Origin of the sequence: Acinetobacter sp. AR2-3 (genome assembly GCF_001878775.1) — a bacterium.
Classification (GTDB): domain Bacteria; phylum Pseudomonadota; class Gammaproteobacteria; order Pseudomonadales; family Moraxellaceae; genus Acinetobacter; species Acinetobacter lwoffii_D.
In genome coordinates this window covers 1-57,671 of record NZ_MJIQ01000048.1, presented here as the reverse complement: position 1 = coordinate 57,671, position 57,671 = coordinate 1, and the positions used below count along the sequence as shown (strand labels likewise).

The window sequence follows — 57,671 nt, the reverse complement described above, 5'->3', positions numbered from 1 at the left end:
GAAGATTATGAAGCGCATGAAGCACGGGTATGTATTGCAGATGGTTATGTGCTTGGTGACAACCGCCGTCCTAAAACCTATTCACCTGAACAATATTTCAAATCTGCTGAAGAAATGACGGCGCTGTTCTCGGATATTCCATCTGCGATTGAGAACACCTATCACATTGCCAAACGCTGTAATGTGACGCTGCAACTGGGCAAATACTTCCTGCCTGATTATCCGATTCCTGAAGGTCATACCATTGATACCTTCTTTGCACACTTGTCCAAAGAAGGTCTGGAAGAACGCCTGAATTTCCTGTATCCGCCTGAACAACGTGATGAAGACTGGCCAGAAATCCGCAAGCCTTATGATGAGCGTATCGAATACGAGATTAACATCATTAACTCGATGGGATTCCCGGGCTACTTCCTGATCGTTATGGACTTCATTCAGTGGTCGAAAAGTAACGGCGTTCCGGTCGGTCCGGGCCGTGGTTCAGGTGCGGGCTCATTGGTGGCCTATAGCTTAAAAATTACCGATCTTGATCCGCTGCGTTATGAACTGCTGTTCGAACGTTTCCTGAACCCGGAACGTGTTTCGATGCCCGACTTCGACGTCGATTTCTGTATCGCAGGCCGTGACCGCGTAATTGACTACGTGGCACGTACCTATGGCCGTGATGCGGTCTCCCAGATTGCAACATTCGGCACCATGGCTGCCAAAGGTGCGATTCGTGATGTTGCACGCGTTTTGGGTAAATCTTATGGTCTGGCGGATCGTATTTCGAAAATGATCCCAACCAAGCCTTTAGGTCTAAGCCTGCTTGAGTCACTAGAAGCTGAACCTCAGCTTAAAGATATCGTCACCAATCCATCCAATCCAGATCATGACGATGCAGCCGAAATCTGGGAAATGGCACTTAAACTGGAAGGTATTACCCGAAACACTGGTAAACACGCCGGTGGTGTGGTCATCTCGCCAACCAAAATTACCGATTTCTCTGCGGTCATGTGTGATGCCGATGGTACCGGACGCGTGGCACAGTTCGATAAAGACGATGTCGAATCTGCAGGTCTGGTGAAATTCGACTTCTTGGGTCTGCGTAACCTGACCGTGATTGAAGATGCGGTTAAAAATATTAATAAACGCATCAAAGCGGATAAACCTTTAGATATTGCCTATATCCCGCTTGAGGATAAAGACGCATATCTGGTCTTTGCCAATGCTAACACCACCGCGGTATTCCAGTTTGAATCCGTGGGCATGAAAAAGATGCTGAAAGAGGCACGCCCGAGCAAGTTTGAAGAAATTATTGCTTTCGTGTCGCTGTACCGTCCAGGCCCGATGGATCTGATTCCTGACTTTATTCACCGGATGCATGGTGGTGATTTTGAATATTTGCATCCATTACTTGAAGGCGTACTAGAACCCACCTACGGGATTATGGTGTATCAGGAACAGGTCATGCAGGCTGCACAATACTGTGCTGGCTATACCCTCGGTGGCGCGGACTTGTTACGTCGGGCCATGGGTAAGAAAAAACCGGAAGAGATGGTCAAACAGCGCCAGATCTTTATTGAAGGTGCATCGAAAAAAGACATTGATGAAGCTACCGCCAACCATATCTTCGACTATATGGAAAAGTTCGCCGGCTATGGTTTTAACAAATCGCATGCGGCTGCCTATGCTTTGGTTGCTTACCAAACTGCATGGCTAAAAGCGCATTATCCGGCGGAATTCCTGTCTGCGGTATTGACCTCGGAGATGCAGAACACCGACAACGTGGTATTTCTGATTGATGACTGTCGCAAGAATAATCTGGAAGTTTTGCCGCCGTCAGTGAATATGTCGCTGTATCAATTCCATGCCACTGATGAGCAAACTATTGTCTATGGTCTGGGGGCAATCAAAGGCGTCGGTGAAGCGGCGATGCAATCGGTGATTGACTCACGTGCGCAAGAAGGTCCATTCCGTGACTTATTTGATTTCTGTCATCGTATTGACCTGAAAAAAATCAATAAGCGCACCCTGGAAGCACTGATTCGCTCAGGTGCACTGGATTGCTTAGGCATTGATCGTGCCGACCTGATGGCGCAACTGCCTGAAGCGGTTCAAGCTGCGGAACAGGCACGTTCCAACCGTGAAACCGGCATCATGGACTTGTTTGGCGAAGTGGAAGAAGTTCAGCGCAAGCCATCTAAACCCGTCAAACCTTGGGCGGATGAAGTTCGCCTGAAAGGTGAGAAAGACACACTTGGTCTGTATCTGACCGGCCACCCGATTGATGTGTATCGCAATGAGCTGAAAGCCTTTGTGCCTAGTCAGATCAATGAGCTAACGCCGACCCGCCGTGGTGTAACCACCGTGTTTGCAGGACTGGTGGTAGATATTGCCAACTTCCCGAACCGGATGATGATGACCCTAGATGATGGTACGGCACGGATTGAGATTTCAGCCAATCACGAACGCTTCAACCGCTTTAAAGAGATTATCCAGCTCGATAAAGTGGTGGTGATTGAAGGCGAAATCTATGAGCGTGAAGGCTTTGACCGTCCGATGGGACGCCTCACCAAGGCATTTAGCCTGAATGAAATTCGCCAGAAACGTGCCAATAGCATCAAGATCACTCTCACAGCCGAGCATTTCAGCAAGAGCTTGAGCCGGGACTTGCAGCAGATTCTGACTCCTTATTGCAATGTTGATATGTCCGCACATATTCCGGTGATTCTGTATCTGGACTATCCGTATGCCACGACTGAACTGCATCTGGGTCTCAACTGGAAAGTCGCCCCACTGGATGAGCTCTTAGCCAAATTGCGTGACTATTTTGGTAAAGAAGCCTTGCATATTGAGTATCAGGTCAAGTCCAAAGCTGCCAAAGCCGTGTCCTATGAACAGGCCAAGCCGGTGGATATTCCTCCGCCGCCTGCGGGCATGAGCATGGATGATGCACTGGAGCTGTATCAGGCTGAATCCCAGCCGCAATATTCATAAATCCTGATCTTTAAAACACCTTAAAATTGGAATCCTCATGAGTCAAATTGACAATGCTGCTGTTTCAGCACATCTCTCCCATGTGCGTATTGTCATGGTCAATACCACTTTACCTGCCAATATCGGCAGTGCCTTACGTGCCATGAAAACCATGGGCTTGTCCAAGCTGGTTCTGGTGGCACCGAAAACCTATCCGCATCCGGATATTGACGCGCTGGCCGCGGGTGCAACTGACCTGATCGAGCAGATCGAGATTGTAGAAACCCTTGAAGATGCCATTAAAGACTGTCAGATTGTATTCGGTACCAGCGCACGTAGCCGTACCATTCCCTGGCCGCTGTTAGATGTGCGCCCTGCCGCTGAAAAAGCCATGTCCGCCGTGGTACAAAATCAGCAGGAAGTCGCGATTCTATTTGGCCGTGAAGACCGTGGTCTGACCAATGAAGAACTGGCGATGGCCAATTATCATCTGACTATTCCTGTGAATACTGATTATGGCGTACTGAATGTAGCTCAGGCGATTCAGGTGATCTGCTATGAGATGCGCATGGCAACGATGAGTCAAATTGAACAGCCACGTGATGCTAAAGCGACCATGCAAGTCATTGATGGCATTGAAATGGAATGGGATGAACCTTTGGTCAACCATGCCCAGATGGAACAGTTCTACCCGCACTTGGAAAAAATGCTGGCAGAAATTGAATTTATGGATCCAAAAAATCCAAGATTATTGCCTTTACGCTTGCGTCGTCTCTTCGGACGTATACAATTAGATCGTATGGAATATCACTTACTTCGTGGTATTTTCAGCCGTGTTCAGGCATTGAATAACGGTACCTGGAAAAAATCTTCACACACATCATCACAGGACGAGGATCAAATCTAATGCTAAAACAGCTCAAAGAAGATATACAAGCTGTCTTTGCGCGCGATCCTGCAGCACGCAATACCTTAGAAGTCTTAACCACTTACCCTGGCATTCATGCGCTGATCATGCATCGCATGGCACATGAGCTATGGAACAAAGACTGTAAAGGAACTGCGCGTGCGTTGTCTTCGTTTAGCCGCTTTGCCACAGGCATTGAAATCCATCCGGGTGCAAAAATTGGCCGCCGTTTCTTTATCGATCACGGTATGGGTGTCGTAATTGGCGAAACTGCTGAAATTGGCGATGACGTGACGCTTTATCACGGCGTGACTTTGGGTGGAACGACCTGGAATAAAGGTAAACGTCATCCAACGCTAGAAGATGGCGTAGTAGTCGGTGCTGGTGCCAAGATTCTAGGGCCATTTACCGTGGGTAAAAATGCCAAAGTCGGTTCTAATGCGGTCGTCACCAAAGCGGTTCCTGAGAACGCCACAGCTGTGGGCAACCCGGCACGTTTTATCACCAAAGACAAACCCAAAGATGATGCTGAAGCGCGTCGTCGTGACTATGCAGAAAGTATCGGTTTCCAGCCCTATGCCGCAACTGAAGACCAGTCCGATCCGATTTTGGAAGGCATGCGGATTCTGCTGGATCGCATTCAGCAAAATGAAAAACGCATGAACAACTTGTGCAATCGTCTTTCTTTGTTAGATCCGACCTTTAACAAGCAGCAACAGGATGGCCAGCCTTTGAGTAAAAAAGAGTTGGAGATTCTGGAAGAAGCGCGCCGTGAATGTGAAGCGCAAACCAGCCAATCCAAAGCCTGAATATCACACTTCACTCTGTAACACGTGTTTACTTGCATGATCGTTATACTTTTCATAGACTGACGATCATGCAATTTTTGAATAGATGTTTTAAAAATAACAGAATGGATGACTATTATGACCTTTAAGCCCTTGGCACTTGCTTGCTTAGCATTCACAATTACTGCGTGTTCAACCACTCCTCAGAAATCTGCTGAGAAACCTGTAGATCAAGTGGTTTTTGTAGAGCCTGAACTGAGCCCACCATTTTATGCTTTAAATCCATTCAATTATAATGAACCACCTGAATTTGAAGTGCATTTGAAAAAAGCTGCAGCGCAGCCTGTAACTAAGATGGTGGTGACGGATCCTAATGATCCATCCAAGCAACTGACCCTGGATGTGAATAAACTGATTATTCCAGTGGTAGATAGCAATACACGTGCAATGCGTTATGCAGCACTTGCCAATTCAAATGAAATCGATATCACCGAAATTGACGATTTCCTGCAAATGGTCGAAGGTAAGGCACGTCATTATCCACCACGTTTCAGCGATCGTCAGGAACGCCGTGGTTTTGAAGCCAAATTGCGTGAAGTCACCCGACAACTGGATACTTTAGCGGCCCGTCCAAATGCCTCTTTTGATGTGTTGATGCGTGCTTTTAAAGCCAGCGTGATGGCACGTAACCTGGATCTGGGTTCAGTTTATACCACCAATTCCCTGACCTATGCCCAGCGTATTCTCAAAATTAACCCGGATGATCCTGAAGTCAACTTCTGGTTTGGTTTTGGTCTGTCTGAAGGCGGTGGTCAACGTGAAGCCATCGCTTATCTGGACAAAGCCATGAAAGCTGGCGTTCAGGAGGCTTATCTTTCTGCAGCCAATAACTATATTGCATTGGAACAGAAAAAAAATGCCACTCAAACCTTGGCGAACTATAAAGTGAAATATCCGCAAGAAGCTGAAGTAGCAGACCGTCTGATTCAGGAAATTGAGAAAAATGGTCGCTGGAATGTTTGGCAAATTTTGCAAACATCAACACCCGCTCCGGCTACAGACCCAGCAACAGCACCGGTGACCCCATAATCAAGATTCGCTTCAATTTGATTACAAATAGACTGCTACGGCGGTCTATTTTTATGGGAAAAAATTAGTAAAATACAAAACATTATCCCGCTTTATAACTTGAATTCAGTGAAAAGTTTTATGCACGAAAAAATAAATAAAAGATTAATGCTGTGCACTTTACTCATCACCAGCGTACTCAGCGGCTGTCAGGTGGTCAGTGTTAAGGAACAGGCGATTAATGTCACGCTGAACAATGAGCGTGACAGCATCTTGACCCGCGACAAGCTTAGCGAAGCCAGTCTGAATGTGTTGTCCATGACAGGTCGTGAAGCTCAGATCTGTATTGATCAGCCCGAAGAATGTGTGGAAGATCTGAAAAGTATTCCCCAGATTTTAGATGAACAATTGCTTTCTACAGCAAGTGAATTATATCTAGCCAACTCCTTACAAAATGCCAAGTCTGCCGAATGCAACACCGGTGTTTTAAACAAAACCCGATCACCGGAAAAACAGCAACAACACAAGCAGAATATCCAGAAATGTCTGGATCAGCAGCTCACTATGCTGGATAAAAGCATTCGTTATAGCTATGCCTATCTATTTAAAACCGAGCGTGCGCCGCAAGAGCGTATTTTTGATAACCGCCAGGTTCAGATTCGTGACTTTTATAACCTGGCGATTGCCCATCTGATTCAACGCTATGCTGAACGTTATAAAACCAAACAGTCCGGCCAGCGCATTCAGGTCGGTGATAGTGTATATACCATTGATCTGGAAAATTTTCCGCAGCTGAAAAACCAGACCATTGAACAGCTGATGTCCACCTATAACATGAACTTTTCCGGCCTGCGTTCTATCACCCGCCGTGATGGTTTTGGTTCAGAATTTTTAGTGGTCTTACCTGAAGCACAGCAAACCGAGCAAGATAAAAAATATATTGTCGATCCGCTCAAGCACAATTATCCAAATGGTATCAATCCAAATATTCATTCAGCCCGCTATCTGGCGACCACCATTACCGCTGTACCCAAATCCGCGAATTCGACCGAACAGATTCTCTCTAGCTCTGAGTTTCACCTGAAACTCTATGATCCTTATAAACATGAAAAGATCAAAGTGGCTTCGAAAGAATATGCGCTGGCCGCCAACTTTTCCGCACCTTACGGCTTATGGCTGGCCGAGAACAATCTGGGGCGTTTAGCCTATCTAACCCTGATTAATCGCGAAGACAGTCTGAGCATGCCGCATCTGTACATGCTGGAACCTTATAATCCGGACAAGAAAGTGCTGGTATTGATTCATGGCTTGGCCAGTAGTCCTGAAGCCTGGATTCGTCTGACCAACGACATTATGGGTGATCCGGTATTAAGAAAAAATTTCCAGGTCTGGCAGGTATTTTATTCTACTAATATGCCGATTCTGGAAAGCCGTTTTCAAATTAATGCAGTGGTTCAGCAAGGCTTTGCCCAGGTCGCGAACAATGCGCCAGCCAAAAAAGATGCGGTACTGGTCGGACACAGTATGGGAGGAGTGATTGCCCGTTTAATGGTCAGTCAGGCCGATATTACCCAAGATGCATTTAAGCTGGTACAAAATACCCGCATTGCCCAGTTTAAAGATAATCCGTTATTTAAAGCACGCCTGCAAATGCAGCCTATTCCGAACTTTAGCCGAGCCATTTTCTTAGCGACACCGCATCGTGGAACGGAATATGCCGACCGCTGGCACACCAAACTGGCCCGTAAAATTATCCGTATACCGGGCGCATTTTTGGGTGCCTTTGCCGATACCCTGCAAGGTGAGATCGGGTTAAAGGAGTTTGTTAAAGAACTGGGGCATGACCTGATTCAGAATGGTCCGAGTGATCTCAGTGAAAATTCGAAATTTACTGCATTAACTGAGGATATTCAGCCTTCTAAAAATATCAAATTTCACTCGATTATCGGCAATACCGTAGATACGCAAGATACCAAGCTCATGAGCGATGATATCGTTTCATATGAGAGTGCTTACCTAAATGGTGCTGTATCTAGCAAAGTCATTAAGGGTGGTCACTCGATTCAGGAAACGCCTGAAGCCGTACTGGAATTACGCCGGATTCTCAGATTACATCTGACCGACCTTGGTCTTTATGATCCGGAATAAACTATCGTCTTGATTGAGACTTGCCACCGCATGTTCGCATCCGGTGGTTTATTTTTTAAAATTGCAAATAATGCTGAATAAGAAGCCATAGCGACAGATCTGAGCGCTGACTTAAAGATTCATCTGGAATTTCATTTCTTTCTAAAAATTAAATTTGATAGACTTGCTGCAATACAGCTTTAAAGCTGAATTGAATCAGCAGATTCATTTCACATTTTCGATCTCCTGTGCTCAACCATGTTGGATTGGCCTGATTGAAAATGTGCTTTAAATTTTCCTGCATAGCCTATTGAGCAGTATTTGCATTTATCTCTTGTTGAAAGGATTTATTTTTAATGACCAGTTCAGAAATTATGGCTGATCTTTCTACCTTAACGCCCATGATGCAGCAATACATGTCGGTGAAAATGCAGCATCCGCATTCTTTGATGTTTTATCGTATGGGTGATTTTTATGAACTGTTCTTTGAAGATGCACACAAGGCAGCCAAGATTTTAGGCATTACCCTGACCCATCGCGGTAAAGCCAATGGTCAGCCGATTCCTATGGCGGGCGTGCCTTATCATGCAGCCGAAGGTTATCTGGCACGTCTGGTCAAAAAAGGCGAAACCGTGGTGATCTGCGAGCAGATCGGTGAAGTCACTGGCAAAGGACCGGTTGAGCGTGGTGTGGTTCGAATTATTACGCCAGGTACCCTGACCGATGATGCCATGCTCGGTGCACATCAAAGCTCGAATCTGGTGGCTTTGTGTATTCAACAGAATCAGATTGGCATTGCACTTCTCGATCTCAGCGCCGGCCTATTTAAAGTCCAGCAGCAGGATTATGATCTTAACCAGCTCATGATTGAACTGGCGCGTTTGATGCCAAGCGAAATTCTGCTGGATGAAAATATCGCTGATCCGACATTGACCGAACAACTCAAACAGCAACTGGATATCTCGGTCACCAAACGTCCCGATGTCGACTTCAACCTGAACAATGCGCAAAAAACCTTATGCGACCAGTTTGCTGTCAGCACGCTTTCAGGTTTCGGCATTGATCATTTACCTTTGGCTAAAGCAGCGGCTGCGGCACTGATTCACTATGCAAAAGAAACCCAGAAAACTGCGTTACCGCATATCCGCACGATTCAGCTAGAACAAAGTTCAGATTTTATTGCTTTGGATCCGGTGACACGCCGCAATCTGGAGCTGATTGAGCCTTTATTTGAACATGGGACATCTTTATTTCAGCTCATCAATGATTGCCAGACTGCTATGGGTGGACGCTTGCTCAGTCGCACCCTGATGCAACCTTTACGCGATACCGCGCTGCTGGATGAGCGCCTGGATGCCATTCAAGCCCTGCTGCAAGGTTTCCACGAAGTGCCTGTACGTCTGGTCCTTAAAGAGATTAGCGATATTGAACGTGTGCTGAGCCGTATTGCGCTTGGCAGTGCCCGTCCACGTGATCTGGTACAATTGCGTCAGGCCTGTGCGCAAATTCCATTTTTACGTCATGCCCTGCAACCGATTGTGAGTCAGCAACAGTCCAAGCTTTTAGTACAACTCAATGAAGAGCTAGGCGACTTCCATGGTCTACATCAACGCCTGATGTCAGCCATTGTTGAAAATCCGCCAGTCCTGCTTCGTGATGGTAATGTCATTGCAGAAGGTTTTGACAGTGAACTCGATGAACTGCGTCAGATTCGTGATCATGCCAGCCAGTTCCTGATTGATCTGGAAATCAAAGAGCGTGAAGCTAGTGGTATTCCGGGACTGAAAATTGGCTACAATCGTGTCAGTGGCTATTATATTGAGCTGACTCGCGCACAGGCCGAACAGGCACCTGAGCACTATATTCGTAGGCAAACCCTGAAAAATGCCGAACGCTACATCACACCTGAACTGAAAGCATTTGAAGACAAAGTCTTATCCAGCGAATCACGTGCCTTGGCCCGTGAAAAAATGCTGTTTGAAATGCTACTGGATGAACTCCGTCAGGATATCGGCAATTTACAGATGATGAGCAGCGCCATAGCCCAGATTGATCTGATTGCGAATTTTGCCCATCAGGCGCGTTTACGCAACTGGTCGCGTCCAAAATTCAGCCCTGAGGTCGGCGTAAGTATCACTGCCGGACGACATCCGGTGGTAGAGGCCCTGAGTAAAACCGCCTTTACCCCGAACGATACGCAACTGGATTTTTCTCATCGGATGGCCATCATTACCGGCCCCAACATGGGCGGTAAATCCACATTTATGCGCCAGACTGCATTGATCGTGTTGCTGGCTTATTGTGGTGCCTATGTTCCAGCGCAAGCTGCAACCTTAGGTCCGGTTGACCGTGTTTTCACCCGTATTGGTTCGGCCGATGATTTATCGACCGGCAAATCGACCTTTATGGTGGAAATGACCGAAACCTCGCAAATCCTGCATCATGCCACCAGCCAGTCTTTGGTACTGATGGATGAAGTTGGCCGTGGAACCAGTACCTATGATGGCTTGTCTTTGGCTTGGGCCTGTGTGCTAGATCTGACGAAACGCATTCAATGTTTGTGTTTATTCGCCACGCATTATTTCGAACTGACTGAACTGGATAAGGAAAGTGGCATTAACAACTACCATGTCACGGCCAAAGAGCTGAATGGCAATCTGATTTTATTGCATAAGGTGCAACATGGCCCGGCCAGTCAAAGTCATGGCTTGCAAGTCGCGAAATTGGCAGGCATTCCGGCTGCGGTGATTAAAGAAGCGCAAAACCGCTTAAAGATTCTGGAAAAACAGCATCAGGCCAAGCCACTGAGCCCGCAGCATGATCTGTTTGCAATGCCTGAAGTTATGGAGCCTATAGAACGTATCATCGAAATTGAAAAAGAATCGCCTGCACTGGACTTACTCGAAGATATTGATGTAGATAGTTTAACTCCGCGTGAAGCCTTGCAGCAGTTATATGCGCTCAAAGACCTGATCAAACAGCCAAGTTAATTCTCGGTCCTAGACCTCATCTGGCATAGGGTCGATGTCCTGAACATAGCGATGAATGCTGTAATTCATCGGTATGCGACCTTTTTTCAAATTTAACAGCCCTATATATAACAAATATCAATAAAAGGAATTGTTAGTTCCCCCTGTTTTTGCCTAAAATACAGCATTCGTAATTAGAACCATATTTTTTAGGTAGCTGTCGCCATGACCTTCGTTGTCACTGAAAATTGTATTAAATGTAAATATCAAGACTGTGTTGAAGTTTGCCCTGTAGACTGTTTCTATGAAGGTCCTAACTTCCTTGTGATTAACCCGGACGAATGTATCGACTGTGCGTTATGCGAACCTGAATGTCCGGCAAATGCAATTTTCTCTGAAGATGAATTACCAGAAGGTCAGGAAGTCTTTATTGAACTGAATGCTGACCTGTCACAAAAATGGCCAAATATCACACAAATTGGTGACCAGCCAGCAGACCGTGAAGAATGGAATGGCAAAGCAGACAAATTACAATACCTTGAAAAGTAATTAGTTTAAACTTTAAAAGATCAGCATTTGCTGATCTTTTTTATACTCAACGCACACATTTCATTGCAATATTCTCCAAATTTCTCCCTATATTTAGTCTAAAATAGCGCTATTTTGTAAATATCTGATTTCTATAAATGAAGAACTTGTTAAAGGGATTATTGAGTCTTTGTATAATTCCTCTTGTTTTTGTGGGCTGTACTACGACTACAAAACAACCTGGACAGGCCACCACACCTGCTGGAAAACGGATTTACATTCCACAAGAACGTGTTCAATACGATCGTAAAGCCCACCCGAAAACTGTGCCTTATGTGTATACCCACTGGGTATCGGCACTGGATAATTTGTCACGCGTGCGTGAATATGAGGTTTTTCTGGAACGTCATGGGGTTGGCAATATCATTCCGAGTTTCGAGTTAATGCGTACTGCACGTGATTGGGCCAAGTGTGGTCGTTCCCAATACATGATTCCAAGCCGTGAATTATGGGCCAATCAGATCCCAACTTTAAAAGTCTTTAAATATCTGGTTGCAGCCAATGTACTGACTGATTTTGAAGTCACATCAGTCTATCGTGACCTGCCTTTGAACCAGTGTGCCGGTGGTGCCAATTCTTCACGCCATCTTTACAACTCTGCGATCGATTTCCGGATTGGGCCTGAATATCCTCAGGCACAAGATTATAGCTATATTGAAAATACCAAGTTCAAATTGTGTCAGTTCTGGGTCCAGCATGGTCAAAGCCTAAATATGGGACTCGGCATGTATGCTTCTGGCCAAATCCACATCGATACCCAAGGTTATCGTACCTGGGGACCGAGTTTAGGCCGTAATTCCTCGATGTGTAATTACTAAGTCATGACAACCACTCTACAAAGTTCATTCAGGACATTGTAGAGCCTAAAAAATCATCACCTATAGAACAATAAATTGCGCTCTGCCGCGAAAAGTTTAAAATGCACGTATCGCAATCGAGGTGCTAAGACTATGCAACAAATGTGGACAGACATTGATCACTACATTGATTCACATTTAATTCCTGAAGACCCTATTCTGAATCAAACTCTTGAGAATACCGCAGCGCACGGTTTTCCTGATCATCTGGCTGTAGCACCGAACCAAGGCATGTTGTTGCAGATGCTAATCCAGATGAACCAATGTAAACGTATACTGGAACTCGGCACATTTGCAGCATATAGCACCATGTGGCTGGCACGTGCCTTGCCGGATGATGGCTATATCCTGACGATTGAAGGACGTGATACCCATGCGGCAATGGGTCAGGAAAATATTGATCGCGCGCAGCTTAAACAGACCGTTGAACTGAAATGCAGCCGTGCAGCAGATGTGCTTAAAGCCCTGCCTGAAGATACGGAAGCTTTCGATTTCATCTTTATTGATGCAGACAAACAGAGTTATCCAGAATATCTGGAACTCAGTTTAAACTTGTCGCACTCAGGTACACTTATTTTTCTGGACAATGTGATTCGTGCGGGTGAAATCATTAATCCGGACAATAGTAAACCAAGTATTGAAGGCATTCGTGACATGTTTAAAGCGCTTCAAAATCATCCACGTATCTTGTCATGCACTGCTTTACAAACGGTTGGCAGCAAAGGACATGATGGTTTTGCACTCGCGATTGTGAAATAAAACAATAAGAACAAAAATCACCCAATTACATATTTATTATAAATAACATTAACTTATAAATATTAACCACAGAGTTATCCACAATATATGAGGATAACTCTGGTTATTTTTAAATCAAGCTGTAACAATTTACGATTAGACTTCGCGCTTAGTTATTTTATGTAATCCTCACTTCGCAACCAGTAAAGGCACTTTAGAATTACGGAAAATAGTGGTGGCAATACTACCAAGGAAAAATTGGTGAATTTTACTGTGACTAAATGCACCCAACACGATCAGCTGAATTCCCAGTTCCTGCTGATAGGTCAAAATATTTTCTGCGACATCGCCATAGCGGTATTGTGGCACCACATCTAAACCGGCCTGATTTAAATATTGCAAAGGCTCATTTAGAATTTCAGCATGATCACCGATATATAACAGATGGCATTGCAATAAGCGCAGCAAATCACTTTCCGCAATCCGTTTCATCATCTTGATACAGGTCGGTGAATATTCATAAGCGAAAATAAATCGTGTCGGTGGCTTAAACTGTTCTCCGACCGTCATCACGGTACAATTGGCACCACGAATAAAATTTTCCACATTGGTGCCAATTGGTTTATTTTTTTCAGCCGAGCGTTCACCGAGCAATCCAATCACCGCAATATCATCAGGCTGCAGGATCTGAAAGCTTTGTTCCAGAAAATCACCTTTTTCCTGAATATGTGTGGTTTGAATGCCATGTTCTGCCAGAATCCGCTCGGAAATGTGTTGCAGCAGGTTATTGCTATAATCCAGCGCGATTTCACTTTGTTTTTGTTCAAGCTCAGCCAGTTCTTTGAGTAACATGGCATTGCTTTCAAAGCCGATCACTCCGCTGATTTCCCCCAGATGATAACTGGCCGGGTAATAATCCAAAACCTGTAACAGGACCAGTTCACGGCCAGTCTGTTTGGCAATCCATGCCGCCGCGTCAGCCAGCGCGTTTATACATGGTGATGAGTCGATGCAGGCGATGACACGTTTCATGTTTAGCCTCTCTTCTATTTATGATAAAAATTTCTTAGTTATTTTTAACTTAGCATAAGCATTCAAAAATGTGCAGCAAAATCTGTAAGGCTTGAATTGAAATATGTTAACTTTTATGTGAACAAATATAGATCAACATATCGATCTATTTGCTGAGTCAGGCTGTTGTATCAAGCAATTGACTTCCAAAAGCTTATTCACGATAGCGAATGAATTGAGCCGGATTACCAGCGACAATCGTGCGTTCCTCAACATTCTTGGTCACCATACTGTTCATTCCCACCACGGCCTGATCTGCGATTTTAATTCCGTCCTTGATACCGACGTGCGCACCCAGCCACACATCCCGCCCGATCTCAATGCCTTGTGAACGTACCGGCTGCTGATAAATCGGCTGCTCCAGATCCATGCCGTGATCAAAGGCATAAAGATGACAATAAGCGGCGATACGTACCTGATCATGCAGTTTAATCCCCACCCGACCACCGTCCAGAATGCAGTGATGATTGATCGCCACTTCATTGCCGATCTCTAGTGGGCCATGTAAGGTGCAATCTGCAGCGATAAAGGTATTATCACCAATAATGATTTTACGTCCCGGCTCCGCAAAAATATGTGCCAGTGGTGAAATAAAACAGTTTTCACCAATCTCAATGGTTTCCATTTCCATCAAGTAAGCCTGATAGTCCTTTTGCCACGCTTCTGCCCAGCTACGATTTTTAGGCTTTAAAGACCAGTACAGCCAAGGCATATAATTCAGGCGATGTTTGTGCTGCTCACGATATTTCAGTAATGGATCTACGTCAGTCATCTGTCGCTTCTTCTATGATTTTGAGCTGTTCGCGGCCACGGGTCACATCTTGAATTTTCAGGGCAAAGGGTTGAATTTGATGTAACTGAAATAAGGCGCTGACCTGCACCCCTTCGGCTGTATATTCTTCCTGATAATCGATTTGCTGCTGATTCAATTCATATTGAAAGATGGCCCACTCATTGAATTGACAGGAAAATTGCACCTTCTTCTTTTCAATCAGTTCAATTTTTTCTGCCAACAACAAACATTGTCCAGCACAACCGCCATAGGCACGTACCAAGCCACCTGTTCCCAGCTTGATCCCGCCATACCAGCGATTGACCAGTACCAGCACATTGGTCAGCTCATTGCCTTCAATGGTCGCCAGTATCGGACGTCCTGCAGTACCTGATGGTTCACCATCATCATTAAAGCGTACCTGATGGCCAATTTTCCAGGCCCAGCATTGATGCGTGGTGCTTGGATCGCGATAGGCCTCCAGAAAATCTTTCACGTCCTGCTCATTTTCAACAGGGGTGGCAAAGGCCTGAAAGCGACTTTTTTTGATGTCTTCCTCGAAACTGACCAGGCTGGCAATGGTAAATGGCATAACTTCAGGCTTTAAACTCTCACTGCTGCAGTATACCTGCTTTGCACAGACAAATAAAAAGCCTCTCCACGGAGAGGCCTGATTTTGATCGATTGTTTTACTCAATTGCTTGGCAAATATTACCGTTCACGCAAGGCTTCTTTGGCTTTATTAAATGGCTTGATCAGATAATCCATCACGGTTTTTGAACCAGTACGAATATCCACGGTGGCCACCATCCCTGGAGTAATATTGAACTCCTGCCCGGCATTATTGCTGAGCTTGTCGCTATCGGTACGGATATACACCCGATAATAAAATTGATCCTGCTTGACTTCATCACGCAAGGTATCCGGTGAAATCATCGCAACTTTACCATTCAACCCACCATAGATCGAATAATCATAAGCTGTAATTTTAACCAATGCTTCCTGATCAGGGCGAATAAAGGCAATATCACGCGGCGAGATTCGTGCTTCAACCAGTAATTTTTCATCCAGTGGCACGATGGTCATCAACTTGCCATTTTGTGGAATCACGCCGCCCAGCGTCATCACATCAATCTCTTTGACGACACCGCGAACCGGTGATTTAAAAACAGTTCGGCTCAAAGTATCCGACTTGCCACGTACCACCTGTTGCTGGGTTTCTACATCAGTATTGGCTTTGGACAATTCTTCCCGCGCATTCACATAATATTGATTACGGATATCATTCATCTGATTACGCAGGTCATTGGCTTCACGTTTTAGACGCAACACTTCAACCTCACTGGCTGCCCCTTTGGCGACCAAGGGAGCGGTCATTTCCAGTTCTTGCTGCACCAGTAACAAAGCCTGTTCCAGGCCTGCAACAGATTCTTGCAAATTGGCTCGACGCGACTGATACAGGGCCGTTTCTTCTTTAACCAATTTGGGGTATTTCAACACTTCTTCAGGAAAGACCAACGGTGCGCCGGTGACTTCCGCACGTAAACGGGCTGAAGTGGCACGTGATGACACTAGCAAGGATTCTGATTCACCGACGTTGGATTCAAAGCGGGTCGGATCAAGCTGGGCCAATACTTGCCCACGCTCGACAATCTCACCTTCTTTGACATTAAGTTTAGTCAAAATACCGCCATCCAGAGACTGACTCACCTGCTCTTTAGAAGATGGAATCACTTTACCCGTACCGGTAGAGACTTCTTCCAAGCTAAATAACCAGGCCCAGATCAGCAATACCAATAAACCAATGCCGACAATCCAGATAATGACACTCGATTTAGGTAAAGGTGGTTCCTGAAAGCTGACTTTGCTTGAACGTTTTAGTTCTTTGAGTTCACTCATGCACTTGCTCCAACAACCCGCTTATTACCACCTTGCGACTGATTTAGGATCTGATCCCGTGGCCCATCCATGACAATCTTGCCATCATTGACCACCAGAATACGATCCACTAGTTCCAATACCGCACGGCGATGGGTCGCAACTACCATGGTACGATGGGTTAAATACCCTTTAAGATGATCAATCAACTGTTTTTCTGACACATCATCAATGGCGGCAGTCGGTTCATCCAGCAGCAAAATTTTTGGCTGACGGATCAACAGTCGCGCCAATAACAAAGCTTGACGCTGCCCGCCAGAGAAGCCGACACCGCCCTCTAAAATGATATGATCCAGCCCTTCTTTTTTCTCCTGTACAAATCCCAGTGCACCGGTAATTTGTAAGGCTTCCAGAATTTGCTGATCGGTGGCCAAAGGTGCACCCAAAGTCAGGTTTTCACGAATTGAACCATAAGATAACTGCGAGTTCTGATTTAGCAAACTCATATCACGCCGCACATCTGACGGATCAATCAGGGTCAGATCAATCCCATCCAGCTTGACCTTGCCCTGTAACGGTGTCTGCATCCCAGACAAGAGCTGCAACAAGGTCGATTTTCCTGCACCATTACGGCTCAGAATTGCAATTTTCTCCCCGGGCTTGATCTCTAGCTTGGGAATCATCAAACTCGGTTTCGGATCATCATCGCCATATTTGAACACCACACCGTTGAGCTCATAATGCCCATCCAGTGCCGGACGATGAATCAGGTGCGAATAATCCGGCTGGTCCACCGGTTTTTTCATGAGTTCATCCAAACCAGCCTTGGCGACTTTAGCCTGTTGCAAGCGACCCAGTACACCCGTAATTTGTGAAATTGGTGCCAGCATGCGTGAAGATAGAATCGAACAGGCCACCAGTGCACCAGTAGTCATATCACCCTCCATAACGGCAAAAGCTCCGACCAGGACCACAATCGCAAAGGTCAGCCCCTGAATTTTTTGCGTCCAGGCCGTCATCAAGCCGACAATTTTACGTTGCTGCATACTGACATCAGCCGAAACTTCATTCATATGGTTCCACTGATTCTGGAAACGCGTTTCAGCCCTGAGCAGCTTGATATCTTCAATTCCTTGCACAGCTTCTACCAGTAAAGCATTACGGATGGCCGATTCACGCATGCCCAACTGGGCCAGTTCTGCCAGTTTTTTCTGTGCCAGAATTCCCGGCAGAATCATTAAAGGCACAACGAGTAACATGACCCAGAACAAATTGCCACCGATCACCCAGAAGATGCCCAAGAACAGGAAGAAGAATGGCAGATCGGCAATTGCTGTGACTGTGGTTGAAGTCACCAGTTCGCGGACGCCTTCCAGCTCGCGAATTTGTGAAATAAAGGTTCCTGTCGATTTGGAACGTTCACTGTTTTTGATACGTAATGAATGACCAAACACCCGGTCAGAAATTTTTAAATCCGCGCGTTTACCAATAATGTCTGACAGATAGATCCGCGAGACACGTAAAACAAACTCAAAAATCGCGGCGATCAGTACACCACCGGCCAACACCCATAACGTCGGAATAGATTGTGATGGAATGACACGGTCATAGACATTCATCGAGAAGACTATCGTGGCCAGTGCCAGAATATTGGCAATTAAAGATGCAAACATCACATCGATATAACGCTTCCAGTCATTCAGGACAATCGACCAGAACCAGTTTTTTTCAAAAGGTTTGATATATTCATCAACACGTGCATCCGGAACTGAAGATTCAGGACGCAGTACATAAAGATGCTTTACGCCAGTATCTAATTGTTCAACTGTAAAGCTTTGAGATAAACCTTCATCACCACTGAGCTGAATGCTGACATTCCCCTGCGTATCAATGCGTTCGATCACCCCCACATCACCACTATCGAATTCAACCAGCAAAGGTAAACGCCATGGATTCAGCAGGCTGCGCTCAAATTTATTTTTACGGACATTTAAACCCATCTGACGACTGACAATCTTGAGCATGTCATCGATGTCATGATGCTGGTTCCAATCCAGTTGCAGGCGAATTAGCTCCTCAGAAGGCTCAATCCGGTAATGCCGAGCAATATTTAAAACTGCCTGAAGCCAAGGTTGATAATTTATTATTGTAGTACTCATGGCTGAACTTCAAACCCCTGAATAGAAATGCTGTTAAGCGCGTAAATATCCCGTGTACGGCCCGTGACCTGAATGTACTGTACGATCGCCGAATAAATATCATAGCGTGCCGATTCAATTTCCTGTGCGGCACTATGAATGGCTTGCTCTGCATTCAGCAAATCCACCACGGTTCGGGTACCCAATTTATATTGTTCTTGATACAGCTCTTTGGTGCGTACCGTGGTTGCGCGGCGCTGGGATAAAACCGCCATTTGTTTTTTTTATTTTCAATCTGTTCTCGGATCAAGCGCACCTGATCCAGCACATCCAGATAGACCGTATTGACCTGTGCTCGTGCAGCTTCTTCGGCATAGCTTGCGGCACGGGTCTGTGAACGCGTTGCACCACCCTGATACAAATTACTGCTGGCTTCAATCATGACTGAATTATAAAAACCATCATCTTCATTATTATTTGGATTCCGTCCATTCATCGCCTGACTTAGACTGCCTTTAACACTAATAGTCGGATAAGGACTTAATCGCGCCTGATCTTTTTGCAAACGGGCAACATTGACCCCGGCATGGGCCAGAATCATGTTCGGAATCTGGGTAAATTCCGGATCCTGATAAAGATCGGCCTGTGCCACAATACGATCAGGAATATCCCATTCAACAGTGGATACATCAAATCCTAGCAAGGTACGCAAGCGTTGTTGATATTGTCTGAGCTGGGTCTGCTGTACAATCAGATTCGATTGCGCTGCTTCCAGATTGGACTGGGCCTGAATCGGGTCGGCCTGACTGCTGATTCCGGCGCGGGCACGCAAATTGGCAATTTCTGCAATCCGTCCAATGCCCTGAATCTGCTGTTGGGCAATCTGGGTGATTTGCTGATAACGTTTGATATTCACTATTGCATCTGCTACTTCAAATGCAATCTGATCCAAACTAACCAGCGCTCTTGCCTGTTCTTCTGCCAAGCGGGCTTCTTCCACACTGATATTGGTTTTAATTTTGCCAAAGTCATACAGCATCTGGGTGGCATTCAAAGAAACGATTTGTCGTCCACGTTCACCTGAAGTGAGATCCCCTGTCCCGATACCACCGGACACCTGCGGATAATAACCCGCTCTCGCTACATCAATATTGGCTGCCTGCGCAGATAATGTCGAAATACTCTGGGTGATTTCAGGACGTCGTTGCACTGCCCGGTGTACGGCTTCCACCAGATTCATTTTTTGTGGAATGCCACCTGTGATCGTAGGACTTAAAGCTGACTGTCCTGACTGTGGTCGGGTAATTTACGGCAGCTCAGCTACTTTTGATGTATCTAATGAATAATGACCAAGCGACGTGATATCAATGCTATGCGCTGACCGTGTCGGTTTGGGTGCAATCAGCTGGCTCAAGCCATTCTTGAGATTGGAAAAATAATGGGGTGAGTTTTCTGCATGCGCCAAAGACACAGATAAAGGCAAAAGAAGAAGTATCAATCTCTTTCTTTTTTGATCTGTTTTCCCCTGATTTTTTTTAAAGTGTTCTGCCCTAAATCGCATAATTATGTAATGTTTCTTGTTTTAGCCTAACAATATATCAAATCCTTTTAAAAGAAATCTTTTTCACTTTGATTTGAGCAAAAAAAACCCTGCATCCGACAACTTGCGTCTGATGCAGGGTTTTTATATAAAGCAGGATTATTTAAACAGTGAAATCATCACCCAGATAAACTTTTCTCACAGTCTCATTTGCCAGAATTTCTTCTGGTGTGCCTTCAGCAAGCAATGCGCCTTCACTGACAATATAGGCATGCTCACAAATCGCCAGCGTTTCACGCACGTTATGATCGGTAATCAGTACCCCAATTCCGCGATCTTTCAAGGTCGTAATAATATCCTTAATATCTCCGACCGAAATCGGATCGACACCGGCAAAAGGTTCATCGAGTAGCATAAATTTTGGATCAGCCGCGAGTGCACGCGCAATCTCGGCACGACGTCGCTCCCCACCGGATACACTCATACCCAAGGAATCTTTGATATGGGTGATTTTAAAGTCTGCCAGTAGCTCCGCCAGACGTTGCTGACGTTGTGCCTTGGTCATATCTTTACGGGTTTCCAGAATCGCCATAATATTTTCGGAAATTGTCAGTTTTCGGAAAATCGAAGCTTCCTGCGGCAAATAACCAATTCCCTTACGTGCCCGTTCATGCATTGCGAGGTCGGAAAGATCTAGATCATCGAGATAGATTTCCCCCTTATCCATCCGCACCAGACCGACCACCATATAGAAACTGGTGGTTTTACCGGCGCCATTTGGTCCCAGCAACCCAACAATCTGGCCACTTTCCATGCTGAACGACACATCTTTCACTACCCAGCGTTTATTATAGTTTTTCGCCAGATGCTTAATGGTTAAGGTTTGAACCTGCTGCGATTGCTCCATTAATCACGCGCTCCCGGGAAGGATGTTGAACTAGAGGGTGGAATCACGATTTGTACACGGCCAGACGATGAACCGGTTTTGTTTGGTGTTCCGGTAGCTTCGATATCGCCTTTGTTCATGCTGTATTTTAAAGTCGCACCACGAATACTAGCACCGTCCTGTTGCAGGAAGGCATTACCTGACAAGGTAATAATCCCGGTTTCAGCATTGTAGACAATTTTCTGCGCCTGACCTTTGGCAAGACCTTTGGCCGGATCCACTTTTTGCTGGAACTGTGCCGGGCTGCCAGTAGCCGTAATCAGGCTGATCTGGCGCTTATTGTTCAGATTGGCCACAATCGAATTGGCTTGCAGCTTCATGGTGCCCTGTTCAATGATAACGTTGCCCGAATACGTCGTCACACCCGTCCGCTCATTGAAAGTCGCCCGGTCAGCCAGCAAAGTGATTGGCTGGTTACGGTCAGATGGCAGTGCAAAAGCAGCGATTGAACCGAGTCCAACCACAGTCGCCAGCGTCATACGCTTCAGGAAAGTGTGCATCATTTTGGCTTTAGGAGTTTGGTTCATACTTTCCTCGAATATTAAAGAATTCGTATTGACCATCATTAAGATTGGCTTTAAGACCCTGGCTGACGAATTCAGCCTGTGGAGATTCCACAATCACTGTCTTGTCTGTTTCAATTTCACGTGTTTTCGGAAAAGCAGTCAGTTCTTCAGTACGAAACTGCATTTTTCCATTTTGCATGATTTTGGTGGCGAGCACTTCTTGAGAGAGTACAACTTTTGTATTGTCATCATAACCATGCGCCATTTTGGCAAAGAAAGTCGCATCGACTTTACCATTGTCATAGGTCGATGCTCGCAGATTTTCCAGCTTTGAGGTTTCTAGCTGCAGGTTCTGCTCGAGTCGGTCCACTTGGGCACGAACCGACACCTGGCCAGCTTCATCCGTCTGGGTTAAGTTAATATTTTGAGCGGAATAGGTCATGCTGCGCGCAGAATCTGCCTGCAGCTTGTTGCCCTTGCCGCTGTAATAGTAATAACCACCACTTATTGCGGCAATAATCACAGCCGTAATATATAAAACTTTAGTATCCATAAGCGGTGTACTTAATCCAAAAGATATGACTTATTAATAAGGCGCACGAGTATATTTTTCAAGTAACTCTTGGTATACGCCTTTGGACATCAGCAGCATATCGCAGATTTCACGTACTGCACCACGGCCACCCAGCGCCTGAGTCACCAGATCTGCACGGCGACGAACTTCGATATGACCATTCGGCACGGTCACTTTCATGCCAGCAATGGCAAAAGCAGACAGATCAGGCCAGTCATCGCCCATATATAAGCAATCTTCAGGGTCGATATTGAGCTGTGCACATGCTTCACGTAGTGCTGTGCCTTTATCTTCACGGCCCTGATAGACCAGATCCACACCCAGGTCAGACATCCGTTTTTCGACAATATTACTTTTACGGCCAGTGATAATAATCACCTTGATTCCAGCCTGCTGAACCAGTTTCATACCTAGACCATCGCGGATATCGAATGATTTGATTTCATCACCAGTATTGGTCAGCGTTACAAAGCCGTCACTTAAAATACCATCTACATCAAGCACTAATGCTGCAATATGACGTGCCTGCTCTAATAATACATAAGATGCCATTTATTAATTTACCCCAGCCTGAATCAGGTCATGCATACTAATCACACCAATCACTTTATTGGCCTCATCAACCACTACAAACTGGTTGATTTTACGTTCATTCATACGTTCCAGCGCCACGACTGCACGTGCTTCCTGAGAAATCGTAAGCGGATTCTTGGTCATCACGTCCTGAATTGCCAGATTGACATCAAAACCTTGCTGTTTATCAATTAAACGACGCAAGTCACCATCGGTAAAAATTCCCAGCAAGACATCATTTGCATCTACGACCGTGGTCAATCCCAGACGTTTGTTGGAAATTTCATACAATACTTTGTTCATGGCGGTATCTGGTGAAACTTTAGGTAAATCATCACCCGTACGCATCAGATGTTTTACATGTAATAACAGGCGCTTACCCAAAGCTCCGGCGGGATGCGAGCGGGCGAAATCATCTGAAGTAAAACCACGCGCATCCAGTAACGCCACCGCCAAAGCATCGCCTAAGGCCAAGGTGGCAGTCGTTGATGAGGTGGGTGCCAACCCGAGCGGACAGGCTTCCTGAATATTACCCAGGGTCAAAGCCACATCGGCATTTTGTGGCATTGGGCCACGCTCATCGCCGCTAATGGTAATTAAAGGAATTTCAAGATGTTTGATGAGTGGCATCAGCATCATGATCTCATCACTCTTGCCTGAGTTTGAAATCGCAATCAGCACATCACCCGCGACCAGCATGCCCAAGTCACCATGACCGGCTTCACCCGGATGCATAAAGAATGAGGGTGTTCCGGTCGAAGCAAAGGTCGCCGCCATTTTACGGCCAATATGACCTGATTTGCCCATTCCGGTAATCACCAGACGACCAGTACACTGTAGAATAATTTCACAGGCCCGGCTAAAACGGCCATCAATCTGTGTGGCTAAAATCTGTAATGCATTTTCTTCGATGCGCAGTGTTTCAAGTGCGACTTTCTGAAAATCGAGTTGATTCGCTGTTTTTTGTGAATTCAAAGCCTGTTTACCTACGTTAAGGACAGAGAAAAACTCTCATTTGATGGGCAAAATTTTCGCAATTTTAGCATAGCTATGCAATTGCAAGCTTTCTAAATGTAGAAGATTCGACAGATTTTTAATATATCTTGATTGTATGTGACTTACGCAGTCTGGTATCTCCATCTCTACATTCGCTTCATTTTTGACGCTGTAAAAGGCGCTTGTTTTTATTTTTTAGGGGAACGCGCTTACGCTATCCAAAATAGGTTTGGTTCAAATCAGACCAGACTCATTCAAATATAATTTAATCATACTGGCAAACATTACCTCTGAAAATGTAAGCTCAATATCGCTATTTCACTTCCTGAACCTCTTCTTTCTAAATCACTCTCGTTGCCTAACTATCCTAAATAACTGAGGCTTTTTGCGCTTTTATCTTTATGAATAATTATGCTTAGGTTAAGATGATTCATCCTTTTATTTGAAGTCTTTTGAACAGCTATGCAACCATTTGTTCTATATAACTCAGAGCAACGCAAAAAAGTAGAATTCGTACCTCGTGTTGAAGGTCAAATTGATCTGTATGTCTGTGGTATGACGGTTTATGACTACTGTCATATTGGACATGCACGTACAGTGGTTGCATTTGACTATATTATCCGTTTCCTGCGTAGCCAAGGCTGGAAGGTCAAATATGTGCGCAATATTACGGATATTGACGACAAAATTATTAAACGTGCCAATGAAAATGGCGAAAGTATCTCAGAATTAACAGGTCGCTTTATTGATGCGATGAATGAAGACTTTGCCAAACTGGGCTGCCTTGCACCTGATGTAGCACCTAAAGCCACAGATTACATCGATCAGATGCAGGATATGATCAGCAACCTGGTCGACAAAGGTACGGCTTATCCATCCAATAATGGTGATGTCTACTTTGAGGTCGAGAAGTTTGCCAAATATGGTCGTCTTTCTGGCCGTAAACTGGAAGATATGCAAGCGGGTGCGTCTGAACGTGTCGATGTCGAAGTTGAAAAGAAACATCCATTTGACTTTGTACTGTGGAAACATGCCAAGGAAAATGAACCGTCATGGGCTTCCCCTTGGGGTAATGGCCGTCCGGGTTGGCATATTGAATGTTCAGCAATGTCGACCTGCTGCCTAGGCAATCATTTCGATATTCATGGCGGCGGTGCTGATTTGACCTTCCCGCACCATGAAAATGAAATTGCACAATCTGAAGCTTCTACTGGTGAACAGTATGTCAATTACTGGATGCATGCCGGATTTATTAATGTCGATGGCGAGAAAATGTCGAAGTCTTTAGGCAATTTCTTCACTATTCGCGACGTGATTGAAAAATTCCATCCGGAAGTGGTGCGTTATTTCATTGTTTCTTCCCATTATCGTAGCCCGGTGAATTACTCGGATGTTGCTTTAAAAGAAGCAAAAAATACCTTATCTCGTTTCTATCACTCGTTTAAAACCTATCAGGCGGTTTATGGTGATCATCTGATTGAAACTCTGGATGAGGCTTTTGTTGAACGTTTTAATACCGCTATGTGTGATGATTTCAATACGCCTGAAGCGATTGCGGTATTGTTCGAAATCAATAAAGAGCTGAATCGTGCGGTGAAAGAAGAAAATGCGGAACAGGCAGCGATTTATTATGCAACTTTGCGTTACCTGACCAATATTCTCGGTCTGGTACGGCAAGACGTAGAAGAGTTCCTCAAGTCTGACATTGGTCAGGAAGCATTGGGACTATCACCTGAACAAATTGAAGATTTGATTCAACAGCGTCAGGATGCCAAGAAAGCCAAAGAATTCGCACGCGCAGACGAAATCCGTCAATCTTTACTTGATCAAGGTGTTGTTCTTGAGGATACCCGTCAAGGTACAGTTTGGCGCCGTGCTGATTAATTAATCAAACAGATTTATAGAGAGTTGACACTGCTGTGGAATTCTCTATAATTCACCTCATTGCGGGAATAGCTCAGTTGGTAGAGCATAACCTTGCCAAGGTTGGGGTCGGGAGTTCGAGTCTCCTTTCCCGCTCCAGAATACGAAAAACCCTTATCGAAAGATAAGGGTTTTTTTATTGTGTTTGAAAAAAATTTATTAATAAAATGTATATCTCAAATCACTTATTCATCCTCTTTTACCCTGACAATTTTTTTGGGTTATTCATGACAAAGTGCTATTGTGGATAAACTTTAAAACTTTCAATCCCTTTCATAACGATATCGTTTCATGACTTATAAATTAAATGCTCGTCATCTAATTCTAGATCTTTTATATGCCTCTAAAAACTCCACCCTGTCTATTAAGCGGATATTAACTGCTGCTGAATTATTGGGTATATCTGACAATGGTATCCGTGTCGCTGTGGCCCGATTAAATCAGGAAAATGTGATTCAAGCTGTAGAGCGCGGCGTATATCAATTGCTAGAGAAAAAATTCGATACTTCTTTTATCAGCTTAAACAAACACCCTGATATGCAAACGGCGACCACATGGAACGGAAAATATGTATTGGTCTATACCGGCACTTTGGGACGTGTAGACCGTACTGCCTTATCTAAAAGAGAAAAAGCGCTGCGTTATTATGGTTTTCAGGAACTAGAGCAAAATGTTTTTATTCGTCCCGATAATTTAACGCTAAACCTAAGTCCATTAAAAACAGCTGTAATCCAGTTTGGATTAGATCCTGACGCACGTTTTTTCCAAGTCAGTCAACTGGAAAGTGAAACCGAAGTTCGTGATTTATGGGATATCGAAGAGCTACATCAGACCTATCATGCAGTACAGCATGCTATCAACGACTGGTTTGAGAATTACCAGAATCTGACTTTAGCAGAGGCTGCAAAAAGTGCCTTTTATCTAGGTAAATCTGCCCTATTTAGTTTGCGTGCTGACCCCTTACTTCCTGCAGAATGGATAGACACAGATGCTCGACAACAATTTGAGCTCGCAGTCCGCAAAATAGAAAAACAGGGTCAACTTTTATGGCAACACTATTTTAAAGACCAAGGGGTCTAATTTATTTCTTTTTTATACACAAAAATGAATTGACTGTAATATTTCATCCAAATATATTGAATAAAGCAATAAGAACTAAATATAGGCAGAAGAATGAACAGAAAGGTCAGTGTCACAGAACTTTTTAGTCGTGACGAAATTAAAGAACTCACCACGACCTCAGACTTACACGGTGCCTGGGCAGTAGGTTCAACCTGGACCGTAATTGTCATGACCTTTGGTACGGTTGCCTATAGCTGGGAATATTTACCTACATGGGGAAAAATCCTGATATGTGCATTGGCATTGGCTATTCTTGCTGGACGCCAGCTTGCGATGGCTATTTTGATGCATGATGCCTCGCACCATAGCCTGTTCAAAACCAAATGGTTAAATACCCATCTGACTGATTGGCTCTGTGCACGCCCGATCTGGAATGATGTCAGCAAATACCGTCCTTATCACCTGAAACATCATGCTAAAACCTCGCAGCCAGATGATCCTGACTTGGGGTTGGTAAAAAACTTTCCCATTACGCAAAGCTCACTATTCAGGAAATTCTTCCGTGACCTGAATGGGCAATCGGGGCTTAAATTTCTCGCTGGTCGAGTATTAATGGATCTGGAATTGCTGGAATGGAGTGTTTCCAATGACCCCAAGCCAATTCCGCATGGTGATCGCAGCAATTTAGAGTTAGCGAAAAACTTGCTTAAAAATAGTTCTGGTATGTTAATTTCAAATGCAGCAATTTTTTCTGCTCTGTGGGCCAGCGGCCATCCTAAAATGTATTTATTATGGCCTCTCGCCTATATCACTCCATTTCCTTTGTTCATCCGCATCCGCGCTATGGCTGAGCATGCGGGCCTAGAAACCAGTCATTCCGCCCTTAGCAATACCCGCACCACCCGTGCAGACTGGCTGGCACGTGCTTTGGTTGCCCCGATTCATGTGAACTATCATATTGAACATCATTTAATGGCCTCTGTTCCGCATCAAAAGCTGGCGAAAATGCACCAGATGTTAAGAGAGCGTCAGTATGTCGATGCTCCGCCAAGTTATCTGGATGTGATTCGCTCACTTTTAAAAAAATAATCAACTTTCCCGATGCTTAGATTATTCCACTTCAATGCTGATGGCTTTCGGCATGTGAATGCGGATGTGAGGATTGTCCCCGATGTTCTAGTGGGCAGTCTTCCGCTTCGATCTGCAAGGTCATCTCGGTAATATGATGCTCATGGTGGAGCATCTCAAAGGCCTGATGACGCAGTTTCTGATAATCCACATTCGGCGCAACCAGATGCACAGTCAGCATGACTTTTTTGGAGGTAATTGCCCAAACCTTGAGCTGATGAATGTCCTGAACCCCTTCGAGCGCCAAAAGATCGTGGCGTAATTTTTCAATATCAATTTCATCCGGCACACCTTCAAGCAGAATATTGATGCTCTGTTTCAGCAAAATCCAGGTTCTTGGCAACACCCAAAATCCGATCAATACCGCAATCAGCGTATCCACCCACATCCAGCCAGTCAAATAAATCACTAGTGCTCCAATAATCACGCCTACAGATCCCAGTGCATCACTGAGCACTTCCAGATATGCACCTTTGACATTGAGACTTTCTTGACTGCTGGACACCAGTATTTTCATGGAAATCAGGTTAATGATCAGCCCCAAAACAGCAACAATCATCATGCCAAGGCTCTGGATTTCTGGCGGATAACTCAAACGCTGATAAGCTTCAAACAAAATATAAATCGCAACCACAAACAGCATCACGGCATTAAACAGGGCAGCCAAAATCTCAAAGCGCTGATAACCAAATGTCCGTTTATTGTCTGCCGGTTTTTGCCCAATTTTGATAGCGACTAAAGCGATAGCCAGTGCAGCAGCATCGGTAAACATATGCGCAGCATCAGAAAGTAGGGCCAAACTTTGAGTTAGAAAACCAGCAATCACTTCCACAATTAAAAAAGTCGTGGTTAATGCCAACGCTATTGATAATTTTTTGGCATTTTTTGCAGTCACGGCGACATGACTATGTTCATGATGATGTGAATTCCCCACCGGCCCCTCCCTCCTTCTTATTCAACGAGGACTGTATCCTCAGCATCTTTTCAAGTTTTGTTCTGATTCATATTACGCTTGAATTTTACCTATTTAAGTAGGTTTTTTATGAACTGTTTTATCAGTCGACATTAGATTAAAGTTTTAGCTTTTTCATGTTCTGCCAGCCAGGCCTGTACCGAAGCACGCTTAAAATTACGCTCGACATATTCTATTATTTTCACAGGAAGTTTCACCTGATGGCTCAACAAACGATGCAACATAAAGGCCAGATCAAAGTCTGCAATTGACCAGTGTTCAGTCAACCATATGTCCTCCAGCATATATTCTGCCACATTCACCAAGCGCTGAATTTCTTCAGTGATCGAAGCTGTAAGAGGTATAGACATTTTTGCTAGATGAAATACCGAATCGGAAGGCATCTGCTGGCGGATTTGCATAAAATCGGTTTTGACCAAGGCTTGTATGGCCCGACATTTAGCTCTAGCATAAATTTCCTTAGGATATAAGGCTGGATAATTAGGTGCTGGAAAGGCATCTTCCAAATATTCAGTGATCGCCCATGATTCAAACAGGCTAAAGTTATCTACTATTAAACACGGAACTTTAGCACTTGGACAAATGGCTTGATAAGCCGCAGATTTCTGTTGCTGCTGATCTAAATCAATCACGATTTCCTGAAAATCTAAACCCTTTTCTTTTAAGGCAACATAGACCGACATGGCATAAGGGCTGATTCTATTTTTATCGACATATAAACGTATATTTTGCATATCCTTGATCCTGATGGTCTTGTTATTTTTATTCAGTACGGCAGCCTTACTCTACTCCCTTTCCTATATAAAAGGAAAAATGAACTGCTTCATGTAGCGATCACACGAAAATGTTTACACAGTTGCCGATAGCGCAGCGATGTTCATTATTTTCTATTTTGCACATGATGTGGGGCATAAAGCCTTTTATTTTGCTTTTGATTCACGTTAAATTAAATCATTCTCTTGATATCAAAAAACTATGCTGAACTTAGCCCACCTCTCCGATACCGTGTATGCCATTCAACATTTGGCTTTTGAAGACTTAGGTGCTTGGGAAGATATTTTTTATCAGCTCGGCTTACGTGTGCGTTATTTCGAAGCTGGCATCGATGATCTTACCAAGGCTTTTAAACATCCTGGATTAACAATTATTCTCGGTGGCCCGATTGCAGTCTATGAAACTGAGGATTACCCTTTCTTACAACAAGAAATAGACTTACTTAAAGTTCGACTGGAAAAGAATTTACCGACTTTAGGCATCTGTTTAGGTGCGCAGTTAATTGCTGCTGCATTGAATGCTAAAGTCTATCCCGGAGATGTGAAGGAAATTGGCTGGTCTAAACTCAGTCTTGCTTCTATTGAAAACAATCCACTAAAAGCTCTGGAGGATATTGACGTCCTGCATTGGCATGGTGATACCTTTGACCTACCTGAACAGGTAGAATTACTGGCCAGCTCTGATCTTTATCCAAATCAGGCCTTTCGGGTAGGACAGAATATTCTAGCACTACAATTCCATGCTGAAGTGGCCAGTGAAAGTTTAGAGAAATGGCTGATTGGACATACCTGTGAGTTACGCAAAGCCCAGATCAATATTCCCGCCTTACGGGCGGATCATCAAAGCTATGCGCCCGCGCTTGAACAGGCCGCCAGTTCGGTATTGCTGCATTATTTAGAAAACTTGCAACTTAAATCACCGTAATAAAAAAGCACCCAGTTGGGTGCTTTTTTAATTTGTCATGCTTATTTTTTCGGAGCAGGAACAGAAGCCTCGGTAGTAATGTTCACTGTAATTTTATCGCCCACATTTGGAACATAACCGCCTACCCCAAAGGCTGAACGGTTAAATGAAGTGGTTGCATTGAAACCAATCGTTTGTAATTTGGTCATTGGGTGCACGCCTTGTTTATTTAAAACTGCGTCCAGTACCACAGGTTTAGTGACATCTTTTACGGTTAAGTTACCGGTGATTTTGTATTTGTTTTTGCCTAAAGCCTGAACTTTAGTACTTTTAAAAGTGATATTCGGATATTTGGCAGCATCAAAAAATTCTGCTGTCTTAATATGGTCATCCAGCGCTTTCACATTCGTATTAATGCTTGCAACCGGGATGTTCACATTGACCGAAGAATTCGCAGGTTTTGCATTATCAACATTAATCGTACCCTGGATGTCACTGAAGTTTGCAGATGGTGTAGAGAAACCAAAGTGGCTCCAAGAGAACACCGTTGCTGAATGAGTCGGGTCAATCGTATAGGCCACTGGTTTTGCCATAGAAACTGTTGCTACAGATGCGACCGCCAAGCCTAATGCTAATGTTTTGAAATTCATGTTTTTATCTCACGTTTTGGATGTTATTAAGTGTATAGAATCTGGAACCGTTTACAGCCCTAAAGATAAAACGTTTTGTTGCAGTGATGAAACGATAAAATTGTAAGTTATTTTTTTTAATTTTTGAGCTTTAATCCATACGGTACTGGATGAATCCAGTTTTCTTGGCGACTTTGTTATACAACGCTTGTGCCTGATGATTTGATTCCTGAGTCAGCCAGTAAACCCGGTCGCAATTACGCTGCTGTGCAACCTGATAGACATGTTGAATCAACTTACGCGCCACACCCTTTCCCCGATAGTCAGGATGGGTAAATAGATCCTGCAAATAAGCATATGGTCTTACTGTCCAGCTACTGTTATGTTCGATGACATGCACCATCCCAACGACCTTTCCATCAATCAAGGCCGCAAAACCGTATATTGAATCTAATTCATAATTGGTTAATTTATCCCAGGTATTTTCACTCACCTCATCCGAAATTTGCGTCTGATAAAAGCGTTGATAGTCTTGCCATAAAAATAGCCATTCCGGCTGTGATATTTGCTCTAGAGATTTGATCTGGATCTGGGGCTGTATATTCATGTTTAACCGCTTCTTTGGCTTATTTCTTTAATTTAAGTCGTTTCGATAGTGGTCGCTGAATTTTTATAGCGGCCTAAACCTAGCTTTATCTCATCTGACGTTCATAAGCAACCTGTCAGATGAAAATCATCCGGCATAAAAAAGTCCCAATCAGGGACTTTTCATGCTTTATGTTTAAAGTTTTTCAACCAGAATACGATCAACCTGTTTTAGGCCAGTCGTCTTTTCATGATTTTTACGACGCACTTTAATGATATTTTCTTCGGCTAATTCTGCAGCATTAAATCAACTGCAACCATCGCTTCAAGAGGTAATTCCTGTCCGATCCACTTGAGTTCGCCTGCATCCATTAAAGTAATTTCATCGTTAATTTGTTCATACAAGCTCATGTTCATCTCACTCTTTCATTTCGACTATGGGAGAACTTTCTAACAGTTGCCACATGAAAACAACGCTAAAAAGCAAAAGACGCCCCAAAACTGGAGCGCCTTTTAATAAACCGCCTAATCAGTTGATTATGCAGTAATCTCTTTTACAGCTGCAACCACTGCTTCAGTGGTAATCCCGAAGAACTGGAACAGATCTTTTGCAGGTGCAGATTCACCATAAGTGGTCATACCAATGACACGACCATCAAGACCTACAAATTTCCACCAGTAATCTACATGTGCAGCTTCAACAGCAACACGTGCACGAATATTCGTTGGAAGAACTGCTTCACGATAAGCTGCATCTTGCTTCATGAATTCTTCAGCACATGGCATAGACACTACGCGCACGCCTTCAAGCTGTGCATAAGCTTCCATTGCAAGAGATACTTCAGAACCAGTAGCAATAATGATGGCTTTCAATTCACCTTTTTCTTCAGCCAGTACATAACCACCTTTCGCAGCGCTCTCAATTTGAGCTTGAGTACGGTTTTGGAATGGCAAGTTCTGACGAGAGAAGATCAATGCAGTTGGACCTTCGGCACGCGTTAATGCAGATTTCCAAGAAATTGCTGCTTCAACAGTGTCACATGGACGCCACGTATTCAGGTTTGGTGTACCACGAAGTGATGCGATCTGTTCAACAGGTTGGTGCGTTGGACCATCTTCACCCAGACCAATTGAGTCATGCGTATAAACGTGGATTACACGCTGTTTCATTAATGCTGACATACGTACGGCATTACGTGCATATTCCATAAACATCAGGAATGTTGCTACATAAGGGATGAACCCGCCATGCAGTGCAACACCATTCGCGATTGCAGTCATACCGAATTCACGTACGCCATAGTGTACGTAGTTACCTGCCGGATTGTCCTGTACGCCTTGCGCGCCTTTCCAAAGGGTCAGGTTAGAACCTGCAAGATCCGCAGAACCACCTAGAACTTCTGGCAATAATGGAACAAGTGCTTGCAATGCATTTTGGCTCGCTTTACGCGTTGCGATCGTTTCAGCTTTGGCATTCACTTCTGCAATATAAGCATCCGCTTTTGCAACGAAGTCAGCCGGTAATTCACCAGATAAACGACGTTTAAGCTCAGCTGCTTCAGTTGGATATTTTGCAGCATAAGCAGCAAATGTTTCGTTCCAAGCTGCTTCTGATTCAGCACCTTTGGCTTTCGCATCCCAAGCTGCATAAACATCTTCAGGAATTACAAATGCTTCATCAGTCCAGCCTAGTGCTTCACGAGTCAAGACGATTTCGTCATGACCGAGTGGTGCACCATGACTGTCTTCTTTACCTTGCTTGTTTGGTGAACCCAAACCAATCACGGTTTTACAGATAATGATGGTTGGTTTAGCAGTTTCAGCTTTCGCCTCAACAGTTGCCTGACGGATTGCATCTGCATCGTGACCATCAACTTTAATCACTTGCCAGCCGTACGCCAAGAAGCGTTGTTCTGTATCGTCAGAGAACCAGCCTTCCACTTCGCCATCAATCGAGATGCCATTGTCGTCATAGTAAGCAATCAATTTGCCCAGACCCAATGTACCCGCCAAAGAACATGCTTCGTGAGAAACACCTTCCATCAAACAGCCATCGCCGAGGAAGCAATAAGTGAAGTGATCTACAACTTGGATGTCGTCTTTGTTGAATTGCGCAGCTAGAGTTTTTTCAGCCAGTGCAAAACCGACAGCATTCGCGATGCCTTGACCTAAAGGACCAGTCGTCGTTTCAATCCCTGGTGCATAGCCCAACTCCGGGTGACCAGGTGTTTTAGAATGAAGTTGACGGAATGCTTTAAGATCTTCAATCGAAAGATCGTAGCCCGTTAAATGAAGAAGCGCATATTGAAGCATAGAGCCATGGCCATTTGATAATACAAAACGGTCACGGTTTGCCCAATTCGGGTTGGTCGGGTTGTGGTTCATGAATTCACGCCAAACCACATCAGCGATATCTGCCATCCCCATTGGAGCACCTGGATGTCCTGAGTTTGCTTTTTGCACAGCATCCATTGCCAATACACGAATTGCGTTTGCAATACGACGTTCATTAAGCGGGGTTGTCATAAATCAGAGTCCAAAATATTCAGAAATAGGAAATGATGAAAAGACTTTCAAAACTGCTGTCTATTGTCTTAAAAAAACAGCGAGGGGTAAAGACTAACCAACAATATTTATCAGTTTATTGAGTGTCTCTTGCCTTATCGTACAATTATTCCACATTTCTTCTTCGGCTTCGGTTCTCTGTGCTGATTTTCAGATTGAATTATCCTTCATTTCAAAAGCGACTTTAGTTTCTGTATCTGGATTCCAAGCTGATAAACAGGATTGAATTTATGCTGATTTTGTTTCTATTTCATATGTCTCACACTATTATTTTTGAAGAAAATTTATATGACTCTCTGATCTATTCATAATGTAATTTGTATTAAATTTTATAAAATATTGGCAGGATTGTTTGATATACAGGTGAAAATCTAATTTGCTTAGGCTAATTTCCAACCTCGGTAGACTTATTGTCCCTGACAGTCTTTAGGCAAATAGCGCTGCTGAATATCAGTGGAGTAACATTTGCCACTATGAACGTCAAAAGCAACCGATTTCCCGCGAATCGCAGCATCTACTCCCTGCTCTCCTATCTTGAACTCTATCCGGCATGCGGCATTAATGATCACTTTTTCGATATATTGACCATGCCCACCAATCTCACGTCCGGCATCACAGTGCTGATCCGAAGCAATAAACTGGGTTCGATATGCTCCAGCTTGCTCAAATACTTCGGCCAATTGATTACGTACGATATAAGCTTGATAACTCATAAAAGCCATCGTTACTAAAATCGCGATAATGATGAGCACGATCAGCACTTCAATCAGGGTAAATGCCTTTTGATACATGATTTCTGATCTCCGTACAGTCTTGCTCCAAGAAGTCCATAGCAAAAGATGTCGTCATTCCTAACCAGCTAATGTGGAAGACTTAGCGCTAATATGAAGACACGCTTGAACATCAGCAAGACAGTTGGTCGCAAGGCGCACAGCCTGAATCCACTTTATTGATGTAATGATCACTTGCTTAAGTAAATTTTGAATTTTGAGCTTTGTATTTTTTCTAGCGTCTATTTTTTTAAAATTTAATCAGAAATCTAAGCATTTAATTTTCTGGCTGTCTGATTGATTAAAATATTGTTGCTTCATATTCCCCAATCAATAATGCTGCCTAAATAGACATATCAATTTTTTTAATTCTATTAATCAATTAAAAACACAATAATTTGAAACAATTTCGACCAATTTTGTCCTGTTAAGCTAGTCCTAGAGCGCAACTCGATGTAACATATCGGGTCTTTAAAATTAACTGTGATAGGACTATGCGCGAGTACGCTGTATTTACTTCGGAATCTGTAAGCGAAGGCCATCCAGATAAAATGGCTGACCAAATCAGTGACGCTATTTTGGATGCAATCTTAAAAGAAGACCCATATGCACGGGTTGCTTGTGAAACGCTTGTAAAAACAGGTGCGGTTGTACTTGCCGGTGAAATCACAACGACAGCAAATGTTGATTTTGAGGCAATTGTACGTCATACCGTAAACGGAATTGGTTATCACCATTCTGATCTTGGTTTTGATGGTTCAACCTGTGCCGTGATCAACATGATTGGTAAACAGTCACCTGAAATTGCTCAGGGTGTAGACCGCCAGAAACCTGAAGATCAGGGTGCCGGTGACCAAGGTTTAATGTTCGGTTATGCAAGCCGCGAAACTGATGTATTAATGCCTGCGCCGATTTCATATGCGCATCGCTTGATGGAAAAGCAGGCTGAATTACGTCGTAATGGCACCTTGCCATGGTTACGCCCAGATGCAAAAAGTCAGGTAACTTTTGCTTATGAAAATGGCGTACCAGTTCGTTTAGATGCAGTCGTTCTTTCAACTCAACATGATCCTGAAATCACTCAAGCAAACCTGAAAGAGGCTGTGATTGAAGAAATCGTGAAGAAAATCATTCCTGCTGACATGTTCCATGCAGACACCAAATTCCACATCAACCCAACGGGTATGTTTGTGATCGGTGGTCCTGTAGGTGACTGTGGTTTGACTGGCCGTAAAATTATCGTAGATACCTACGGCGGTATGGCACGTCACGGCGGTGGTGCTTTCTCTGGTAAAGATCCATCTAAAGTTGACCGCTCTGCTGCGTATGCAGGTCGTTATGTGGCGAAAAACATCGTTGCTGCTGGCTTGGCTGACAAGTGTGAGATTCAGGTGTCTTATGCGATTGGTGTTGCTGAGCCAACTTCAATTTCAATCAATACATTCAATACTGCAAAAGTCTCTGAAGAATTGATTATTGCACTGGTTCGTGAACATTTCGACTTACGTCCATATGGCATTACCCGTATGCTTGACCTGATCCAGCCAATGTATAAGCAAACTGCTGCTTATGGTCACTTCGGTCGTGAAGGTTCAGATACTGCATTTACTTGGGAAAAAACTGACAAAGTGGAAGCGCTTAAAGCCTCTGCTGGTCTATAAGTTTTTCTTAAAAAAAGCCTGCATCATGCGGGCTTTTTTATGTCTTTCATTTCTTCATTTTTAGAATTATCTCTGGCTCATGATGCCAAATATCTAAATACCAAACTTCATACTATAATCTGCATGTCGAATGATAGTTTTGAAGCTCCCCTCTCTGTGAATATCACTATTCCATGAAACTTAAAACAACTTCCGACTGTGCCATTACAGTATAAGTATCGAAAAAAGTTACAGTTAATCAACAAATGTTGATCTATTTGCTAGCATAAATCTAAACAAATGGCTGCTAAATTAGATTGCAGCTCTACAACAACAAAAGGATATTACTCGATGAATAAATTACTGATTGCTTTAGGTTTGGCGACCACTGTTGCCTTAGTCGGCTGTAGTAAAGAAGAAGCGCCTGAAACCGGCGCAACCACAGGTGAGCATTTAGAAAATGCAGCCAATCAAGCCGGTCATGATATGGAAGATGCCAGCCGTGAGGCTGCGGTAGAAACCGAACGAGCAATGGATAATGCCGCGGAAAATACTGCTCAGGCAGCGGACGAAGCAGCTGCTGCAACGTCTAGAGCAGCAGATGCCACTGCGGAAGCAGCACGTAAAGCAACTGCAGCAACAGCTGCGGCAGTTGAGGAAGGTGCCGGAGAAGTTCGGGAAAAAGCTGAAAACTGATTTTAGCATTCAGCTTGATGTTTAAAAGCCTGCGATTGCAGGCTTTTTTATCAGAGATGATTTTAAATATCGAATGATCTAAATTGAAATTGCATTATTTCTTGATGGGATCAATTTTTTATCTAAATGATTCGATAAAATCAGATAAATTGATAAAACTTATCAAGTATTAGAATGACTTAATTGTGATTGAATCGGCAAAACGGGCTGCATTTAAACTGAAATTCAGTAGAATACCAGCCTTTATTTTTAAAATTTAATCTCCCATGTCAGTCATTGTTGCTGCTTCCCAACGGTCGAATATTTCGGTCTGGGCAGCTTTTATTTTGCTTATCATAGGTACAATCGGTGCCTATCAAATCGTAGGCTTAAATCAGGCCCTATTATTTTTGGTTGGTGGTGCACTGGGCATGACCCTGTACCATGCTTCATTTGGTTTTACTTCGAGCTGGCGTGTCTTTATCAAGGAACGTCGCGGCCGTGGTTTACGTGCGCAGATGATTATGCTGGCGCTGGCAGTTTTACTGTTCTTCCCCGCTTTAGGTGCAGGTGAATTGTTCGGCAACCCAGTCAAAGGCAATGTTAACCCTGTTTCCATGTCAGTCATGATTGGTGCCTTTATTTTCGGTATCGGTATGCAACTTGGTGGCGGTTGTGCATCAGGTACGCTGTATACCGTCGGTGGCGGTAGTGCACGTATGCTGGTGACGCTCTTGTTCTTCTGTATCGGGTCTGTGATTGCGACCTCCCACCTTGACTGGTGGTTTGCCCTGCCACATCTTGAGCCTATTTCACTGGTAGAAAGTTTAGGCGTCCTCCCTGGATTGCTGTTGAGCTTTATCGTTTTTGCCATCATTGCTGCGGCGACTGTTTATTTCGAAAAGAAACGTCATGGCAGCCTGGAAATTGAGCCACGCAGTGAATATCAGGGCTGGAAGCGCTTTATTCGTGGTCCATGGCCTTTGATTTGGGGCGGTATTATCCTGACCTTACTCAACTTTGCTACTTTGGCACTGGCAGGTCGTCCTTGGGGCGTGACCTCTGCACTGGCTGTGTGGGGTGCCAAAGGTGCAAGTCTTGTAGGTGTTGATGTAGCTTCTTGGGATTATTGGCAAAGAGCAGGCAATGCCAAAGCACTGGCAGAATCATTATGGTTTGATATTACCTCAATGATGAACTTCGGTATCATGCTGGGTGCTTTGTTGGCAGCAAGTTTGGCAGGTAAATTTGCGCCGAATTTCAATATTCCAAAACGTTCACTGATTGCTGCTGTTGTAGGTGGCATAATGCTGGGCTACGGCGCACGCTTAGCTTATGGGTGTAATATCGGCGCATATTTCAGTGGGATTGCGTCGGGTAGTCTGCATGGCTGGTTATGGCTGGTCTTCGCTTTTATTGGTAACGGGATCGGGGTAAAACTTCGTCCGATTTTCTTCTCGGATGAAAAACCGCAGTCTGAAAAACTGACCGGTTGCTAATGCTTAAAATCAAAAAAGCCCATCTGTGATGGGCTTTTTTCTGGCTTTAGGATTTACAGCGCAGCTTTTAAATTACAGCCATAACCCATGGTCTGCTGAACCTGACGATAAGTCGTATAACGATCCAGAATAAAGGTATAAAAATGATCAGCATCAGAGAAATTAGCTTTTAAATTTTCATTCTTTGCATTGGGCAATTTAATGTCATCGACCAGTTCCAGATTGTAATGTCCCAAACGGAACATATCGGCAAAATAACTATTCATCATATCGCAATAGGCGATTTTACTAGGTTTTAATGCGGTACTGCTAACGAGATGCTGGTTCAAGCTTTGCAGATTATTGACATCTAAAGGAAACTGGTGTGCGAAAGCAATGCTTTCGACTTTCTTAAATTTCTGAAAGTCTTGGGCTAACTGGACATTGAGTGCATCAAAACGTTGCTGCAGTTCCTGTGCGGTCTGAACCTGATATTTGGCTGGATCTACGACCGGTTTTTGTGGTTGTTCCGAACATGCAGTTAATCCAGTGAGCAGCGCTAATGACGTTAGCCATACCTTCATGTTTATACACTCAATTTAAATATACCAATGCTTATTATGCCTGAAAGCAGCTTGATGTACTGTTTAAAGTAATTTCTCATTCATATAACGCCAGTAGCGCTTTGGCACATATTGAATATGCAATTTCATGTTCTTGCGCGCCTGAATATTCACACTGTTAAAATAGTCTTTCCAGAGCTGATCATATAGCAGCTCTTGATCATCCAGTTCAATACTGAATGATTGACTATGACCAATCCGGATTTGTGGATCGATTATTTCAGCGTTCATCTCGACCTGATGCATCTGCCTTAAATCATAATAAATACCGTAATTACGCTGCTCGTCATAAATCAGCCAGCTTTGATCCTGATAACGCTCCTGAAAATGTCGGGAAATAATCGGCAAGACATTAAAATCCGGTCTGACCAGACTCAGAAACAAACCATCTTTGGCTTTTTTAAAGCGTACAAAAGCCTCCATACGATGCTTTTCCCGCCCCACTTGCTTGGCCCATTGCGACATGCCGATCACCGCAGTATGACCATAATCTTTATCGACTGGACGCTGGTTTTGAAAGACATAGACTGCAAAATCAAAAAGAGTCTGGAACGCTGCTTCCTGCTCTGACAAAAACGTATAGTAAAAAGCACGCAAACTGCTGGAAGATACTTTCTGCTTTAATCCCTGCCACACCCGCTGCCCATGCTGATCATTAGAGGCCACATGGATAAATTCATCAAATAAACCTGTTTGTGCTTGAGGATTGGCCGTCACTATCACGTTAAATTCTTTAAACTCGAAAGCACGAAATACACAACTGAGCAGACCAGTCATGCTGCCATCAAAACAGTAACTTGCCACTAGAAACCCAATCCTAATTGAGGTGAAAGTTGCTGCTGATATTTGGATTGTCCTGACATCAAAATTTGCTGGCGAATCTGATGGGACTGCTGATCTTTCTTAAATTTCGGTGTATCTGCACAGCGGATAAAATGCTGCGCCCGGTTATAAGCCACGCCCATGCGTTTTAGCTGGTCAATATGAATCTGTCCAAAACGGCGGGCCTGTACAATTTTCTGGGCAGAACGTACACCTATACCGGGTACCCGTAGAATCATTTTATAGTCGGCACGGTTAATATCGACTGGAAAGGCTTCAGGATGACGCAAGGCCCAACTGAGTTTGGGATCAATATCCAGCTCCAGATTCGGATGCTGCTCATCGACAATTTCATCAGCAGCAAAGCCATAAAAACGCATCAGCCAGTCGGATTGATACAGACGATTTTCTCTTAATAAGGGCGGTGCTGAACCGATGGCGGGTAAGGCTTTATCTTCAGGATTAATCGGGATATAACCAGAGAAATACACCCTTTTCAGCTTGAATTCCTTGTAATGCCGATCAGCCATCAAAATAATATCCTGATCGGTTTCACTATGCGCGCCCACCACCATCTGTGTAGTTTGTCCGGCAGGTACAAACTTGGGGACTGACTTGATCAGCTTGCGTTCATCTTTGAGCTGGATCAACCGATCACGCACAATGCCCAAGTCTTTTTGTACTTCGGCATGGGTTTTCTCAGGCGCAAATTTTTGCAGTCCCGCTTCCGTTGGCATTTCCAGATTAATACTCATACGGTCGACATACAGTCCGGCTTCGGTAATGATCTCCTGTGATGCACCCGGAATGGTTTTCAGATGGATATAGCCATTAAAGTTTTCTTCGAGTCTAAGTTTTTTGACCACCTGTAGCATCCGCTCCATGGTGTGATCGGCCGATTTAAAAATCCCCGAACTGAGAAACAGCCCCTCAATATAATTACGTCGATAAAAATTCATGGTCAGATCGACGACTTCCTGCACGGTAAATGCTGCACGCTGGACATCATTGGAACGGCGCGAAACACAATAGGAACAGTCAAAAATACAGACATTAGAGAACAGAATTTTCAGCAAGGAAACACAGCGGCCATCTTCGGTATAACTATGACAGATGCCATTCCCAGTATTGCCCACACCCTTGTCTTTATTTTTACGGTTGCTACCACTAGATGAACAAGACACATCATACTTGGCAGCATCGGCTAAAATTTGCAGTTTTTCACGGATACGATCAGACATGAGCTCAGAGAATATGTGACCAAAAAGCTATTATAAAGTGTTCAATTCTAGGCTAATAAAAGTTCTATCTTCTTGACGACATAGCGTGTCGCAAGAAATGTAAATAACACGTAACCCATGCTGCAGTATTTCAAAATAAAATAACCAATATGATTTGCTTAATTTTGTGCTCAAAGGCAAAGTAAAAGCATAACAAGGAGCAAATCTATGTCTTTATTAGAAAATCTCGGAATTAAACATCCTATTTTCTTGGCACCGATGGCAGGTGTCTCTACGCCCGAGCTTGCTGCCGAAGTGTCCAATCAGGGCGGCTTGGGTTCACTGGGTCTGGGGGCCAGCAGTATCGAGGCTGCACGAGAACAGATTTTAAAGACCCAGGAACTGACAGATTGCCCTTTTCAGGTTAATTTTTTCTGTCATGACACTGTTCCTGTAGATGAGGCTGTAGCGCAGGCATGGATTGCACAGTTTAAAGATAAATTTGCCGAATATGGCGCTCAGGCACCAGATCATTTGGAGTGTATTTATCCGAGTTTTAAAGACAATGATGACTTTCTGAATCTGGTATTAGAAATCAAACCGCGAGCAGTCAGCTTTCATTTTGGGATTCCACATCCGCATCAGATTCAAGCCCTAAAACAAGCAGGGATTCTGACCATGGTATCTGCCACCAATTATGCCGAAGCTAAAGCCATTGATGCAGCCGGAATTGATATCATTATTGCGCAGGGTATTGAGGCTGGTGGCCATCGCGGGATTTTCTCGACCAAGTTTGATGCTTCAGTCAAAACCTCCAATCTGGTGAAGCTGATCAAACAGCATTCTTCCTTGCCGATTGTAGCGGCAGGCGGGATTATGACGGGTGAGCAAGCGCGTCAAATGATGGATTTCGGTGCAGATGCCGTGCAACTTGGGACTGCATTTGTGCAGTGTAAATCTTCTAATGCCAATGATGCCTATCGTAAAGCCTTATTTTCCAAGCCACTCACTCAGGTGAGTGCCAGTATTTCCGGTCGTCCTGCACGTGGCATTATTAACCACTGGCATATTGAGGTGGATACACCCGATCGGCTGGATGTTCCCGCTTATCCATATACTTATGATCTGGCCAAGCAATTACATGCTGCTGCTGCCAAACATGGGGATCAAGGTTATGGTGCGTTCTGGGCAGGTTCGAACGTGGCACAGATTCGTGAAATGGAAGCTTCCGATCTGATTAACCAGCTCATACTGGAAATGAAGCATCTTTAATACTTGAATCATAAAAAAACCTCTCCACATGGAGAGGTTTTTAATTTATCTAGAATTAGCGTGTGACACGATGCCAGGCATCTTTAACTGCAAATTTCGCTTCTTCCCAGTTGAGGCGGGACTCACCTTTTAACTGTTCCCACTTGGTACGCAGTTCAGGTTCGGCACGGTCAAAATCCGTATCATGCTCATACATCGGACGATTTTCATAACCGACCCGGTAAGCACCGCGATAATCACGATCATAATCTAGATCGCCATATGTGCTACGCGTTTCATTGAAATACGGGCGATTATGATACTCATCTCTCCAGTAATTATCTTCTGCACTCAAATGATCTGGATGTCGATAATTATCTGCCTCAGGCAAGTTCTCTGGATGCTGGTAATTATCTGTCTGCTTCCCATGATCGGGCGTTGCAATGTCATTACCTGCAATACCGCCAACCACTCCACCGATAATACCACCCACCACTGCACCTGGAGGACCACCTACCAGACCTGCAACTGCGCCTACCGCAGCTCCGCCCAAAGTACCGGCACTGGTGGCAGCCAGATTATCTTCACCTTCATTCATGTCTGGAACACGAGGATTATCTTTCACGGGTGTATTCAAATCTGGACGTGCATTAGTATCAGTCGGATTGATATTCAGGCCTTCACTGCGTTCTTGTGGCAATTCCGTTGACGTTTTATGGCTAAACTCTGTGACTGGACGATTGGTATTTGTCATTACAGATCTCCCTCAATGATGACGATAAACAAGATGGATCACATCTGGTTTATATCTGGATAGGTTCATCTTTATATCTGGATAGGTTCATCATAGAGGAAGCTTGAGTAAGCAATGTCCAAGTCCTGTCCAGTTTAAGTGAACAAACTGTGCTGCTATGTATTAGACAGGCTGAAGTGTAAACAAAATGCAAAAATCAGCCTGCTCAAGATAAAAAAGGTAGGGATTTCATGCAAAAAATATTACATGATTCGCTGAATTTTGCCCGTCATTACTTGGTTTCCAGTAAATTCACCTGCTCGACCTGTACATCAGTCATGGTTAAACCATGTTCTAGCAGTGCATTAAAATAATCTTCTACCACACGATACTGGTCAGCGGTATTTTGTACCTGATACATGCTTTGACGAAACTCGTTACTGGAACGCAGTCCTTTGGTGTACCAGGCAATATGTTTACGGGAAATTCGGCAGCCGGAATACTCGCCGTAAAATTCGTATAATTCTGTCAAATGTCCCAGCAGTACATCTTTAACTTCTGTAATACTTGGTGCGTCAAGATGTTGACCAGTTTTTAAATAATGGGCAATTTCACGAAAAATCCAGGGGCGACCTTGTGCTGCACGACCAATCATAATTGCGTCTGCACCGGTATAATCCAGCACGTATTTGGCTTTTTCCGGACTGTCGATATCACCGTTGGCAATCACAGGAATCTTCAACATTTCCTTTACGTCTTTGATTAAAGAATAACGCGCGGTATTCAGGTACATATCTTCACGGGTACGGCCATGTAAAGCTAGCGCTGCAATTCCGGCTTGTTCAGCACGTTTAGCGACACGCATAATATTTTCCTGACCGTTCAAATAACCAAGACGGGTTTTTAAGGTCACTGGCACATCAACTGCAGCCACAACTGCATCCAGAATACGCGCAACTAGATCTTCATCCTGCAATAAAGCAGAACCGGCGAGTCGGTTACAGACCTTTTTGGCTGGGCAGCCCATATTAATATCAACAATTTGCGCACCATTGGCCACTTGATAACGTGCCGCTTCAGCCAGATCATGGGGATCTGAACCAGCAATCTGCGCTGAAATCGGTGCCAGCTCTCCATCAAAATTGGCACGATATAAGCTCTTTTTACTCACGCGCAAAGTTTTGTCAGATGTCATCATTTCACTGACCGCATGGCCTGCACCAAAGTATTTGCACAAGGTTCTAAACGGACGATCGGTCACACCTGCCATGGGAGCGACAATCAAATTGTTTGACAGTTGATATGGACCAATATACATATAAATTCATCACTTTTTTGATGGGCATAGTATACTGCATCTGCCTTATTCGCTCATCTTTTCAATTAATTTACGACACCATGAATAAAACTTTCGCTTCTTGTTTTTCTTTTAAGTCATTGTCTGTACTTGTACTTTCTCTGGGTCTTGCCGGTTGTGGCAATGGTTCATGGTGGTCAAAAGATGATGAACCGACACTTGAAGTTGAACATATTCGCAAAGCTATTCCAAACCGTGTCAACCAACGTGAGTCTTGGGCACAAGATATTTATGACATTACCGAACAGCTCGGCATTCCTCAGACCAAGAAAAATGTTTGTACGATTGTGGCAGTGGTTGATCAGGAATCTAACTTTGTTGCAGATCCTACTGTTCCGGGTTTGGGTGAAAAGGCGGTTAAGGAAGTCCAAGGTCGCCTTGATGAAAAATTCAAAGATAAGCTTGGTCAAGCAATTGGTGGCACAGTTGCAGGATATTTCCAGGAAGTTCTCAAGAACCATCCGAGTCCTGAAGACAACTACTTAAGCCAGATGCACCGGGTCAAAACCGAACGTGAACTCGACGAATTATATCGTGAAATATTTGATTATATGTCAAAGCATTATCATGTTAGCGCCCTGACTGGTGCTGCCAAACTGGTCGGCCAGAATATTGGCGAGAAAATGAATCCAATTACCACCTTGGGTTCAATGCAGGTACATATCAGCTATGCGAAAGAACATAAACGCCAAGGCGGCAATATCGCAGAGTTACGTACCGATCTCTACAGTCAATATGGCGGTCTGTATTATGGGATTCATCGCCTGATGATGTATCCGGCGGATTATGACAAGCCGATTTACCGTTTTGCAGATTATAACTCGGGCATGTATTCCAGTCGAAATGCTGCTTTTCAGAGCATGCTGAATGATTTGACTGAGGCCGAACTCGATTTGGATGGCGATTTATTACTCTACACCAAAGATGGCGCAATCCGTTCGCAGAAGAGTCAATCTGAGCGTGAGTTAATCAGTGTTTTTGCCAAAAATAATTTTATTATTACTGAACGTCAGATCCGGGCTGATTTAAAGAAAGAAAAAGATAAAGACTTTGAAGATACGATGACTTATCGTGGTGTCAGCAAGCTTTATCAGGAAAAAACGGGTAAAGATCCTATCTATGCCATTATGCCTGAAGTGGTCATTTCCGGACCAAAATTAAGTCGTGATTATAATACTAACTGGTTTGCTACCCGCGTCGATGGTCGATATCAAACATGCATGCGCAAAATCAAAAATCTAAAACTCTAGCCTTATTTGATTTTGATGGAACCCTGTATCTACATGATAGCTTTACCGGGTTCATTTTCCATGCCTTAAGAAAACGGCATATTGTGAAACGCGGCATGCAAATTTTGCCATGGATACAGGCCTATTATTTAAATTTCTATCCGGCACACCGCATGCGACCCAAATTGTATGCCAGCATGTTTAAAAACAGTGATGCAGAGGAAATTCTGCAATTAGCTCAGGATTATGCACAACAACTAATATTCAAGTTGAATCCGAAATTATTAGAACAACTTAAACAGCATCAACAATTAGGACATGAAATCGTGCTGGTATCAGCCTCATTGGATTTGTATCTTAAACCGGTGTGCAGTTATTTAAATATCGATTTAATCTGTAGCGAAGTTGAAATCAAAGCTGGGAAATTGACAGGGTTTTATCAAACTCCTGACTGTAGTAACACACAAAAGAAAATTAGAATTCTAGAAAAATATAATCTGGATAATTATGCTGAAATTTATGCTTATGGGAATAGCAAGGAAGATATAGAAATGCTCAGTCTGGCGCAGCAAAGCTATTTTGAGGGTCAAGATCAACAGCTTCCAAAAATTAATATTTCAGCTCATTCGATGCCATATTAGTCCTTTCCATTCTATCGGGTTAACCTACTAAACACCTTTAGACAACGCTATAAATGGCAGATTAACTTTTTTACTTTATGCCTTGAAATCATCTTAAATAGCTTCGTAATCAGGATTTTTACTTCCTGAAGTATTCGCCTCCTAGCTAAAAAAACCACTTCATTTGAAGTAGTTTTTTTAGCTTTAAGAAAAATTATTTCTTAAACGGAAATGCATATTTCACAATACGTTTGATCACACTACCATACTGTTTTACCAAGCTGGCATTGTTATAGTTCAAACCATATTTTTCACAAACAGCCTGAACTTTCGGTGCCATTTGACGATAGCGACGTGCAGGCACATCAGGATACAAATGATGTTCAATCTGATGACTTAAATGACCCGTCAAGATATGAAACGCTTCAGAACCGGTCAGGTTAGATGAACCACGGATCTGACGCATATACCAGTGACCACGACTTTCATTTTGAAGTACCGATTTTGGGAACACTTCGACATCTTTGGTAAAGTGACCACAAAAAATAATACTAAAGGTCCAGATATTACGCAGACCATTGGCCACCATATTACCGGTCAAAACCGGTAAAGCCGCAGGACCTGCTATCAATGGAAAGAATACATAATCCTTAAACAACTGTTTACCAATTTTGCTCTGCATTGGACGCCATTCTTCTTTGGTCTGCTCTTTGCTTTTGCGACCTTTGAAGTATTTACCCAATTCAAGATTCTGAATCGCAACACCCCACTGGAACAATAAACAGAATGGCACTGCATAAATCGGTTGCAATAAATAACCCGGTTTCCAGCGCTGTTCCGGGAACAAGCGTAATAGACCATAACCGATATCATCATCCATACCCTTAATATTGGTATAAGTATGATGCTTAAAGTTATGGGTTTGACGCCAGTTGTCTGAAGTCCCTACAATATCCCATTCATAAGTCTGACCATTGAGTTTAGGATCATTCATCCAGTCATATTGACCATGCATGACGTTATGACCCAACTCCATGTTTTCCATGATTTTGGCAAAGCCTAATAGACCTGTGCCTAGCAACCATGCTGGCGGGAACCAGCCTGCAAACAATAAGGCGCGACCGGCAATCGATGAGTAACGAATGGTTGAATAGACACGACGGATATATTTCGCATCTTTTTCACCTAGATCATCTAGCACTTCTTGCTTAATCGCATCGAGCTCACGTGCAAGTTCATCAAGTTCAAACTGGGTTAATTCACGGTTTTTAGGATTTTTAAAATACTGTAATTTTACTGGCATATTCATAAGATAAAACTCGCTTATAAGTCGATGACAAGGTCAGTCTGCGCTGAGTTAATACAAATTTTGAGCAGGTTGCCGGGTTCGGTATTTTGTGCACCGTTGACCAAATTCTTGGTCGAACCTTCTACTTTATTGCAGGCACATTTATTACAAATGCCCATACGGCAACCATGGGTCGGTTTAATATTTTGCTGTTCCAGGCTCACTAGAATGGATTGGCCTTTTGGAATGCTGACAATTTTTTTCGACTGGGTCAGGGTGACATTAATAAAGCCGGTATCCGATAGATCCGCCAAACTCATGCTAAAGGCTTCACCTTTAAACTGTTTTGCCTGAGCAAAAAGCTGTTCTGCTTTAGATACAAAACCTGAAGGACCACAGCAATATACGATGCTATTTTCCAGATTTTGCAGATCTGTCAGATAGGTTTCATCCAGACGTGCAGCAGCTGGCTGTTCTTGAGTGGCATACACATGAAATGAGAAATTTGCATGTTTCTGAGCAAGCTCTTCAAACCGTGCTTTAAATGCGGCATCCTGATCTTTTTTAACCCAGTACCAGAGAGTGACCGGTGCAGATAGTTCACCTTTTTTGCTCAAGCTTTCCAGCATACTGAGCATTGGGGTAATACCACTCCCTGCTGCAAGCAAGATCAATGGACTCGTCTGCACAGGCAAGGTCATATCACCATAAGGCTGACCAAATTCGATCACATCACCTACTTGTGCCTGTTCTGCCAACCAGGTACTGACTTTACCGGCATTGACTTTTTTTACGGTCAATAAAACATGTTGCGCATCTACACGGGTCAAACTATAGCTACGTTCATAACGGATGCCGTTTACCACCACATAGACCGGATGATGCTGCCCTGCTTCACCAAACTTAAATAAGCGATTCACTTGAATTTTCAGACTCAGCATATCCTGTGCTGCATTTTCTATATGCACGATCTTGCCTAATGGCTGATTCAACGACCATACAGGATTGAGTTTCTGAATCCAGAAATTAATTGCATGCTGATCAACTACACTATCAGACAGTGCATTCAATGGCATTTTAAGTTTTTGCAGTACATGCATCGTTTGTGACATCACCTTGGGTTTTTAATTATTATACACATGTATATATATTTGTATATACAACCGTATTGTTTCTAATCATTTCACAAGCTTAACTGGCTCGGTTATAATAAAATGATTCATGCATGAACCTATCGATGAACGAGCCTTCAATGAAAATAAGCAGTGACGCATCTTTATTACAATCGAAAAGCATTGATGAGCCGATTATCGTACGGAGTGTCGGTCGCAAGGCCACCATTACCAAGGAAGAACTGTTTCAGGCTGCGTTGAATCTGATTGGGCCACAAAAAAGTATTTCCTCTTTAAGTCTACGTGAAGTCGCGCGTGAAGCTGGTATTGCACCGAACAGCTTCTATCGTCATTTTAAAGATATTGATGAACTGGCCATTGAGCTGATTGATCGTGCCGGGATTGTATTGCGTCAGATTTTGCATGAAGCACGTCTGCAAGCTTCTCGCCAGAACAGCATTATCCGCAGTTCTGTAGAAGTCTTTATTGCCCAGCTGGATGCCGATGAAGGCAATCTGAGCCTGTTATTACGTGAAGGCTATACCGGTTCCAAATCTTATAAACAGGCGGTGGAACGCCAATTAAATTATTTTCAGCAGGAACTTCAGGAAGATTTAATTCGTCTGGAACGCCTAAACAATAAGAAGTTATTTCATCCCGATATTGCAGCCAAAGCCATTACCCAACTGGTCTTCAACATGGGTGCTAATGTGATTGATATGCCTGCCGAAGACCGCAAAGAAATTGCCGAACAGACCATGATCATGATCCGGATGATCCTTGAAGGTGCACGTCATCTGGAAGATTCTCAGCTGCGCTAATTTTCCGATTTGCATGAACTAGTATAAAAAGAGACGTAATCAAAGTCTCTTTTTATGATGATTACAAAAGTGCGAGTTGAGCTTTGACTGCCTTTGCAGTGGCTTCCGGATACTCAAGCGGGAACATATGCCCGCCCTCGACCACAGAATAATTAATCCGATAAATCTTGTGCATCCCTTGTGGCAAACCCTGCTGATAAAACTGGCTTTGCTCTGCAGTCATCAGATGCATCGGCACTTCAGGCGGTCGGCGTGGTGTTCTCCACCACCAGGCTGGCACAGTCCGGAAGATTTCCGCTTCTATCTGTTTTGGAATAGTTAACGTCACCCCACCACGTTCAGGTTCTGGCTGAATGCTGCTCTCGATATAATCAGCAAAACACTGCTCATCGAAATTTTTAAATAAGCGGTTAAACCGGAGTGCTTCAATTGCGACCTGTTTCGATGGCCAATAATCTTTGCGTTTTAGCGTAATTCCTGCGGGTGTATAACGATCGACACTTTTTAGATTCAGCTTTTTGATCAGTTCAAACATGGCACTGTTTTTTCCAATCACAAATGGTGGATCCATAATGATCAGCTTGGAAAACAGTTCGGGACGTCGATACGCCGCCATAAGGGTCACCAGACCACCAAAGGAATGCCCTAAACCAATCACCTGTTGCTGAGGAAACTGCTGCTCAATATCTGCAATGACTTCATCGACCAGATAACGCCAGTCTCGCGTAATTGGATATTGCGGATTCATGCCGATAAAGGGAATCGCTTTGACTTCATAGTCTTGCTGAAAACAATGCAAAAACTTTTGATAAGTTGCCGCAGGGATACCATTAGCATGAGTAAAATGTAGGGCTTGTTTCATTATTTTTTAAACGCAGCGCGTATTCATCCTGAAATCATCGAATGAGCTTACTGATCTATTCCTTGATTCGGCAGTGCAAAAATGCTCAAAACATGACCTCAAAGTCATTTCTCTGTACTTCTTCAGAATTTAAAGTCTATTTCTGCGATACCGTCAAATGCTGCATGGCTAGAAAAGTCGCGCCGCAACTGGTCTTATCCCCTGCGATAAGCATTGCCCGTCCTTTGACAGTAATAGATAAATCGCTGGAGATTGCGGTGACCATGGTCTGGCATTTGGGACAATAATGCTTCATGCCATTTAAATGTACGGCGATGCCATTCATAATCAAAGACGGCTCACCTTCCACCACAATACCACCGTGAGTGGTTTTGGCACCGAGACCAATAAAGGCTTTGGACATGTTTATTATTTCTGGTTATTAGTTAGACTGATTTTAAACACAAGAAAAATGACAGGCCAGTATTCCCTGACCAAAACAACATAAAAGCCGGATTTCGGCCATAAAAAAAGCAGCCCGAAAGCTGCATTTTTTAATTGCTTAAAACTTAAGGCTTGACGACTACCATCACCTGGATTGCTTCCGGGGTCACAGATAAACCATCTAGTAGGCTGAGACCTTCTTTCTGCAACTTCTGTAAACGTGAAATTTCATCTTCACGGATACTTGGATTAAACTGTTTCAGATAGGTCAGACGGTCAATTTCATATTGCCATTTATTACCATACACTTCTTTGGCTTGCTGCTTGAAGTTTGGCAATGCACTGCGTGCCAATTCAAGTGCTTGCTGATAACGTGCCTCAATCACATCACGACGTGCTTTCACTACTTGGCGGCAGCTGTTGCCATCTAAATGATGCAGATACGGTTTTAAAATTTCAGGCGCAATTTTTTGTGAAAGATCCTGACCTTTCTCGCTTAATAACACACGAACCAATTGTTGCGGCAGGCTTGATGGCAAGTTCAATGCTTTCGGTGCAACCACATCGACCTTGAACCAGACTTCCAGCAATACCGAACCTTGTGGCAGTGCCGCAGATTTTAATACCGCAACGTTGGTGCTACCAAAGCCTTGAGTATTGATCATTTCCATCACACTTTCAGTGAATGGATGTTCCAGGGTCAGGTATTGCGCATCTTCGCGGATTTGTGCCTGATCACGATAGAAAGTGGCAGTGATGCCTTCTTCATCCAGTGTCAAACCTTGAATCTGCATTTGATCTGTCGGCTTGATGATCACGGTACCGTTACTTTGCTCGTCAAAGTCGATATTCGTGGACGCCATAAAGCGTTTCATGAAGATCGGCAAAGTAGTATTGTCATCATAGTCTTCAAGCGCGTTGACAATTTCCTGTGCCACCACCGGACGGCAAGAGTTGTACTCTAGCAAACGGTCACGACCTTCCTGCAATTCAGCTTCCAAAGCTTCACGTTGTACGCTGACTTCTTCCAGCAGGTCTTCAAACGCTTGACCTTTGTCTGCCAATAGACAGTCTTTCAAGCGAACAATAAAGTTTTCTTGCAAGGTTTGTGCAGTTGGGGAAATATTGCCGAAAATATTCAAGGCTTCGTTATACCAGCGGAACATACGTTCTTGCGCAGTTCCCACCAGATACGGCACATGAATCTGAATCCGGTTTTCCTGACCGATACGATCTAAACGGCCAATACGCTGCTCTAAAACGTCCGGGTTGGCAGGAAGATCGAACAGAATTAAATCAGATGCAAACTGGAAGTTACGCCCTTCTGAACCAATTTCCGAACAAAGTAAAATCTGCGCGCCATACGAATCTTCAGCAAAATAAGCGGCAGCCTGATCACGCTCTAACAAGCTCATGCCTTCATGGAACATCGCGGTACGAATACCGGCATGTAAGCGCAGTACATTTTCCAGCGCTTCAACCACTGGCCCGCTACGCGCAATCAGTAAGACTTTTTTGTGTTTTAAATCGGTACGCAAACGCTCCATCAGCCACATCACGCGTGGATCGGCTTCCATCCATGCGCCATCGAGCTGCGCCTCTTCAGGCCACATCTGTTCACGCAACTTGCCATCTTTCGACCAGTTTTCTGGTGCTGGCAATGGTGCCGGCTGACAGTCACGACCCGGGAAACCTTGAATGGCTTCACGTGTATTACGGAACAGGATACGACCTGTACCATGACGGTCTAAAAGTTCGTGAATGGCACGGAAACGCTGTTCAGGCTGATCTTCAATCGGATGACCTAACAAGGCTTCAATCGCAGTTAAATGCTCGGCTTCTAGCGGCATGTCTGACATCAGCACTTCTGCAATTTTAGCTGTATGCTGATACTGTGCTTCTTCGTCGAGGAAACGATCCAGCGAGTTAAAACGCTGTGGATCAAGCAAACGTAGGCGTGCAAAGTGACTTTCCACACCGAGCTGTTCAGGTGTTGCCGTCAATAACAACACGCCCGGCGTATGTTCAGCCAGCTCTTCGACCAGATCATAACGGTCATTACCACCATCTTCTTCACTCCACATCAAATGATGCGCTTCATCGACCACCAACAAATCGAAACCTGCTTCAAGTGCCTGTTCACGCAGATCTTCATGGTCGACCATCAAATCGACAGAGGCAATAATTTTTTGTTCGGTCAGGAATGGGTTCTGTTCAGGATCATGTTCTTTGATCGATGCCGTACGAGTCAAATCAAACAGCGAGAACTCAAGATTGAAACGACGGCGCATCTCGATCATCCACTGATATTGCAGTGAATCCGGCACTAAAATCAGGATACGTTCAGAACGGCCAGTTTTCAGCTGTTGATGGATGATCAGACCCGCTTCAATAGTTTTACCCAGACCCACTTCATCGGCCAGTAATACACGCGGTGCAAAACGCTGACCAACTTCATGCGCAATATAAAGCTGATGCGGAATCAGACCGACACGTGAACCCACCAGACCACGCAGTGGACTGCTTTGCATATTGGCCTGCATCAGCAGTGCTTCAATACGCAGGTCATACCATTCTTTATAATCAACCTGACTGGCCAATAAACGGTCTAGAGGCTTAGACAGCTGGATGGTCGCACCAATACGGGTTTCATTCAGCGATTTACGTTCTTCAGTTCCATCTTCCAAGGTACGAACGACATGATAACGCACCACGCCATTGCGGTCTTCAACGGATTCTACAATCCACTTGGTCCCTTCCTGATCCTGTAATTCATCTTTCACATTAAATACGATACGAGATAAGGGTGCATTGCTGCGTGCATAGACGCGGGTTTCATCGCTTTTCGGGAATAAAATGCTGACCGACCGCTCATCAACATCAATAAGAACGCCTAAACCGAGTTCTGTTTCAGTATCTGATAACCAACGTTGACCAATAGCAAATTGCTGCAATTTTTCCACCTTTATCTTAAGTACAAGATTATGAATATTAGGCTCAATCACGAAACGTCATTGGAGCAAAATTCCACACCTTCAAGCAATGTATTTTGACATAAAGCCCACTAAAAAGTGAGCATAATTCACGCCGATTAAAGAAGTATTTCCTAGAACGGCGCCGGACAATAAAATTCGACCAACTGCTCTGTTTGAGGATGATAAAAACTCAAACGTTCCGCGTGTAAACATAAACGCGAGCTGAGCTGTTGCTGTTCGGATGTCGCATATAAGGTATCGCCAATAATCGGATGTCCGAGATATTGCATATGCACCCGTAGCTGATGTGAACGGCCGGTAATTGGGGTCAGTTTCACCCGAGTCACGGGCTGTCCCTGAATATTAAAATGTTCGATCGCCTGCCAATGCGTGATGGCCGGCTTATTATGTGCGGGATCTGCGATATGTAAGGGGGGACGGCTTGGATCATACACCACTGGCACTTCAATAGTGCCTTCACCTTCGAGTGTACCGGCAACCATAGCCTGATAGGTTTTATCAGTCTGGCGTTCCTGAAACTGGCGGGAAATGGTTTTTTGTCCCCATTTGCTCAGACCAAAGGCCAAAATACCGGATGTATCGCGATCCAGTCGATGAATCAGTAAAGTTTTGGGTTCTAATTTGACCAGACGGTTGATCAGGCAATCTTGTAAGTCTTCTGTTTTACCGGGAACTGTGAGTAAACCTGCAGGTTTGTGGATGACCATGAAATCGTCATCACGATGTATCAGATGTTCGGTTAGAAAATTACTCAAAGTTCAATCCCAGGCTGATCGTGAAAAACAAGGCGGCAATGATAGAAAGCTTAGCCAATAATTACAATGCGCATTTATGTAAATGACGATGAAATTTCCGATTTAGCGCATAAAATTGCTCAATCGCAGCGCATCAACCTGAGGATTTTAAAATGAAGCTTGCCAATTCGTGCAAAGACGGATGTTTTAGCACATCTTCATAACGGATATTGGCACCATGTGCACGCCATATACCGACTAGACTCACCACCGCTACCGAATCCAGACCATAATTTTTTAAGTCGACATAGGGATCAATTTCCAAAGCATCCATATCCAGCTGTTCTGCGACAGCCAACATAATGCCTTTGGCCGACAATACATATTCGGAAGATGCGCTTAAATCCCATAAGCGGGTCAGGCTATAGGTATTTAAGTGATGTATCCCCTGTGCTGAAATGTTTTCGATCCATTGAATATGCTGATCTTGATTCGCCAATAAAATCACATCATCGACCACACCGATTTGATCCGTCACACTCATCAGATGCGGCAAAATCTGTTTCAGCATCGGTGTAACCTGCCCGGCAAAAATCAGTTGCGGATGCATTGAGGCATATTCTCCCAATTGCTGCATGCCTTGCATCAGGTCATCACCATATAAGTCAACAATCGGAATATCGAGTGCTTTGGCTTTATTGCTGATCTGGATCAGATGACTCATTAGGTCGCTTTCTTGTATGCCTACCATCATCCTTAAATTTTGTAATCCCACTAAAACCAAAACAGATTCATTTGATGCAAGCTGCCATTTGGCTTGGGATGGAGCAAGTTGGATTTTTTTAGGGATGGGGTACAGCATGGGAGGCTCTTATAAATACAAAATAGCATGATGATTCATGCTATTTTAGTTTAGCATCGATTTGAAAAACACTTTGATTTCACAGAGGTTTATTGTTCTAATTTCGTATCATCGCCATTATGTTAAATGGCTTTAATTTTGCTTAGCCCTATATTCATTAAATGCTAGAAGCATTCCCTCTTTTTGTTCTGCGGAGGCATCTGGAAATGAATAAAATCTTTCATAATCTTTTCTAAATTGGCTGCTTTCAATTCTTTTAGCTAAGTCATCAATAAAACCTTTTCCTTGAGTCTGATATTGCTGAATCGTTTGTTTATCTAGGCAGATAGTTTTCGCCCAAGAAACTGCACTCATATTTATACAAACATTGAGGTATATATTTTCGCTATCCTCATATAGTTCCCAAAAATAAGGCTCTATTTCTATAAGTTGCATTTCACTAGTATTTCCAAACTTTTAATTATTTCTAAAATTAACATAATACACGTTATACGAAATTCTCTTGTTAGAACCCATTTAAAGTGTCTATATTCTCACCAATAAAAATGTCTGGTTTATGATGGTTTTTATCACCATGGACTGGATATAAAATATAGATGCTGATCACTATGTCTGATAAAGAAATTCAACGTCTTGCAGTTCTGCAAGACGTTAGAGATCATCGTATTACCCAGGTCCGTGCTGCTGAAATCCTGAATCTTTCCACCCGTCAAATTACCCGGTTATTGCAGAAGCTCAATCAAGATGGTGTCTCAGGTATGGCACATGCTAGTCGTGGTCAACCGGGTCATCGTCGCCATGACGTCCTGTTAAAATCAGAATGTCTTTCCATTATTTCTGAACATTTACTTGGCTTTGGTCCTACATTGGCTCATGAGAAGCTCAGCAGCATGTTTGGCCTGCATATCCCGGTAGAAACGGTTCGTCGCTGGATGACTGCAAATGACCTCTGGATTCCTCGATCCAAGCGCCTGAAACGTCCATATCAGCCTAGATATAACCGTGATTGCTTCGGTGAGCTGATCCAGATCGATGGCTCATATCATGACTGGTTTGAAGGTCGAGCTTCCAAATGCTGCTTGCTGGTTTATATCGATGACGCCACTGGAAAGCTGTTGCATCTGCGCTTTTGTGAGGCTGAAACGACCTTTGATTATATGCTTTCAACCCGAGCCTACATTGAGCAATACGGCAAGCCTTTAGCGTTTTATAGCGATAAACACTCGGTATTCTGAGTGAATCAGAAATCGAGCCAAGATAGCCAGATCACGCAATTTGGCCGGATTCTCAACGAATTAAACATTGATATTATCTTTGCCAACTCACCACAGGCCAAAGGTCGTGTAGAACGTGCTAACAGGACACTCCAGGATCGCCTGATCAAGGAAATGCGCCTAGAAGGTATCTGTTCAATTGCCGAGGCAAATGCCTGGCTGCCCTGCTTTATTGAGCATTTCAATCAGAAGTTTGCCAAGTGTGCGCGAAACTCAAAGAATTTACATCGGCCATTAACCGAATCTCATCTTGAACTGGATGATATTTTTACCTGGCAGGAACCGCGTAAGGCTGTCTCTTATACACATCTCCGAGCCCACGAGACCGATCAGTATCTCGTATGC

At 43.9% G+C, this 57,671-nt stretch carries 49 protein-coding genes, 1 tRNA gene and 3 pseudogenes (1 of these 53 running past the window's edge); 22 read left to right on the top strand and 31 right to left on the bottom strand.

Going from position 1 to position 57,671, the window contains the following annotated elements; all coding sequences use genetic code 11:
• The 9 genes from dnaE to BFN00_RS09290 all read left to right on the top strand — a co-directional run.
• A protein-coding gene (gene dnaE, locus BFN00_RS09330; protein WP_071851244.1) for a DNA polymerase III subunit alpha crosses the window boundary here: on the top strand, positions 1-2,979 show its 3' portion. The gene continues 594 nt to the left of window position 1, outside the view; 2,979 of the gene's 3,573 nt are visible here — the last part of the coding sequence; its start codon lies off the left edge, out of view; it ends in the stop codon at positions 2,977-2,979.
• A 37-nt stretch (positions 2,980-3,016) separates the two neighbouring features.
• Positions 3,017-3,865, top strand: a complete 849-nt coding sequence (locus tag BFN00_RS09325) for an RNA methyltransferase (protein WP_004646690.1) — start codon at positions 3,017-3,019, stop codon at positions 3,863-3,865.
• Entirely contained in the window at positions 3,865-4,674 is an 810-nt protein-coding gene (gene cysE, locus BFN00_RS09320) for a serine O-acetyltransferase (protein WP_004279928.1), read from the top strand. Before BFN00_RS09325 ends, cysE begins: the two co-directional genes overlap by 1 nt.
• Positions 4,675-4,791: 117 nt before the next feature.
• Positions 4,792-5,742 (top strand): ABUW_2363 family tetratricopeptide repeat lipoprotein, encoded by a 951-nt coding sequence (locus BFN00_RS09315; RefSeq protein WP_004646689.1) that lies wholly within the window; start codon positions 4,792-4,794, stop codon positions 5,740-5,742.
• A 120-nt stretch (positions 5,743-5,862) separates the two neighbouring features.
• Positions 5,863-7,869 carry an esterase/lipase family protein gene (locus tag BFN00_RS09310; RefSeq protein WP_071851242.1) on the top strand — a complete coding sequence of 669 codons (2,007 nt, stop codon included), beginning with the start codon at positions 5,863-5,865 and terminating at the stop codon, positions 7,867-7,869.
• Between the two features lie 335 nt (positions 7,870-8,204).
• Positions 8,205-10,838, top strand: a complete 2,634-nt coding sequence (mutS, locus tag BFN00_RS09305; RefSeq protein WP_071851239.1) for a DNA mismatch repair protein MutS — start codon at positions 8,205-8,207, stop codon at positions 10,836-10,838.
• Between the two features lie 204 nt (positions 10,839-11,042).
• The gene (fdxA, locus tag BFN00_RS09300) at positions 11,043-11,366 is read left to right on the top strand and encodes a ferredoxin FdxA (protein WP_004279936.1); all 324 of its coding nucleotides are present in this window, start codon (positions 11,043-11,045) and stop codon (positions 11,364-11,366) included.
• A gap of 137 nt (positions 11,367-11,503) precedes the next feature.
• Positions 11,504-12,223, top strand: coding sequence for a D-Ala-D-Ala carboxypeptidase family metallohydrolase (locus BFN00_RS09295; RefSeq protein WP_004279938.1), 720 nt, complete (start codon positions 11,504-11,506; stop codon positions 12,221-12,223).
• A gap of 132 nt (positions 12,224-12,355) precedes the next feature.
• On the top strand, positions 12,356-13,021 hold the full coding sequence (locus BFN00_RS09290; RefSeq protein ID WP_071851237.1) for an O-methyltransferase: 666 nt from the start codon (positions 12,356-12,358) through the stop codon (positions 13,019-13,021).
• A 168-nt stretch (positions 13,022-13,189) separates the two neighbouring features.
• Here the strand turns inward: BFN00_RS09290 and BFN00_RS09285 are convergent, their stop codons facing one another.
• The 11 genes and pseudogenes from BFN00_RS09285 to BFN00_RS09235 all read right to left on the bottom strand — a co-directional run bounded on the left by BFN00_RS09285 (position 13,190) and on the right by BFN00_RS09235 (position 23,973).
• Positions 13,190-14,032 carry a universal stress protein gene (locus tag BFN00_RS09285; protein ID WP_004279943.1) on the bottom strand — a complete coding sequence of 281 codons (843 nt, stop codon included), beginning with the start codon at positions 14,030-14,032 and terminating at the stop codon, positions 13,190-13,192.
• A gap of 193 nt (positions 14,033-14,225) precedes the next feature.
• Positions 14,226-14,843, bottom strand: a complete 618-nt coding sequence (locus tag BFN00_RS09280) for an acyltransferase (RefSeq protein WP_071851235.1) — start codon at positions 14,841-14,843, stop codon at positions 14,226-14,228.
• On the bottom strand, positions 14,836-15,435 hold the full coding sequence (locus BFN00_RS09275; RefSeq protein ID WP_044110240.1) for an IMPACT family protein: 600 nt from the start codon (positions 15,433-15,435) through the stop codon (positions 14,836-14,838). The genes BFN00_RS09280 and BFN00_RS09275 overlap by 8 nt, the downstream gene beginning before the upstream one ends.
• A 119-nt stretch (positions 15,436-15,554) precedes the next feature.
• Entirely contained in the window at positions 15,555-16,742 is a 1,188-nt protein-coding gene (locus BFN00_RS09270) for a beta-barrel domain-containing protein (protein ID WP_071851233.1), read from the bottom strand.
• Complete coding sequence (locus tag BFN00_RS09265) at positions 16,739-18,880, bottom strand: type I secretion system permease/ATPase (protein ID WP_071851231.1); 2,142 nt, start codon at positions 18,878-18,880, stop codon at positions 16,739-16,741. Before BFN00_RS09265 ends, BFN00_RS09270 begins: the two co-directional genes overlap by 4 nt.
• Positions 18,877-20,357 (bottom strand): annotated as a pseudogene (locus tag BFN00_RS09260) (TolC family outer membrane protein). Before BFN00_RS09260 ends, BFN00_RS09265 begins: the two are co-directional and overlap by 4 nt.
• A gap of 205 nt (positions 20,358-20,562) precedes the next feature.
• Entirely contained in the window at positions 20,563-21,306 is a 744-nt protein-coding gene (gene lptB, locus BFN00_RS09255) for an LPS export ABC transporter ATP-binding protein (RefSeq protein ID WP_005104345.1), read from the bottom strand.
• The gene (gene lptA / locus BFN00_RS09250) at positions 21,306-21,872 is read right to left on the bottom strand and encodes a lipopolysaccharide transport periplasmic protein LptA (protein WP_004646679.1); all 567 of its coding nucleotides are present in this window, start codon (positions 21,870-21,872) and stop codon (positions 21,306-21,308) included. The genes lptB and lptA overlap by 1 nt, the downstream gene beginning before the upstream one ends.
• Entirely contained in the window at positions 21,856-22,404 is a 549-nt protein-coding gene (lptC, locus tag BFN00_RS09245; RefSeq protein WP_004646678.1) for an LPS export ABC transporter periplasmic protein LptC, read from the bottom strand. The genes lptA and lptC overlap by 17 nt, the downstream gene beginning before the upstream one ends.
• A 33-nt stretch (positions 22,405-22,437) precedes the next feature.
• On the bottom strand, positions 22,438-22,977 hold the full coding sequence (locus BFN00_RS09240) for a KdsC family phosphatase (RefSeq protein ID WP_005171295.1): 540 nt from the start codon (positions 22,975-22,977) through the stop codon (positions 22,438-22,440).
• A gap of 3 nt (positions 22,978-22,980) precedes the next feature.
• Positions 22,981-23,973 carry a KpsF/GutQ family sugar-phosphate isomerase gene (locus BFN00_RS09235; RefSeq protein ID WP_071851229.1) on the bottom strand — a complete coding sequence of 331 codons (993 nt, stop codon included), beginning with the start codon at positions 23,971-23,973 and terminating at the stop codon, positions 22,981-22,983.
• A 483-nt stretch (positions 23,974-24,456) separates the two neighbouring features.
• On the opposite strand from BFN00_RS09235, the gene cysS reads away from it, so the two are divergent.
• The 4 genes from cysS (at position 24,457) to BFN00_RS09215 (ending at position 28,068) form a co-directional block, all read left to right on the top strand.
• A complete protein-coding gene (gene cysS / locus BFN00_RS09230; RefSeq protein WP_071851227.1) occupies positions 24,457-25,878 on the top strand; it encodes a cysteine--tRNA ligase in 1,422 nt (473 codons plus the stop codon).
• A gap of 62 nt (positions 25,879-25,940) precedes the next feature.
• Positions 25,941-26,016: transfer RNA gene (locus tag BFN00_RS09225), tRNA-Gly, on the top strand.
• Between the two features lie 192 nt (positions 26,017-26,208).
• Positions 26,209-26,997 (top strand): PaaX family transcriptional regulator C-terminal domain-containing protein, encoded by a 789-nt coding sequence (locus BFN00_RS09220; RefSeq protein ID WP_071851225.1) that lies wholly within the window; start codon positions 26,209-26,211, stop codon positions 26,995-26,997.
• 93 nt (positions 26,998-27,090) lie between these two features.
• Positions 27,091-28,068 (top strand): fatty acid desaturase family protein, encoded by a 978-nt coding sequence (locus BFN00_RS09215; protein ID WP_071851223.1) that lies wholly within the window; start codon positions 27,091-27,093, stop codon positions 28,066-28,068.
• Positions 28,069-28,099: 31 nt separating this feature from the next.
• On the opposite strand, the gene BFN00_RS09210 is transcribed toward BFN00_RS09215, so the two are convergent.
• A complete protein-coding gene (locus tag BFN00_RS09210; RefSeq protein ID WP_071851221.1) occupies positions 28,100-29,041 on the bottom strand; it encodes a cation diffusion facilitator family transporter in 942 nt (313 codons plus the stop codon).
• A 131-nt stretch (positions 29,042-29,172) separates the two neighbouring features.
• Positions 29,173-29,814, bottom strand: a complete 642-nt coding sequence (yfcF, locus tag BFN00_RS09205; RefSeq protein ID WP_071851219.1) for a glutathione transferase — start codon at positions 29,812-29,814, stop codon at positions 29,173-29,175.
• Positions 29,815-30,055: 241 nt separating this feature from the next.
• Here yfcF and BFN00_RS09200 point away from each other — a divergent pair, with 241 nt between their 5' ends.
• Positions 30,056-30,778, top strand: coding sequence for a glutamine amidotransferase (locus BFN00_RS09200; RefSeq protein ID WP_071851216.1), 723 nt, complete (start codon positions 30,056-30,058; stop codon positions 30,776-30,778).
• Between the two features lie 41 nt (positions 30,779-30,819).
• Here the strand turns inward: BFN00_RS09200 and BFN00_RS09195 are convergent, their stop codons facing one another.
• From BFN00_RS09195 to BFN00_RS09175, 5 genes and pseudogenes are all read right to left on the bottom strand, one after another.
• Positions 30,820-31,407, bottom strand: a complete 588-nt coding sequence (locus tag BFN00_RS09195) for a YceI family protein (protein ID WP_004646669.1) — start codon at positions 31,405-31,407, stop codon at positions 30,820-30,822.
• Positions 31,408-31,537: 130 nt separating this feature from the next.
• Positions 31,538-31,993 carry a GNAT family N-acetyltransferase gene (locus tag BFN00_RS09190; RefSeq protein ID WP_004646668.1) on the bottom strand — a complete coding sequence of 152 codons (456 nt, stop codon included), beginning with the start codon at positions 31,991-31,993 and terminating at the stop codon, positions 31,538-31,540.
• Positions 31,994-32,167: 174 nt separating this feature from the next.
• Positions 32,168-32,382 (bottom strand): annotated as a pseudogene (locus BFN00_RS09185) (hypothetical protein).
• A 126-nt stretch (positions 32,383-32,508) separates the two neighbouring features.
• The gene (gene tkt, locus BFN00_RS09180) at positions 32,509-34,497 is read right to left on the bottom strand and encodes a transketolase (RefSeq protein ID WP_071851214.1); all 1,989 of its coding nucleotides are present in this window, start codon (positions 34,495-34,497) and stop codon (positions 32,509-32,511) included.
• Between the two features lie 446 nt (positions 34,498-34,943).
• Complete coding sequence (locus BFN00_RS09175; RefSeq protein WP_071851212.1) at positions 34,944-35,327, bottom strand: pilin; 384 nt, start codon at positions 35,325-35,327, stop codon at positions 34,944-34,946.
• A gap of 473 nt (positions 35,328-35,800) precedes the next feature.
• Between BFN00_RS09175 and metK the strand changes: the two genes are divergently transcribed.
• From metK to BFN00_RS09160, 3 genes are all read left to right on the top strand, one after another.
• Positions 35,801-36,967, top strand: coding sequence for a methionine adenosyltransferase (gene metK, locus BFN00_RS09170; RefSeq protein WP_004646663.1), 1,167 nt, complete (start codon positions 35,801-35,803; stop codon positions 36,965-36,967).
• A gap of 330 nt (positions 36,968-37,297) precedes the next feature.
• Complete coding sequence (locus BFN00_RS09165) at positions 37,298-37,642, top strand: hypothetical protein (protein WP_005104359.1); 345 nt, start codon at positions 37,298-37,300, stop codon at positions 37,640-37,642.
• Between the two features lie 266 nt (positions 37,643-37,908).
• Positions 37,909-39,120 (top strand): YeeE/YedE family protein, encoded by a 1,212-nt coding sequence (locus BFN00_RS09160; protein WP_071851210.1) that lies wholly within the window; start codon positions 37,909-37,911, stop codon positions 39,118-39,120.
• A 53-nt stretch (positions 39,121-39,173) separates the two neighbouring features.
• Here the strand turns inward: BFN00_RS09160 and BFN00_RS09155 are convergent, their stop codons facing one another.
• The 3 genes from BFN00_RS09155 to BFN00_RS09145 form a co-directional block, all read right to left on the bottom strand.
• Positions 39,174-39,683 (bottom strand): hypothetical protein, encoded by a 510-nt coding sequence (locus BFN00_RS09155; protein ID WP_004646660.1) that lies wholly within the window; start codon positions 39,681-39,683, stop codon positions 39,174-39,176.
• 63 nt (positions 39,684-39,746) lie between these two features.
• The gene (locus BFN00_RS09150) at positions 39,747-40,526 is read right to left on the bottom strand and encodes a TIGR03915 family putative DNA repair protein (protein WP_004279976.1); all 780 of its coding nucleotides are present in this window, start codon (positions 40,524-40,526) and stop codon (positions 39,747-39,749) included.
• Positions 40,526-41,785 carry a putative DNA modification/repair radical SAM protein gene (locus tag BFN00_RS09145; RefSeq protein WP_005104366.1) on the bottom strand — a complete coding sequence of 420 codons (1,260 nt, stop codon included), beginning with the start codon at positions 41,783-41,785 and terminating at the stop codon, positions 40,526-40,528. The genes BFN00_RS09150 and BFN00_RS09145 overlap by 1 nt, the downstream gene beginning before the upstream one ends.
• Before the next feature lie 207 nt (positions 41,786-41,992).
• On the opposite strand from BFN00_RS09145, the gene BFN00_RS09140 reads away from it, so the two are divergent.
• Positions 41,993-43,036: an NAD(P)H-dependent flavin oxidoreductase gene (locus BFN00_RS09140; RefSeq protein ID WP_071851208.1), complete on the top strand. Its 1,044-nt coding sequence runs from the start codon at positions 41,993-41,995 to the stop codon at positions 43,034-43,036.
• A 55-nt stretch (positions 43,037-43,091) separates the two neighbouring features.
• Here the strand turns inward: BFN00_RS09140 and BFN00_RS09135 are convergent, their stop codons facing one another.
• Both BFN00_RS09135 and dusB read right to left on the bottom strand, forming a co-directional pair.
• A complete protein-coding gene (locus BFN00_RS09135) occupies positions 43,092-43,769 on the bottom strand; it encodes a hypothetical protein (RefSeq protein WP_004279982.1) in 678 nt (225 codons plus the stop codon).
• Positions 43,770-44,040: 271 nt separating this feature from the next.
• Complete coding sequence (gene dusB / locus BFN00_RS09130; protein WP_071851206.1) at positions 44,041-45,066, bottom strand: tRNA dihydrouridine synthase DusB; 1,026 nt, start codon at positions 45,064-45,066, stop codon at positions 44,041-44,043.
• A gap of 80 nt (positions 45,067-45,146) precedes the next feature.
• Here dusB and BFN00_RS09125 point away from each other — a divergent pair, with 80 nt between their 5' ends.
• The gene (locus tag BFN00_RS09125; RefSeq protein ID WP_071851204.1) at positions 45,147-46,355 is read left to right on the top strand and encodes a DUF1615 family protein; all 1,209 of its coding nucleotides are present in this window, start codon (positions 45,147-45,149) and stop codon (positions 46,353-46,355) included.
• Positions 46,322-46,975, top strand: coding sequence for an HAD-IB family hydrolase (locus tag BFN00_RS09120; RefSeq protein WP_071851202.1), 654 nt, complete (start codon positions 46,322-46,324; stop codon positions 46,973-46,975). The genes BFN00_RS09125 and BFN00_RS09120 overlap by 34 nt, the downstream gene beginning before the upstream one ends.
• Before the next feature lie 193 nt (positions 46,976-47,168).
• Here the strand turns inward: BFN00_RS09120 and BFN00_RS09115 are convergent, their stop codons facing one another.
• Positions 47,169-48,263 (bottom strand): fatty acid desaturase family protein, encoded by a 1,095-nt coding sequence (locus BFN00_RS09115; protein WP_004646650.1) that lies wholly within the window; start codon positions 48,261-48,263, stop codon positions 47,169-47,171.
• 14 nt (positions 48,264-48,277) lie between these two features.
• Positions 48,278-49,342, bottom strand: coding sequence for a flavin reductase family protein (locus BFN00_RS09110; protein ID WP_026055790.1), 1,065 nt, complete (start codon positions 49,340-49,342; stop codon positions 48,278-48,280).
• A 152-nt stretch (positions 49,343-49,494) separates the two neighbouring features.
• Here BFN00_RS09110 and fabR point away from each other — a divergent pair, with 152 nt between their 5' ends.
• Positions 49,495-50,175, top strand: a complete 681-nt coding sequence (gene fabR, locus BFN00_RS09105) for an HTH-type transcriptional repressor FabR (RefSeq protein ID WP_004646648.1) — start codon at positions 49,495-49,497, stop codon at positions 50,173-50,175.
• A 61-nt stretch (positions 50,176-50,236) separates the two neighbouring features.
• On the opposite strand, the gene BFN00_RS09100 is transcribed toward fabR, so the two are convergent.
• From BFN00_RS09100 to BFN00_RS09075, 6 genes are all read right to left on the bottom strand, one after another.
• Positions 50,237-51,037, bottom strand: a complete 801-nt coding sequence (locus BFN00_RS09100) for an alpha/beta fold hydrolase (protein ID WP_071851200.1) — start codon at positions 51,035-51,037, stop codon at positions 50,237-50,239.
• A gap of 136 nt (positions 51,038-51,173) precedes the next feature.
• Positions 51,174-51,440, bottom strand: a complete 267-nt coding sequence (locus tag BFN00_RS09095; RefSeq protein ID WP_071851198.1) for a PAAR domain-containing protein — start codon at positions 51,438-51,440, stop codon at positions 51,174-51,176.
• Positions 51,441-51,585: 145 nt separating this feature from the next.
• Positions 51,586-54,423 carry an RNA polymerase-associated protein RapA gene (rapA, locus tag BFN00_RS09090; protein ID WP_071851196.1) on the bottom strand — a complete coding sequence of 946 codons (2,838 nt, stop codon included), beginning with the start codon at positions 54,421-54,423 and terminating at the stop codon, positions 51,586-51,588.
• A gap of 143 nt (positions 54,424-54,566) precedes the next feature.
• Positions 54,567-55,211, bottom strand: a complete 645-nt coding sequence (locus tag BFN00_RS09085) for an RluA family pseudouridine synthase (protein ID WP_004646642.1) — start codon at positions 55,209-55,211, stop codon at positions 54,567-54,569.
• Between the two features lie 133 nt (positions 55,212-55,344).
• Positions 55,345-56,052, bottom strand: a complete 708-nt coding sequence (locus BFN00_RS09080; protein ID WP_004646641.1) for a phosphopantetheine-binding protein — start codon at positions 56,050-56,052, stop codon at positions 55,345-55,347.
• A gap of 132 nt (positions 56,053-56,184) precedes the next feature.
• A complete protein-coding gene (locus tag BFN00_RS09075; protein WP_004280001.1) occupies positions 56,185-56,487 on the bottom strand; it encodes a hypothetical protein in 303 nt (100 codons plus the stop codon).
• A gap of 161 nt (positions 56,488-56,648) precedes the next feature.
• On the opposite strand from BFN00_RS09075, the pseudogene BFN00_RS09070 reads away from it, so the two are divergent.
• Positions 56,649-57,671: pseudogene (locus BFN00_RS09070) on the top strand (ISNCY family transposase); the annotation flags it as partial.

Excerpts from the sequence above, each read along its gene's own strand:
- BFN00_RS09325 (WP_004646690.1), top strand. The coding sequence starts at position 3,017 with ATGAGTCAAATTGACAATGCTGCTGTTTCAGCACATCTCTCCCATGTG.
- cysE (WP_004279928.1), top strand. The coding sequence starts at position 3,865 with ATGCTAAAACAGCTCAAAGAAGATATACAAGCTGTCTTTGCGCGCGAT.
- BFN00_RS09315 (WP_004646689.1), top strand. The coding sequence starts at position 4,792 with ATGACCTTTAAGCCCTTGGCACTTGCTTGCTTAGCATTCACAATTACT.
- BFN00_RS09310 (WP_071851242.1), top strand. The coding sequence starts at position 5,863 with ATGCACGAAAAAATAAATAAAAGATTAATGCTGTGCACTTTACTCATC.
- mutS (WP_071851239.1), top strand. The coding sequence starts at position 8,205 with ATGACCAGTTCAGAAATTATGGCTGATCTTTCTACCTTAACGCCCATG.
- fdxA (WP_004279936.1), top strand. The coding sequence starts at position 11,043 with ATGACCTTCGTTGTCACTGAAAATTGTATTAAATGTAAATATCAAGAC.
- BFN00_RS09295 (WP_004279938.1), top strand. The coding sequence starts at position 11,504 with ATGAAGAACTTGTTAAAGGGATTATTGAGTCTTTGTATAATTCCTCTT.
- BFN00_RS09290 (WP_071851237.1), top strand. The coding sequence starts at position 12,356 with ATGCAACAAATGTGGACAGACATTGATCACTACATTGATTCACATTTA.
- BFN00_RS09285 (WP_004279943.1), bottom strand. The coding sequence starts at position 14,032 with ATGAAACGTGTCATCGCCTGCATCGACTCATCACCATGTATAAACGCG.
- BFN00_RS09280 (WP_071851235.1), bottom strand. The coding sequence starts at position 14,843 with ATGACTGACGTAGATCCATTACTGAAATATCGTGAGCAGCACAAACAT.
- BFN00_RS09275 (WP_044110240.1), bottom strand. The coding sequence starts at position 15,435 with ATGCCATTTACCATTGCCAGCCTGGTCAGTTTCGAGGAAGACATCAAA.
- BFN00_RS09270 (WP_071851233.1), bottom strand. The coding sequence starts at position 16,742 with ATGAGTGAACTCAAAGAACTAAAACGTTCAAGCAAAGTCAGCTTTCAG.
- BFN00_RS09265 (WP_071851231.1), bottom strand. The coding sequence starts at position 18,880 with ATGAGTACTACAATAATAAATTATCAACCTTGGCTTCAGGCAGTTTTA.
- lptB (WP_005104345.1), bottom strand. The coding sequence starts at position 21,306 with ATGGAGCAATCGCAGCAGGTTCAAACCTTAACCATTAAGCATCTGGCG.
- lptA (WP_004646679.1), bottom strand. The coding sequence starts at position 21,872 with ATGAACCAAACTCCTAAAGCCAAAATGATGCACACTTTCCTGAAGCGT.
- lptC (WP_004646678.1), bottom strand. The coding sequence starts at position 22,404 with ATGGATACTAAAGTTTTATATATTACGGCTGTGATTATTGCCGCAATA.
- BFN00_RS09240 (WP_005171295.1), bottom strand. The coding sequence starts at position 22,977 with ATGGCATCTTATGTATTATTAGAGCAGGCACGTCATATTGCAGCATTA.
- cysS (WP_071851227.1), top strand. The coding sequence starts at position 24,457 with ATGCAACCATTTGTTCTATATAACTCAGAGCAACGCAAAAAAGTAGAA.
- BFN00_RS09220 (WP_071851225.1), top strand. The coding sequence starts at position 26,209 with ATGACTTATAAATTAAATGCTCGTCATCTAATTCTAGATCTTTTATAT.
- BFN00_RS09215 (WP_071851223.1), top strand. The coding sequence starts at position 27,091 with ATGAACAGAAAGGTCAGTGTCACAGAACTTTTTAGTCGTGACGAAATT.
- yfcF (WP_071851219.1), bottom strand. The coding sequence starts at position 29,814 with ATGCAAAATATACGTTTATATGTCGATAAAAATAGAATCAGCCCTTAT.
- BFN00_RS09200 (WP_071851216.1), top strand. The coding sequence starts at position 30,056 with ATGCTGAACTTAGCCCACCTCTCCGATACCGTGTATGCCATTCAACAT.
- BFN00_RS09195 (WP_004646669.1), bottom strand. The coding sequence starts at position 31,407 with ATGAATTTCAAAACATTAGCATTAGGCTTGGCGGTCGCATCTGTAGCA.
- BFN00_RS09190 (WP_004646668.1), bottom strand. The coding sequence starts at position 31,993 with ATGAATATACAGCCCCAGATCCAGATCAAATCTCTAGAGCAAATATCA.
- tkt (WP_071851214.1), bottom strand. The coding sequence starts at position 34,497 with ATGACAACCCCGCTTAATGAACGTCGTATTGCAAACGCAATTCGTGTA.
- BFN00_RS09175 (WP_071851212.1), bottom strand. The coding sequence starts at position 35,327 with ATGTATCAAAAGGCATTTACCCTGATTGAAGTGCTGATCGTGCTCATC.
- metK (WP_004646663.1), top strand. The coding sequence starts at position 35,801 with ATGCGCGAGTACGCTGTATTTACTTCGGAATCTGTAAGCGAAGGCCAT.
- BFN00_RS09165 (WP_005104359.1), top strand. The coding sequence starts at position 37,298 with ATGAATAAATTACTGATTGCTTTAGGTTTGGCGACCACTGTTGCCTTA.
- BFN00_RS09160 (WP_071851210.1), top strand. The coding sequence starts at position 37,909 with ATGTCAGTCATTGTTGCTGCTTCCCAACGGTCGAATATTTCGGTCTGG.
- BFN00_RS09155 (WP_004646660.1), bottom strand. The coding sequence starts at position 39,683 with ATGAAGGTATGGCTAACGTCATTAGCGCTGCTCACTGGATTAACTGCA.
- BFN00_RS09145 (WP_005104366.1), bottom strand. The coding sequence starts at position 41,785 with ATGTCTGATCGTATCCGTGAAAAACTGCAAATTTTAGCCGATGCTGCC.
- BFN00_RS09140 (WP_071851208.1), top strand. The coding sequence starts at position 41,993 with ATGTCTTTATTAGAAAATCTCGGAATTAAACATCCTATTTTCTTGGCA.
- BFN00_RS09135 (WP_004279982.1), bottom strand. The coding sequence starts at position 43,769 with ATGACAAATACCAATCGTCCAGTCACAGAGTTTAGCCATAAAACGTCA.
- dusB (WP_071851206.1), bottom strand. The coding sequence starts at position 45,066 with ATGTATATTGGTCCATATCAACTGTCAAACAATTTGATTGTCGCTCCC.
- BFN00_RS09125 (WP_071851204.1), top strand. The coding sequence starts at position 45,147 with ATGAATAAAACTTTCGCTTCTTGTTTTTCTTTTAAGTCATTGTCTGTA.
- BFN00_RS09120 (WP_071851202.1), top strand. The coding sequence starts at position 46,322 with ATGCATGCGCAAAATCAAAAATCTAAAACTCTAGCCTTATTTGATTTT.
- BFN00_RS09115 (WP_004646650.1), bottom strand. The coding sequence starts at position 48,263 with ATGAATATGCCAGTAAAATTACAGTATTTTAAAAATCCTAAAAACCGT.
- BFN00_RS09110 (WP_026055790.1), bottom strand. The coding sequence starts at position 49,342 with ATGCATGTACTGCAAAAACTTAAAATGCCATTGAATGCACTGTCTGAT.
- fabR (WP_004646648.1), top strand. The coding sequence starts at position 49,495 with ATGAAAATAAGCAGTGACGCATCTTTATTACAATCGAAAAGCATTGAT.
- BFN00_RS09100 (WP_071851200.1), bottom strand. The coding sequence starts at position 51,037 with ATGAAACAAGCCCTACATTTTACTCATGCTAATGGTATCCCTGCGGCA.
- BFN00_RS09095 (WP_071851198.1), bottom strand. The coding sequence starts at position 51,440 with ATGTCCAAAGCCTTTATTGGTCTCGGTGCCAAAACCACTCACGGTGGT.
- BFN00_RS09080 (WP_004646641.1), bottom strand. The coding sequence starts at position 56,052 with ATGCTGTACCCCATCCCTAAAAAAATCCAACTTGCTCCATCCCAAGCC.
- BFN00_RS09075 (WP_004280001.1), bottom strand. The coding sequence starts at position 56,487 with ATGCAACTTATAGAAATAGAGCCTTATTTTTGGGAACTATATGAGGAT.